We start from the raw sequence: 57,671 nt of genomic DNA, 5'->3' as shown, positions 1-57,671 counted from the left end.
CGTCCGCGCGTGGCCGCCGGCCGAGGCGAGCGGCGCGGGCCTGTTCGGGCTCTACTGCGGCGACGTGACGCTGCCCGAGGTGTCGTTCGAGGCCACGCTCGCGCCGGACGGTCCCCTCGGCGCGTTCGGGCGGGGCGTCGCGCCGGCGGGCGCGGGGGGCGCTTGCCTGCGCTTCGTGGGTCGAGGGCTCGCCGCGGAGGGAGGGCCCTGGGTGCCGCCGCCCGTCGTGTGGCTGCCGGGCTTGCCCTGGCCGCTGCGGGTGGATCCGCGGCCGTTCGGGGGCGCGGGGAACGGGGACCTCGGCGAGGCGATCGAGGGGCCGCTCGACGAGGCCGTGCTCGAATGCGAGGCGTTCGAGGTTCCGTTCGGGCCGGGCTGCGTCGAGGTCGAGGACGATCGGCTGCTCGGGCGTGCGCCCGCGGCGGCGATGCTGTGGGGGATCGCGGGCGAGGGGCTCGACGTGGTGATGACGACGGGGAAAAACGAGCGGTTCGTCCTCAAGGGATTGCCTGCGGGGAAGGACGTTTCCCTCGACGTCGCGACGATCGACGTGCACGGACGGCAGCGGCGCCTGACCTTTTCCGCGACCACCCTGACGCCGATGCCACACGTCGTGTTGAACGAGGTGATGGCGAATCCGCTCGGGCCGGAGCCGGATCAGGAGTGGGTCGAGCTCTACAATGACGGGTCCGTGGAGGCGGCGCTCGGCGAGCTCGTGATCAGCGATATCGGGGGCGAAACCGTGCTGCCGGAAATAATGCTGCCGCCTGGGCGCTTTGCAGTGATCGTGAACGAGACGTTCGTCGTGGACGACGAGATCGACGTGCCGCCGGCCGAGGATGCACTCCTCGTGCGTGTCCCCGCGCTCGGGAAAAGCGGACTTGGCAATGGGGGCGAGATCGTGCGGCTGCTCGATACGCGCGGGCGCACGATTTCCAGGTTTCCAGCCATTCCCAAGCCGAAGGCTGGTCAAAGTGTGGTACGGCGGTCACCCGACGCACCAGATGGAGTGCGCGATTCTTTCCAGCTTGCGGAACCCACACCGGGGAGTGCGAACACAGCGTCATTCCTTTGACTACGGAAAAACCGTGCTCGGAGGTGGCCGTGATGGAGAAGGCGTCTTACTTGCCTACAAGAGCGAACGTTCCTTGCCTGTACAGACGGGCGGGGACGTCCGCAGGAGCGAGCAAGCGGTGTCGTTCCTACATCGGAGCCAGCGGCCTCAACCTTGCTGAATCAGCGAGTCCGGAGGCCCGAGCGAAGTGGACTGGAGTCAGGGCCTCGGGTGGGCTAGTTAACAAAGCCCGCACCTTCGCAAAAAAGTGCTAGGTTTGGATACAAAGAGCAACAGGGTGGGGGGCCACCCGCTGGTGTGGTCTGCTGGTCCGGAGGGCTGGACGGGTTGGCACACCTTTCGCGTGGAGTTCGGACGATGGCCGGAGTACGGGGAGAGAAACTGCTGACCGCGTCCGACCTCGCAGCGCTGTGCGAGGTCGATCTGAAGACCATCCATAATTGGGTGGATCGTGGCCGGATCGCACATTTTCGCACGCCAGGGCGGCATTTGCGTTTCCGCGCGGCCGACGTGGCGGAGTTCCTGCGAGCTTGGGGCTACAGCGTGCCCCGTGAGCTCGCGCGGGCGAGCGCGAAAAGCGGGCTCGTGGTGGGCTCGAAGGACACGCTCGCTCATGTCACCCGCGCGCTCGGGGACATGATGCCGCTCAGGGACGTGAAGCATCCATACGATGCACTCGTCCTCGCGGGATCAGACCCGCCGGACGTGTTCATCGTGGACGCGAAAGCGGCCGCGGCGGACGTGGACGTGGCGCACTGGATGGAAGCGCTCGAGCGGGCGTGTCGAGACGCGCGCTTCGTCGTGCTGAGCGACGAGGCGACGGGGTTGCCCCCCTTCGCGACGCGCGTGGGGCGGACGGACGCGCAAGGCCTGCGGACCTTGCTCGTGCCCGAGCCCGTGGCGCCCGCGGTCGCTGCGCCGGGCCAGGTGGCCGCCGCCGCGAATGCAAACGAGCCGGCTGCGGCCGCCCAGGAAGAGCTGCCGCCGCGCGCCGCAGGCGGTTCGTCACGGTAAAAGGGCGAAAGCTCCGCTCGGCTGTCCGACGGAGGGCGAATTCGTGATTCGGGGGCCGTGCTCGTACGAGCCGAGCATGGCCCCCGAATACCGTGGATTCGTCGATCGAGGATCGATCAAAGACGCGAGCCGCGGTCGCGACACTCGGCGAGGTCGTTCGCGTCGCTGACGCAGGCGAGGAGATCGCCCGGGTCGGGGCCGAAAATGCCGGCCGTGCACCGATACTCCTCGATCACGCAGACGCTGAAATCCTCGTATTCGACGTCGCAGCCATAAATGGATGCCGTCTCCTCGGCCGCGTCGGCCTCGACGATGCACTCGTCATACTGACGGTCGTTGCAGTTCGTGCAATCGCAGGCGAGGTCGCAGACGTCCGCGGAGAGGCTGCCGCAGCCGGCGGCGAGGGGCGTGAGCGCGAGGCAGGCAAGAAGAATCCAGGGCGTTCGCATGGTCATCGCGCTCCTAATCTCCGACGCAATCGTTGAAACGGTTTCGCTCGTCGTCGCAGTCGCCCCGATGCGTCCAGGTATTGCCGCCGTCGCAGCGGAGCTCCAGCTCCAGGCACGTGAGGTAGTCGTCCCAGCGGTCCTCACAGCCGTAAATCGAGGCGACATCCTCCCGCGACTCGTATCCGACGATGCAGGCGTCGATGTCCGCGTCGTTGCCGTCGCGGCATAGCATCTCGTCCTCGCAGAGCGCGCCATACGGAGCGCACCCGAGACCAGTGCCGGCCAGCACCACGAGGGCGGCCAGACCCAAAGTTCGAGAAAGCGTTCTCATCGTTCGATTCTCCAACCTCCAAGGTCGGAGACTACGAGAAATTCCACGTCCGTGCGCGTCAAATTTACGCGCGCAAACGTGCTTTGTAGGGATTTTGGTCGGCTCAGGACGAGCCGGCGATTGTCATCGAAGAAATTCGCAGCGTGGGCGAAGCCGTAGAGCTCCGCAGGTCGAGGTCGTCGCCGACAGCGTCGATGCGCTGCCAGAGCTGATCGAGGTTCAGCGAGATGGTCACTTCACTGACAGGGAACGCAAGCTCGCCGTTTTCGATCCAGAATCCCGAGGCGCCGCGCGAGAAGTCGCCCGTGACGGAGTTGTAGCCGAAGCCCATCATCTCCGTGACGTAGAGGCCGCGCTGCGTGCTCTTCACGATGTCGGCGGCCTTCGTTTGCGTGGGCAGGAGCATGAAGTTCGAGGTGGAAGGCCCGACGCCGCCGCCGCCGCCACGCGAGGCGCTGCCCGTGGGCGCGCGGCCGAGCTTGCGGCCGCTGTAGCTGTCGCAGAGGTAGGTCTTCAGGATGCCCTGCTCGACGACGAGGTTCTTGCGCGCCGCGAGGCCCTCGCCGTCGAAGGGACGAGAGCCAGGGGCGCGGAGGACCAAGGGGTCGTCGACGATGGTGACGAGGTCACTCGCGACGCGCGTGCCCTCACGGCCGACGAGGTAGCTCGACTTGCGCCAGATGGAGCTGCCCATGATGGCGCCGGCGAGCAGGCCCAGGATGGCCCGCGCTGCGTCGGGGTCGAAGACGACCGGGGCCTCGCACGTGGGGACCTTGCGGGCGCCGAGCTTGCGCAGGGTGCGTCGCGTGGCCTCGCGGCCGACCGCCTCGGGCGCGTCGAGGGCGTCGAGGTGGCGCTTGGCCGTCCAGTGAAACCCGCGGCGCTTCTTGCCGCCCTCGTCGTCGGCGACGGGCGAGACGACGAGCGAGGCGTACGAGCCGGCATAACCGCCCGTGAAGCCGCCCGAGAGGACGAGCGCGAAGACGCCGGCGGTGCGGCTGAAGGTGGCGCCGTCGCTGTTCGTGATGCGCGGGTCGGCGTCGCGGGCCGCCTGCTCGCCGCGGCGCGCAATGTCGATGGCCTCGGCCGCGGTGACGTCACCACCCTTGGGGTCGTAGAGCTCGAGGTCGGGGAAGGGGCCGGTGGCGATGAGCGAGGGATCCGCCGGGCCAGCGAACGGGTCTTCCTGGGAGATGTCGACGAGCTCGAGGGCGTCGCGGACGAAGCGATCGAGGCCACGCGCGGTGAGGTCCGAGGTGGAGGTGAGGGCGACGCGGCCCTGCTTGATGACGCGCATGCCGAGGCTCTTGTGCGAGGCCTCCTCGACGAGCTCGGGTTCGCCGAGGCGGACCTTCGTGCTGAGCTCGGAGCCGGAGCGCGCGATGGCCTCGGCGACGTCCGCACCGCCCGCGCGGGCGCGGCGGACGACGTCCGCGGCGAGGTTTTTCAACTCTTCGATCTCGGTCTCGAGCCGGTTCGGCGCGGTCATCGTGGGGGCAGAGCGTGGTGGACAACCGGACGCTCGTCAATCAGCGTGGCTTCCGGGGTCGACCGAGGAAGCGCGGCGGCTCGTCCGAGGTGGGCTCGGACGGCAGCACCGGCGGCGCAGCCCGTCCAGGGCGTGCGGGGAGCACGGCGGAGACGTCGAAGGTTGACAACGTCCGCGCGGTGAAGACAGCCCCGGCGACGAGGATCGCGTCCATCCACAAGATGGCGTACCCGAGCGGGCTGCCCGGGAGCGGGCGGGTGCCGAAGTCGCTCTGGACCTGGTCGTAGGTGGCGTCGATGCCGAAGCGCGCGTGGAGCGTGACGAGGGGGATCAGGCCGGCGACGAGGGGGAGCGCGGCGAGCCATGCGAGAGCGGGGAGGGAGCGGCGGGCGAGGGCACGGCGGCCCGCGAGGAAGCCAAGGACGGGAGCGGCGGCGTCGAGGAGGACGAGCAGGAGCTCGAGTGCCGAGGGGATGGCGCGGCCGTCGACGAGGTAAGCGAACGACCAGTCGGCGGCGAAGACGGTGAAGTAGGCCGAGACCGGGGCGTAGACGAAGAGGGCGTAGAGGGCGACGGCGACGGTCGGGCGATCCCAGGACGAGGCGCCGGGGCGTTCGTCGGGGCCGTCCTCGGGGCGCGCGAGCCATGCGAGCAGGACGCCGAGCGTGAAGCCGAAGAGCGGGGCGAGGGGAGCGGGCATGGCAGACGCGGAGGGAGCCGGGCTAGCGCGGGTGAGCTGGGATGTCCACGGGGGGTTCGTTTATGCTGCGTCGTATGGAACAAGTGGACCTGGAAACCGAGCGGACAGGGCCTTACGAGCACGACAGCGCGCACGAGCGTCTCGCGCGGCTCGCGGGCGTGTGGCGAGGGACGGCGCGGACCATCATGGGGCCGGGCGCGGAGCCTCTCGAAGCGGCCTGGGAAGGGCGGATCGCGGTGATCCTGGGCGGGAGGTTCGTCCGGTTCACGTATCGATCGAGCGTCGAGGAGAAGCCGATCGCCGGGGAGATGCTGATCGCGTTCGAGTCGGGCGAGAAACTCTGGCGGACCTCGTGGGTGGACAGCTTCCACACGGGCACGATGATCCTCGTGTCCGAGGGCAGCGGGACGGACATCGACGTACGGGGCAGTTATTTCGCGGCGGAAGGGCACCCGCGCTGGGGGTGGCGCACCGTCGTCGACGACGCCCAGGCCGACAAGCTCACGATCCGCATGTACAACATCACGCCCGACGGACAGGAGTTTCTCGGGGTCGAGATCACGCTCGCACGCGCATGAGCGAGCGGCCGCGAGTGAGCGCGGGGACGTGGAGTCCCGGGTGCGTTGCGCGCGACCTGCCACCGGGCTAAGGGCTCCCGCGATGGATCCCAGGCGCGTGGAAGAGCTGCTCGATCGTGTCCGGCGTGGGGACGTGACGGTCGAGCAGGCGGTCGAGGCGCTCAAGAGTTTGCCGTTCCGCGACCTCGGGTACGCGACGGTCGATCATCACCGGGCGCTCCGGCAAGGCGTGCCCGAGGTGATCTTCGGCGAAGGGAAGAGCGGCGAGCAGATCGCGGGGATCGCCGAGGAGATGGTGCGCGCCGGGACGAACGTGCTCGTGACGCGGATCGACGCGCAGAAGGCGGCGATCGTGGGGCAGCGAGTGCCGAGCTTCCGGTTTGCGCCGCTCGCGCGGACGGGGAGCGTGGAGATCGCGCCGCCCCCGAAGCGTCCGTGCGCGCCGGTCGCGGTGGTGACGGCCGGGACGAGCGACAACGAGGTGGCCGAGGAGGCGGCGGAGACGCTGTCCGCGCTGGGGCTCGAGCCGCTCAGGATCTACGACATCGGGGTCGCGGGCATCCATCGGCTTCTGCATCGCATGGAGGATCTGCGGCGCGCGTCGGCGGCGATCGTGTGTGCGGGGATGGAAGGGGCGCTGCCGAGCGTGGTGGGCGGGATGATCTCGACGCCGGTCGTGGCCGTTCCGACGGCGGTGGGGTACGGGACGGCGCTCGGGGGATTCACGGCGCTGTTCGCGATGCTGACCTCGTGCGCGTCGGGGGTCTCGGTCGTGAACATCGGCAATGGGTTCGGCGCGGCGATGGCCGTGCACCGCATGATGCCGAAAGCCTCGCAAGCGACCGAGCAGCCGAAGACCGCAGGCTGAGCAAGGAGCACAGCACGTGCACGGACACGGACACGATCACGGGCATGGGCATGGCCACGGGCACGACCATGACCACGGGCACGATCACGACCATCACCATCACCACGATCACGCGCACGGCCACGTGCATCACGCGCACGATCACGGGCACGCGCATACGCACGATCGCCCGCATACGCACGCGCATGCGCCCGGGCCTTCGCACGATCACGCGCACGTGCACGGGCATGAGCACGGCCGCGGGCACGAGCATCCGGTGAGGACGCCGCTGCTGGAGCAGGGATCGGGCGTCGGCAAGATCCTCTTTTTCGACGCGTTCAGCGGCGTCGCGGGGGACATGACGATCGCGGCGCTGCTCGACCTCGGCGTGCCGCTGCTCGTGATCGAGCACGCGGTGGCGGCGTTGCCGCTCGAAGGCGTGTTCCTCGAGCGCGGGCACGTGCATCGGAGCGGCATCGTGGCGACCTCGTTCGAGGTGCACGTGGAGACGTCGCAGCCGGAGCGGACGTACGCGTCGATCGACGCGATGCTCACGTCGAGCCCGCTCGATCCCGAGGTGCGGACGCTCGCGCGCCGGATCTTCCGGCGGCTCGGTGAATCGGAGAGCGCGGTGCATCGGATGCCGCTCGACGAGGTGCATTTCCACGAGGTCGGAGCCGTCGACGCGATCGTGGACATCGTGGGCGCGGCCGCGGCGCTCGTGTACCTCGGGGCCGAGGTGCGGGGCGCGCCGCTGCCGATGGGGCGCGGGTTCGTCAAGGCACGTCACGGGATCCTGCCGCTGCCGCCGCCCGCGACGGTGGAGTGTCTGCGCGGGGTGCCGACGTACGGCGTGGATCTCGACGCGGAGCTCGTAACGCCGACGGGCGCGGCGATCGTCGCGACGGCGGCAGGGCGCTTCGAGCGGTGGCCCTCGTTCGCGCCGGAGCGCGTGGGCTGGGGCGCGGGGTCGCGGGAGCTGCCGGATCGGCCGAACCTGCTCAGGGTCGTGCTCGGGACGCGCGGGGGCGTCTCGGACGAGCCGCAAGTCGGCGCGTCGCACGTGGTGCTCGAGGCGAACGTGGACGACATGACGGGCGAGATGGCGGCGCACGCGATCGAGGCGCTCTTCGCGGCGGGAGCGCTCGACGCGTGGGCCGTGCCGATCACGATGAAGAAGGGGCGGCCGGCGCTGACGATCGCGGCGCTCGCGCCGGCTCCGCAAGCGGACGCCGTGGGCGCGACGCTCCTCCGCGAGACGACGTCGATCGGGATCCGGAAGATCCCGGTGACGCGGACCGAGCGGCCGCGGCGTACGGTGGCGGTGGAGACGGCCTACGGGCGGGTGCGCGTGAAGATCAGCGAGGGGCCGTTTGGTCCGCCGCAGATCAAGCCGGAGTTCGAGGACTGCGCGGCCGCGGCGAAGACGCACGGCGTGGCGCTGCGCGAGGTGGTCCAGGCGGCGCTCGCCGCGCTGGCGATCTGAGAGACTCCCTCACCCCCAGCCCCTCTCCCTTTCGGGAGAGGGGAGTCGGCCCGATCAATCCGGTCGTTCGATGGGAAGCCCCTCGGCTTCCCATCCGAGGAAGCCGTTCTCCAGGAACGCGATCGGCACGTCGCTCTTCGCGAGCGTCTCGGCGAGCGTCTTCGACTTGTCGCCGGCGCGGCAGTAGAGAACGGGCTCGCCCGGCAGCATGTGGAGCTCCGCGAGGCGCGTCTCGATCTCTTCGAGCGGGATGTGCACGGCGCCCGGGATGTGCGCGCGGTTGTAGGCAGCGGCCTCGCGCGTGTCCACGGGGACGACCTGATGTTGCTTGAGGGCCTGCGCGAGCTCCATCGCGCGGATCGCGCCTTCGGCCCGCGGGAGGAAGGGATCGAGCAGCTCGCGCAGGCGCGCCTTGCGCACGGCGCCTTGCTCGCCGGCGACGGGGCGGCCGCGGAAGAAGACCATGAACGTCGGCACCGCCTGCACGCGCATCGCCGCCGCGAGGCGCTTGCTCTGGTCGATGTTCACCTTGACGAACTTGGCCTTGCCTTCGAGCTCGCGCGAGAGCGCCTCGACCTCGGGCGCCACCGTTTTGCAGGGGCCGCACCAGTCGGCGTAGAAGTCGATCAGGACGGGGAGCTCGCTGCGCAGGACCTCGCGTTCGAAATCTTGCTCGGAGATGACGGGGACCGGCATGGGAGGAAGTCCATAGCGAGAGTCCCGGCCGATGGCGAGGGGTCTCGCCGCGTCCGCGCAAGCGAGCGGCGAATCGAGGCAAGGCCTTCGGTAGGATGTCCTCCGTGCAGGACACCCACGACGCCCAGCCGCCGCCTTCTTCGAAGAACCTGCCCTCGGTTCGAAAGCGACCCCGGCCGAGCTTGATCCTCTCGAACGAGCCCACGCCCGGCGCGCCGCCCGGCACGCTGCTCGTCGAGGATCCCAACAAGCCGAAGATCTACCTCATCGACTACTGCCAAGAGCACATCGTCGAGAAGTGGATCGACTCGGTGGACGAGGCCGTGCCTTACCTGACGGACGATCGCCCGAGCGTCACGTGGATCGACGTGCAGGGGATCGGGCACAAGCCGACGTTCGAGCGGCTCGGGGAGATCTTCGGCATCCACCCGCTCGCGCTGGAGGACGTGGTGAACGTCCCGCAGCGGCCGAAGAGCGACGTGTACCCGGGGCAGCAGGTGCTCATCTGCCGGATGGCGCAGTCCGACAAGAAGGGCGCGCTCGTGACCGAGCAGATCGCGATCGTGTTCGGCAAGGGCTTCGTGCTGACGGTGCAGGAGGAGCCGAGCTCGGACGTGCTCGAACCGGTGCGCGAGCGCATCCGCAAAGGAAGGCAGCTCATGCGGACGGGCGGCGCCGACTACCTCGCGTACGCGCTCTTCGACGCGATCATCGACGGCTTCTACCCCGTGCTCGAGAAGCTCGGCGACAAGCTCGACGAGATCGAGCTCGACGCGCTCTCCGGCAAGGACGGGACGGCGCGCCAGATCCACGACGTGAAGCGTGATCTGCTCGCGCTGCGCCGGACGATCTGGCCGCAACGCGAGGTCGCGAACTCGCTCCTCCGGGACGGATCGCCGCACATCCAGGAGCACACGCGGCTCTACCTGCGCGACACGTACGACCACGCGGTGCAGGTGATGGATATGGTCGAGACGTTCCGCGAGATCGCCTCGGGCCTCATGGATCTGCACCTCTCCGGCGTGTCGAACCGGATGAACGAGATCATGAAGGTGCTCACGATCATCTCGACGATCTTCCTGCCGCTCACGTTCATCGCGGGCGTGTACGGCATGAACTTCGACACGGACGTGTCGCCCTACAACATGCCGGAGCTCAAGTGGCGGTACGGCTATCCGGCCTCGATCGGGTTCATGCTGTTCAGCGTGGCGGGCCTCTTCGTCTTCTACTGGCGGAAGGGCTGGATCGGAAACCGCCGCCGCGAACCGTGAGTCTCGAATCGAAAGGCGACGGTTTGTTGCTCCCCTCCGGCCCCGGCGAAACGCGGCCGCGCGCCTGGGCATCTTCGCTTCAAGAGAGGGAAGAAACATGCATTCGTGGATGTCCTGCACGTCCGAGATTGGATGGAGACGCGCCGCGGTATGGGCCCCGATCCTCCTGGGGATGCTGTTCGGCCCGGGTTGCACCGAACCGACGGGCGAACCTGACGACGAGGAGGGAGAGGTCATCACGTCGGTCCAGGCGCTGAGCACGACGAACGGGCTCGCGCTGAACGGACTCGCGCTGAACGGGCTCGCGCTGAACGGGATCTCGCTGAACGGAATCTCGCTGAATGGCCTCGCGCTGAACGGGGTGTCGATCGAGGGGACGACGTTCGTCGGGAAGAAGGCGTCGGGCAAGCCGATGAAGCCGGAGGAGTTCGTCGGCGCGACCTTCACGGGCACGCTCAGCAATGGGCAGACGATCACGTTGCGGATCGAGGATCGCGTGGCGTCGACGCGACCCGATGTCTTCTTGTACGAGGTCGCGTACCTGTCGAGCCCGAGCCAGGGCGCGTGGAAGAGCCTCTGCGGCGAGACGTCGAGCGGCACGCTGCGTCGCGCGATCCCGCTCGCGGGCACCTGGGATTACTCGGAGCGGAAGCCGACGAGCGGCATGCACCTGGCGTCCGAGACGACCTTCACCTTCGCGTGCAGGCCGTACGCGATCGCGAAGTGCGTGGAGCTCGGATACAAGCCGTGGGGCGGCGTGAAGGAGTGCGTCGCGCCGGGCATATGCAAGGAGATCCCGGGCGTGCTCTTGCACCAGGCATGCACGCGCATGCTGCGCGCCGATTACTGCGGCGACGGCGTGCCGCACACGCAGGACGGGACGATCGTCGACGTGTGGGACGACTTCGGGATCCAGGCCTCCGTCGTGACGGACTTCGCGTTCGAAGCCGAGTGGACGCCGATGGGCGCGCGCTGCATCGAGCACACGCGGTGGCACGGCGATACGAGCGGCGCGACCGCTTCGTATGTGGACAAACATTGTTCGTCGCGATGGTCGAGCGTGCAGCCGAGCTACGACTGCGGAGGGCCCAGCTCGACGCTGCACACGGCGAAGGGATTTGCCATTCCGCCGCTCGTCCGTTCGCTCATCGGCAACGAGTCGGCGCTGCCCGGCGATTGACGTGTCAGCCCTTGCGACGGAGACGTTCGAGCACGGCGCGCGGCGACATCGTGGCGCGGTAGACGTAGATCTCGCCGGCCTCGTCCTCGCCGAGGACCTCCTCGCTCACGCGGAGCTGTTTGCCCACGGCGAGGAGGAACCGCGCAGGAAAACCCTTGCGCACGAGCTCGATGCGTTGCCAGACGGCCTGTCGGCTCCAGAAGCCGAAGGCCTCGAGGAAGACTTCCTCGCCGGTCGTCTCGCTGCGGAAGACGAGGTCGGGGACGCAGGCGATCTCGCCGGGGAGGGCGAAGATGTGATCGTTTTCGGCGACCGACCACTCGGAGCCGAGGCGTTCGAAGGCCTGCTTGAACACGTCGAGATCGGGGCTCGTGGAGGGGGCCTCGGCGACGTGCGAGACGAGGCCGTCTTCGGGGGTGATCTCGAGGACGGCGCGTGTCCTGGCTTTGCCCCACGCGAGCTCGGCGCGGACGTGAAAGGAGCGGAACGCGAGGACCTGCGGAAGGAACATGGCGAGGCGCAGGCCGTACTTCTGGACCGCATCGAAGAGGCTCCACGGGCCGTCGAGTGTGATCGTGTAGCCCTCCTGCGGAGAGCCCTCGACGACATGGATGAGGCCGTGGAAGCGCGCTGCGCGGAAGAGGCGGCGGTATCGATCGGGGCTCTCGTCGGCGACGCGGATCGTGACGCGCGTGGCCTTGAGCAAGACGGCCTGGGCGAGGCCGAGGTCGTACCGTTCGAGCAGGGCCTCGGGGCCGATGGGGCGGAAGGCTTCGAGCCGCTCGTTTTCGCGCAGATCGGCGTAGAGCGCGGCGTCGATCTCCGCGGGGGTTTTTCCGAGGCGCGAGGCGAGCTCGGCGAGGACGCCGTCGCGATCGAACTCGCTGCGGACGTCGAGCGCGCGGTGGGCTTTTGCGGCGGCGAGGAAGACCTCGCGGCGGATTTCTTCGGGATCGACGCCGGTCGGCACGGTCCAGGTGCACTGGCCGTCGAGGACCTTGCGTAGGCCGTCGCCAACGAGGCGCGCGTCGGCGGGGACGGGGACCGCGTCGAGCGCGGCCTCGATCTCGTCGCGGCTTCGTCCGATGGAGCTCCCGAGGATGCGGACGAAGTCTTTCGCGAGCATCTTGGCGAGCTCGGCATCGTCGCCGCGGAGGTAACGAGGCAGGACGCGTCCGCCTTTGCGGCGCACGCGGAGGAGATCACTTGTAAGCAACGTGCTCCCTCCGCTTGTCGCTCGTGTACTGCTCGGCCGTGTTCTCGGCGACGAGCTCGTAGAGCAGCGCGCGTTTGTCCTGTCCCTTGCGCAGGATGCGGCCGAGGCGCTGGACGTGCTCGCGGACCGAACCGTTGCCACTCAAAACGATGGCGACGTTCGCCTCGGGGACGTTGACGCCCTCGTTCAGGACCTTCGAGGTGACGACGGCCGTGAGGTCGCCGGCGTTGAGGGCCGCGAGGATCGCGCTGCGCTCCTTGACGCGGGTCTGGTGGGTGATCGCGGGCAGGAGGAAGCGGCGCGAGATTTGGTAGACGGTCGCGTTGTCCTCGGTGAAGACGATCGTGCGGTCGTGCCGGTGGTTGTGGAGCAAGCGGGCGAGGACGTTGATCTTGCCCGGCGCGGCGAGCGCGAGCGCGCGTTGCCTGCGGTAGGCGAGGAAGGCGCGGCGGCCCGCTTCGCTGCGCGAGGAGAGGTAGAGGAAGCGGCTCCAGCCGTCGGGGGCCGACATGCGGATGCCCTCTTCGCGGAGAAAGGCGACGTACTCGCCGCGGGCGGCGTCGTAGGCCTCGCGCTCCTCGGGCGAGAGAGGGACGCTGATTCGTTCGGTCTCGTAAGAAGCGAGGTACTCGCCGGAGAGCTCGGTGATGTCCTTGCGATAGACGATCGGGCCGATGAGCTCGTCGTACGCGCGGCCGTCCGTACGCTCGGGCGTGGCCGTGAGGCCGAGGCGGAAGGGCGCGATGCTCATGCGCGCGGCGAGCTGGTACGAGGGGCTCGGGAGGTGATGGCACTCGTCGAAGACGACGAGGCCGAAGCGTCCGCCGAGCCGATCCATGTGGAGGTGCGCGGAGTCGTAGGTGGTGACGGTGATCGGTTCGACTTCGTGGTAGCCGCCGCCGATGACGCCGATCGCGCGGCCGAACGCGGCGGCGAGGATGTCGTACCACTGGTTCAAGAGGTCGAGCGTGGGCACGACGACGAGCGTGGAGCGCTTGCGGCCAGCGATGGCCATGGTCGCGACGTAGGTTTTCCCCGCGCCCGTCGGCAGGACGACGACGCCGCGGAAGCGATGCGCGGCCCACGCGTCGAGCGCCTCGCGCTGATACGGGAAGGGCTCGTGGCGCGCGGTGGGCTCGATGTCGAGCGTGTCGTACGCGCGCGCTTCGTCGTTGAACGTGAGCTTTTTCGCGCGGAGCCAGAGGACGATGTCCGCGTACGAAGACGCGGGGAGGCGGAAGGTGTTCTCGCGCGCGTCCCAGGCGCAGGCGGGTGGCAGGCTCGTCGCGTGGTCTTGCGCGAGGCCGTCGAGGCGCACCGTACCCCCCTGGAACGCGAGGCGGAGGCCGTCGCTCATCATCTCGGGGGCGGAGGTTAGCTCAAACCGAGGAAGGCGCGCGCGGGCGAGGGGCGATTGCGCGGAGGATCTCTTCGAGGTCCGCGGGCGAGAAGGGTTTTTCCAGGCACCGGTTCGGGGCCTGGGCCAGGAAACTCCGGGCATCCTGGGTGAAGGCGCCGCCCGTCATGTACACGATGCGCTCGGAAGACTCGGGCATCCGCTCGCAGAGCGAGCGGTGGATGTCGAACCCGGAGACGCCGGGCATCATCACGTCGCAGAGCACGGCATCGTAGGGTTTGTCCGCGAGCGCTTCGAGCGCGCCCTTCCAGCTCGTCCGTCCGTCGACGTCGTGGCTGCGCTCGAGCTGGCGCACGATGGCCGAGAGGAGCGCGGGCTCGTCGTCGACGACGAGGACCGTGAGGCGTGGCACGGGCGCGCGCTTCGGGATCTCGGAGCGAGGCTCCTGGCCGAGATCGACGTTCTCGGCGGGCAGGAGCGTGACGCGGACGACCGTGCCTTTGCCGACCTCGCTCTCGATCTCGATGCGGCCGCCGTGCGCGCTCACGATGCTGCGGCAGATCGAGAGGCCGAGGCCGCTGCCAACGCCGACGGGTTTGGTCGTGAAGAAGGGCTCGAAGACGCGGTTCAGGATCTCGGGCGGGATGCCGGGGCCGTTGTCGCGGATCTCGACGAGCGCGCTGCCGGAGACCTTGTGCGTGGCCGTGACGACGAGGATCTCGTTCGTCTGCGCCGATCCCTGCGGCAAGGCCTGGAGGGCGTTGACGAGCAGGTTCAAGAAGACCTGCCCGAGGCGAGCCTCGTTCGCGTGGACGAGCGGGACCTCGCCGTAGCTGCGGACGAGGTGGCCGCGGTGGCGGATCTCGTTGTCGGCGACCTTGATGGAGGCGTCGAGGACGCGGCGCACGTCGATGGGGCGGCGCTCTTCCTGGTTCGCGCTGGAGAAAACGCGGAAGTCGCGCACGATCTGGGCGACGCGATCGGTGCCGTCGAGGGCCTCGCCGCAGAAGCCGAGGAGCTCACGCGCGAGCGATTGCGTTTCGGTGTCGCCGCGCGCGCCCGAGGCGCTCGCGAGATCTTCGAGCTTCTTCGTGACGAGCGCGATGTTGAGCGTGACGTAGGCGAGGGGGTTGTTGATCTCGTGGGCGACGCCGGCGGCGAGCGTGCCCATGGAGTTCATGAGGTTCGCCTGGTAGACGCGCGCCTCGGTCTCGATGCGCGTGGTGATGTCGCGGCAGAGGCTGATGATGGCGATGCCGCCCTCGAAGGGCGCGGGCGCGGAGGCGACCTCGACGGTGATCACGCTGCCGTCGCGGCGCATGAGGCGATAGGTGTAGAGTGGCGCGGCCTCGTTCGTGGCGAGCATGACGCGCACGCGGCGGTTCTCGCGCGTGACGTCTTCGGCATGGAGGATCTCGCCGAGAGGGCGGCCGTAGAGCGCCTCGGTGCTCTCGTGGCCGAGGCACGCGACGAGCGTGGGGTTCGCGTAGAGGATCTTGCCGCCGCGGTGCACGACGACGAGCTCACTCGTCTTCTCCACGATGAGGCGGAAGAGGCCCCGGACCCCCGCGAGAGCCTCCTCCACAACGCCTTCGAAGCGCGAGGTCTGTGCGGCGTGATCGTCGTGCATGGCGTGGCCTATCCGAACGAACCTGAGCCATTCTAGAACGGAAGGCGGGCGTGTTTCGGGGATTCGTCGGGACCGCGAAAAGCGGGCGCGGCGCGGGGGGAGTCAACGCGATGTCGGGAATACCGCCCGGCAGAAGGCGTCCTGGGTGTCGGCCCACGTGGGCAGCGTCGCCGCGCGGCGGAGGGCGGCGCGCTGCATGGCGTCGAGGTGGTGCTCGTCCTGCACGACGCGGACGAGCGCGCCTTCGAGGGCGCGAGGATCGCCGGGTGGTACGAGGAGGGCCTCTTCGCCGTGGCGGACGACTTCGGGGATCGCGCCGGCGTCGCACGACACGATGGCGAGGCCGTGGGAGGCGGCCTCGGCGAGCACGATGCCGTAGCCCTCGTAGCGGCTCGGCAGGACGAGGACGTCGTGCGCACCGAGCTCGTCTGCGAGCGCGGCGTCGGTGAGGGCGCCCGTCACGCGCACGCGGGTGCCGTAACGTGACGCCGCGGCGAGCACGCGCGCGGCGTAGAGCGGGTCGCGATCGGCAGGTCCGGCGAGCGTGAGCACGGCGCGCGCGGCGACAGCGGGGAACGCTTCGAGCAACGCGAGCGGATCTTTGCGAGGTGTGAGCGCGCCGAGGAAGAGCAGGCGCACGGGGGCGCCGCGCGTGCGTGCTGGCGGCGCGGCGCGAGCGCCGAGCCGATCGCGGCCGGGGTGTACGACGGTGATTCGATCAGGCGCGATGCCGGCAGCGATGGCCACGCGTGCAGTGGTCTCGCTCGTGACCACGACGTGATCGGAGGCGGTGAGGAGTGTGCGTTCGAGGGCGAGGCGGAGTTTTGCAGAGACGCCCGTTCGTTCGCTCGCCGCGAGGTGATGGAGCAATGTGACGAGGCGGGGTGAAGCAGATGAGCGGGCGCGGAGCGCCGCAGCGAAGGCGGCGCGCGGGTGACAGAGCTCGTCGATGATGACGACGTCGTAGGCGCGCGGGGCGAGGAGGCGCAGGAGGCGAGTGTTCTCGCGCAGCGAGGCGAGAGGGCCACGCACGTCGAGGTTCACGACATCGACGTCGCAGCCGCGTGCTCTCAGGCCTTCGATGACGAGGCGATCGTAGAGGTAGCCGCCCGTCGGTTGATCGAGCGCGCCATCGACGACGAATGCGACGCGTGCCCCATCAAGCAACCCCGATCTCCGCGCCGGGCATGGTCGACGCATGGCGAATCGGCCCGCGGTACTTGGCCCATGCGTTCGGAGATTCGTCGAGCACGACGGTGAGCATCGTGCCCGCGCGGAGCGGGAGCACGTGTCCGAGCTCGCGGTGGATGTACCGCGCGATGACCTCGGTCGTGGATTTGCCAGACGTGAAGCCCGGGTGCTCGTCGAGGTTTCTGTAGTCGAGCTGCTCGAGGACGCCGCGTAGCTTCGCGCGGAGCATGCCGATGTCGCAGACGACGCCATGCTCGTCGAGCTCCTCCTGCTCGACCTCGGCGCTGACCACGTAGGTCGCGCCGTGCATGCGTTGCGCGGGGCCGAAGAAGTCACCGTCGAGACGGTGAGCCACCATGATGTGATCACGAACGCCGACCGTGTACATGCGCCCAAGGATACCGCACGTGATGCAGATCAACGCGACGGATCGAGCACACGATGCGGTGGATTCCAGGCGTCGCCGGCAGCGAGCGACGCGTACAGGCGGGGCGCATCGGTGAAGGGAACGAGAGGTCCGACGAGGCGATCGAGGTGTTCGTCGTGGAGCAGTTCGTTCACGACGGAGAAGCGTCGCTCGAAGGTGAAGCGAGCGCGGCGCGCGGGCGGGATCGCGCCGACTTGGCTGGAGCGGATCGTGACGCGGTTCGGGTGGAAGCGGCCGCCGAGGGGCAAGGTGACGCCGTGCTCGCCGTACCAGGAGACGACGAGGATACGCGCTTCGTGCCCGGCAGACGCGACGAGCGCGGCGAGGGCTTCGGGGGAGCCGGAAGCTTCGATCAGGACGTCGGCCTCGGCGACGATCGCGGCGTCGATCGAGGGGAAGGCCGCGGCGCATCCGAGGTCGCGGGCGAGGGAGGCGCGACGTTCGTCCGGGTCGACGCACACGACGCGGCCACCGGCGCGCATGGCGAGCCGCGCGACGAGCTGACCCACGACGCCGAGGCCCACGACGACGACGCGTTCTCCGAGCGCGATTTCCGCATCCCACACGGCATTCAGTGCGGTTTCGAGGTTTGCCGCGAGCGTCGCGCGAGGTGCTGGGATGCCGCCCGGCAAACAGCGGAGGGCTTGTTCGTTTGAGATGAAACGATCGTGGTGCGGGTGGAGCGCGAAGACCGTACGGCCGAGCAGATCGGGCGAGGTGCCAGCGCCGATCGCCTCGACGACGCCGACGGCCGCGTAGCCGTAACTCGTCGGCAGATCGAACGAGCCGCGCTGCGTGGGCAGGGCCATGACGGCGCGGATGTCGGGCGGGACGCGGCCCGTGAGCACGAGTCGCTCGGTGCCAGCGCTGACGCCACACGCGAGCGTGCGGACGAGGGCTTCGCGCGGGCCCGGATCGGGGAGGGGTTCGTCACGCAGAACCGCGACGCCAGGGCGCTCGAACCAGATCGCGCGTGCTCGGGTCACGAGGCCACCGCGGTGGGAGCGGGGAGCGAGAGCGGCAAGGGCGGCGCGCCTTCGCGAGCGAGCTCGAGCAGCACGTCGCCGCCGACATGGAGGACGCTGCGGAGCGCGAGGCGCATGGCCTGATCGAGCTTGCGGATGCCGAGATCGCCGACGGCCTCGATGCCCGCGCCGATGACGAGAGGCGCGACGGTGACGACGAGGCGATCGACGAGGCCTTCGCGAAGGAAGGACGTGATCACGCCGCGGCCGCCTTCGACGAGGAGCTCGCGCGTGCCGCGCTCCGCGAGGGCGACGAGCAACGCGTCGAGGTGGATGCCTTCGCCGCTTTTTGCGAGAGGGAGCGAGCAACGCTCGACGTGAGACGGGAGCGCCGCACCCGGCGGCTGCCGCGTGACATGCAGCGTGCGTGTCGTCGTGTCGCGGAAGAGCTGCGCGGCGGGAGGCACGCGGCCTCGGGTGTCGAGCACGACACGCAAGGGCTGTTTTCCCGGTACATGTCGCACCGTCAGCCGCGGATCATCGGCGAGCGCCGTGCCGGATCCGACGAGGACTGCGTCTGCGGCGGCGCGCAGGGCGTGGGCGAAGCGCGTGGTCTCCTGGCCGCTGATCCAGCGGGAATCGCCGGTCGCGGTGGCGATGCGCCCGTCGAGGGATTGCGCGAAGTGCATGGTGACCCAGGGCCGTGTGCGAGGTCCTTCCGTGCGGTCGCGCATGGTGCGGAGCCTAGCGTCGCCCATCGCGTGGTGCGAGGCACGCGCGGAGGAGCAAGGAGCGGGCGCCCGCGCGAGCATGAATTCGATTAAGATGAGAACGGATGAAGAAAGCCCAACGCTCGCTCGCGCCCGGGTTCTTGATCGCTTCGCCTCCGCTCGGAGATCCGAACTTCGATCGGACGGTCGTGCTGCTCGCGATGCACAACGAGGACGGCGCGCTCGGGTTCGTGGTGAACCGCGTCGCCCCGATGTCGCTCGGCGAGGTGCTGAAGCTTGCGGGCTACAAAGGTCCCGAGTCGAAGGACGAGGGCCCCGTGTTTCTCGGGGGCCCGGTGGCGCCGACGATGGGCTGGATCCTCTGCGTGGATCCAGGCCTCGACGCGGAGCAGGAGGGCGTGCTCGCGGTGGACGCGCGGATCCGGATCACGTCGCGCCGGATGGCGTTCGACGAGCTCGTGCAGGAACGGCTTTCGTTCGCGGGCGCTCCGGATCCGAAGCGGCGGATGGTGATGCTCGGCTACAGCGGCTGGGGGCCCGGGCAACTCGAGCGGGAGATCGGGACGGGCGCGTGGTTGCCCACGCCGCTCGACGAGGGCGTCCTCTTCGACGTGAACGTCGACGATCGGTGGGAGCGCGCCTACGCGCTGCACGGACTCACACCCGCCGTGATGATGTCGATGCGGAGCGTGGGCGAGGCGTAACGCGCCGCGTGTTCAGGGGTTCGGCGCGGACAAACCCCGGAAGCGGCGGTCGTGCCAGCGGAGCATCTCCAGGGTGCCGACCTCGCGGAGCCAAGGTTGGTCGTGGGGTCCCGGCAAGACGATCGCGTCGTGCGGGACCTTGCGCTTCGTGAGCTCGGCGGAGAGAGCGACGTTGGCCGCGCGGAACGGATCCGCGGTGCTCGTTTCGACGTGCACGCCGCGCGCGCCGTGGGCGGTGACGATCGAGGCGAGGCGATCGGCATACCCCGGGGCCCGATGTTCGCCGATCGCCGTCTGCACGACACCGAGCGCGCCGAAAGCATCGGGGCGGCGCGAAAAGACTTCGAGCGCGACGTAGCCTCCGAGCGAGCAACCATCGAGGGCCGTGCGAGCGACGTCGGTCGCCACGTGCGCTTCGCGGCGCGCGCGCGGCACGACGACCTCGGCGATCCAGCGCGCGTATCCGTCGAGCGCGGCCTTCGGGTTCGCCGCCTTGTTGACGTTCGGCGTGTAGGGGCAAGCGATCACGAAGCCGCGGAACGGCGCGCGCGTGAGCTCTTCGTTGACCGCGCGGAGATGTTCGTCGGTGAAGTCCAGCCGTTTCGACGTGCGCGCGATGGGCGGACGGCAGAGACGCGCGTACGCCGTCGCGAGTCCGTACCGTTCGAGCCAGGCATAGGCGCCCATGCGCTCGTCACCGGTCTCGCCGAGGCCATGCAAGAGGACGAGGAGCGGCGCCGGGGCCTTCGTGGGATCGAGGCCGCGCGGGATCGAAAGGGTCATGCGTCGGCCGAGCGCGCGATCGCCGGGAAGATCGAGATCGCGCACGTCGAGATCCGGGCCACCGGGATCGTTCGTTCGTTCGGCTTCGGCGCGTCGCGTCGTGCCGAGCGTCCACGCCGCCGCGGAGGCGCCGATCAGGAAGGCACGACGTGTCGTTCGCACGGTGACGCAGCGTAACCCACGCCCCCTGCGCGGGGCCACCCCGGGGGGCGAGTTGGCCGACCGGTCACCCCGGTTCCCGCTGCATTTCGGGATTTTGCCCGCGACCGATTCAGATCAATGCGATCCGTCCGAACGATCCTTGATACGTTCTCCGCCGCGCCGATTTTCCCCGGCGGCTCGGGAAGGGACATGCAGGAATCGAAGACCGGTCGCGCCGTACCGCAGCTGGACACCGTTGCCTCGGCCCTGGAACAGACGATCGAGAACGAGCCCGCGCTCCTGGATTTGCTCGCTCAGGCCCTCGCGAAGGGCGCGAGCCCCGGAGAGCTCTGGGACATGCTCCATCAGGCGGCACATCGCGACAACCGCATCGCCGAGCTCGCCGCTGCCTACGACGCGATTTGCCGCGACCGGAAGATTCGCCTGCTGCAGCCGGCCGCGCAGATCGAGCTGTTGCTCAGCGCCTCGGCGTTCCTCGTCGACTACGCCGGCGACGGCGCGACGGCGCAGCCGCACCTCGAGCGCGTCATGCAGCTCTCGCCGGGCAACGTCGACGCGTTCCAGCGCCTCGAAGCCATCCTGCGCGACCGCGAGGACTGGACGAAGCTCGCCGAGCTGTACACGCAGATGGCGGCGCACCGGCCGGACAAACAGGAGCAACTCGCGTTCCTCCGTGCCGCCGTGCAGATCCTCGCCGCGCTCCCGGGCGAGGAGGACAAGGCGTTCAAGCTCCACCAGCAGATCCTCCGGCTCGACCCGACCGACGCCGACAGCCGCAACGCGATGGCCGAGCGGTTCATCGCCGCGGGCCGCTTTGCCGACGTGGCGAAGCTCTACGAGCAAGCCATCGCCGCCGACCCGCCGCCGGCCGAGGAAGATCTCCTCGCGCTGCGTGAACAGGCCATCGAGCTCTACTCGGTCAGCCTGCACGAGATCGAGAAGGCGCTGCCGCACGCGGAGGAGGTGCTGAAGAAGAACCCCGACAGCGAGCTCGCGTGGCGCACGTGCGAACAGCTCCTCACGCACAAGACGCTCGCCGCGCGCGCCGCCGCCGCCATCGAGAACGTGTTCATGTCGCGCGAGCAGTACGAGGACGCCGCGCGCATGCTGACGATCCAGATCGACAGCGTGCGTGGCCCGCGGAGGCTCGAAGCGCAGAAGCGGCTCGCGGCCTTGCAGTACCAGCACCTCGGCGATCTCGGCGCCGCGTTCACGCTTTACGAGGGCATCCTCACGGTCGATCCGAACGACGACGAGGTGCGCGCGCGGTACCGCTCGATCGGCGCGGCGCTCGATCGCAGGCTCGACGTGACGCGCGTACTCACGCGCGCGTCGGCCGGCGCGAAGGATCCGCTCGTGCGGGCGAAGATCGCCGCCGACCTCGGCGAGCTCTTCCTGGAGACGGGGGATCCGAAGCGCGCGCGTGCATCGTTCCAGAGCGCCGTGGACGCGGGGCTCGCGGAGGACGCGGGCGTGCGCGCGGCGCGGGCCCTCGTGGATCTATGCGAGCAGGCTTCCGATTGGAGCGCGCTCGCCGCGGCGCTCGATCGTCTGAGCGACATCGAGCCCGAGCCGGACGCGCGCGCGGGCGCGGCCGAGCGGCTCGCGCGACTGCGCGAGGAGACGCTCGGAGATGCACCGGGTGCGATCGCCGCGTACCGGAAGCTCGTCGGTACGTCGCTCGAGAGCGACGCTTTGCCCGCGCTCGAACGCCTCTACGAGGCCGCGGGGGACGAGGTTTCGCTGGCCGATGTCCTCGAACGTCGCGCAGCCCTCGAGACCGACAGGGAAGCCGCGCGTGACCTCGCGTTCCGCGCCGCCGATCTCCGCGCCGCGCGCTCGAATGATCTCGGCGCGGTGCTCGACGGCTGGCGCAGGTTCCTCCAGACGTACGGACCGACGCGCGAGATTCACGCGCGCATCCTGCCCTTGCTCGAACGCGAGCAGCGGTGGGAGGAGCTCGCGCAGACGCTCGACGCCGAGGCGGGCCTCGCGCCGTCGGAGGAGCGCATCGCCATCCTCGCGAAGCTCGCGCAGGTTCGTCTCAGCCGTCTCGCCGACGGCGCGGGCGCGCTCGACGCGTATCGCCAGGCGCTCGACCTCGATCGCTCCGACAAGACGTGCCGTCAGGCCGTGGAGCGTATGCTCGGCAGTGGCGATCATCGGCTCGGCGCGGCCGACGTCCTCGAACCGATCTACCGCGAGGAGGGCGCCGCGCAGGGCCTGCTCAAGATCCTCGAAGTGCGCGGCGACGTCGCGAAGGAGGCCTCCGATCGGCTCGCTGCGCTGCGTGAGGCCGCGCAGCTCGCGGAGGGGGATCTCGGAGACACGAAGCGCGCGTTGCAGTTCGCGGGCCTCGGCTTGCGCATCGCGACGAACGACATGGCCGACGACGTGCCCGAGTGGCTGTCGGTCGTGGAGCGTCTCGCGGGCGACGACGCCGCGCGCCGCGCGGGCATCCTGATCCAGGCCCTCGGCAATCGGAACGTCGATCATCCGGCGATCGCGGAGCTCGCCAAGGCCACGGGCGAGGCGCTCGCGATTTACGGCGACTTCGTCGGCGCGCTCTCCGTGTTCCGGAACGCGCTCGCCTTCGAGCCGTCGTCGCCCGACCTCATCACGCGCATCGACGCCCTGCTGCAGAAGCACGGCAACGCGCAGGAGCGGCTCGCGCTCTACAAGGGCGCGCTCGCCGCGACGACGGATCCGGATCGGCGCCGGCAGATCTTCCACTCGATCGGCACGATCGAGCGTCGCGGTCTGCGTGACCTCGCAGCGGCGGCGGCCACGTACCGTCGCGCGCTGGAAGAGGATGCGGGGGATCGGGGCGCGTACGAGGCGCTGCTCGACGTGCTGGAGGAAGGCTCGGATGCAGAGGGCCTCTACGCGGCGCTCGCCTCCGGCGTGGAGCGCGCGGCCGACGCGGAGGAGCGTGCGGCCATCACGCTCCGCATGGCGAACCTGTCCGCGTCGCGTGGGTGGATCGAGCGCGCACGGCAGCACTACAGGAGCCTCCTTGACGAGGGCACCACGCTCTCGGACGAGACGCTCGATCGGATCGCGGAGCTCGCTCGGAAAGCTGGCGACAACGATCTCTATCGTGTGCTGCTCGAACGGCGCATCTCGACCGCGGACGGCCCGCTCGCCGAGGCGCGCTGGCTCGAACACCTCGCCGCGCTGAAGGCCGAGGCGTTCGGGGACACGGCGGCCGCGATCGAGGACTACCGGCGCGCCGGCGACCTCGCCGACGGCGGTGGAGACGGCGCGCTCGCCGAGCGGCTCTTCGAACGCGTGCTCGCGCTCTCGGCCGACGATCGCGAGGCGGCCGAGCGGCTCGTCGATCTCTATCGCCGCTCCGAGGCGTGGGAAAAGCTGCCCGCGGTCTACGAGGTCCTCTTCCGCACCGCGGCCGACGCCGCGGAGCGCGCGGACAAACTGCTCGCGTTCGAGGACGCGGCCATCCACGCGAAGGCCACGACGCGGTTCGTGGGCGCGGCGGACGCGCTCCTCGCGGACGAGGGCGCGCTCGACGTCGGTCCGCGCGAGGCGCTCCAGGCGGCGCGGGCGCGTGTGCTCGCAGCCGACCCCGATCGCCAGGAGGACGCCGCGGCGGCGTACCGGAGCATGATCCAGGGCGCGTCCGACCCCTGGACCGCGGTCGAGGCGTTCGAGGCGTTCCTCGATCGGAGCCCGCCTGCGCAGGCGCGGCTCGAGGATCGCCGCTGGGTGCTCGGCTTCCGTCTGCAGCGCGCCGAGGGCGATCGTCGCATCGAGGCGCTGCTCGCGTGGGCGGCGGCCGAGGAGAACGTCTTCAAGGATCCGCGCGCGGCCGCGGACCTCTACGCCCGCGTGCTGGAGCAGGATCCGCAAAACGACGCGGCGCTCGCAGCGCGCGGCAGGCTCCTTCTGGACGTCGGCGACGTCGAGGGCGCAGCGGCGATGATGGCCGCGCGTCGTGATCTGCGTGAGGGCGCGGAGCGGACGGCGCTCGAGCTCGAGCTCGCGACGCTTCTGCTCGATCGTCTCGGCCGCGTGGACGAGGCGCTCGCCGCGGTGGAGCCGGTACTCGAAGCCGAGCCGGGCAACGAGGGCGCGCTCGTGCTCCTCGAGCGTGCGCTCGCGCGGCCCGAGTCCCGCCGGCGCGCAGCCGAGCTGCTGGAGCGCGCCTGCGACACGACGGACGACGAGTCGATCGCGGCGCGGATCCTCAAGCTGCTCATCGCGACGCCCGCGGACGCGAGTGACCTCGTGGATCTCCGCGCGGGTTGGTTCACGCGGCTGCTCGACAGGCCCGGCGCCGCGCCGGAGATCGCCCTCGACCTCGCCGTGCGTGCGGTCGAGGAGCTGCCCTACGACGCCGCGTTGTGGGATCGCGCCGAGCAGCTCGGCCGCGACGCCGATCGGCCCGACCTCGTCGCCGAGGCCTACCGCAAGAAGCTCGAATCCGACTCCGTGCGCGAGCTCGATCCCGACACGCTCGACGACCTCGGGCGGCGCTCGGTCGACTATCACGAGGAGTTCTTCTTCGACGATCAGGACGCCGTCATGAAGCTCCTGCGTCGGGTCGTGGACGTCGCTCCCGACGCGCTCTGGGCGTTCGAGCGCTTGAAGCTCGCGTACAACCAGAACGAGCGCTGGGCGGACCTCTTCTCGCTCTACGACCAGGCCATCGAGCGCACTGACGACAAGTTCGCGCGCGTCGAGCTCCTGGAGGACGCGGCCGAGTCGGCGAAGGACCTCGCAGGCGATCCGGATCGCGCCGTGCAGTACCTGGAGCAGCTCCTGCCGCTCAAGCCGCGCGACAAGAAGATCCGCACCTCGCTCGAGCGGCTCTACGAGCGCCTCGGCCGTCACCGCCCGCTCATCGATCTGCTCTCGCACGAGCTCGCCTCGCTCGACGTCGAGGCGGCGCAGAAGCTCCGCGCGCGGATCGCCACGTTGTGGCTCGACGGCGTCGCCGAGCCCGACGCCGCCTTCCGCGTCGTCGAGGAGATGCTCTCCGTCGAGCCGTCGCGTGCCGAGGCGCTCGACCTCCTGGAGCGGGTCCTCGCCGCCACGGGCTCGGCCGAGCCGCTCTCGATCCGGCCGAGCGCGGAGGCCGAGAACACGGCTCGCCAGCGCGCGGCCGTCGTCCTCGAACGGCGCTACCGCAACGAGGAGCGCCACGAGGACCTCGCGCGCGTGCTCGCCGTCCGCCTCGAAGCCGCGGTCGATCCGACCGCGCGCGGCGCGCTCCTGCGCGAGATCGTCTCCCTGCGCGCCGATGTCCTCGACGACCCGGCGAGCGCGCTGGAGAGCCTCGCCGCGCTCGTCGCGCTGGAGCCCGCCGAGCCGAGCCACCGCGTCGAGCTCGAACGCCTCGCCGCGCGCGTCGATCGCTTCGATCGGCTCGCCGAGGTCCTCGTCACGGTCTCCGAGGGCGCCCCGGGCGCGCTCAAGATCGAACTCCTCTCGCGCGCTTCGGCGATCTACGTCGAGAAGCTCGGCGATCGCGGTCGCGCGATCGATCTCGGCCGGACGATCCTCTCGCTCGAACCGGAGCACCCCGAGCTCGTGGTCGGGCCTGCGCGTGACCTCGAGCGCCTCCTCGCGGAGGAGGGTCGCTCGGCGGAGCGCTGCGAGGTCCTCGAACGGCTCGCGCGCCTCGAAAAGGATCCCGACGCGCGCCGCGCCACATTGCTCGAGGTCGCGCGCATCGCGTCGAGCGAGCTCGGCGACAAACCGCGCGCCATCGCGGCGTATCGCGCTCGCCTCGCGGACGAGCCGCGTGACCTCGACGCGCTCGGCGGCCTTTCGCTCGACCTCGAATCCGAGAGCCGCTTCGGCGAGCTCGCGGAGGTCCTCGAGCGCCGCGCCGAGCTCACCGAGGGGGATGCCGCGCGGCAGGATCTGGTGCGCGTCGCGGCGATCTGCGACCAGGAGCTCCGCGACGTGGCCCGCGCGATCACCGTGTGGGAAGGCGTGCGCGCCCGCTTCGATGCCGACGACGAGAGCTGCGACGCGCTCGCCCGGCTCCTCGAAAAGGCAGCACGCTGGCCCGATCTCGTGGAGTTGCTCCGCACGAGCGCCACGCAGGCCGACGAGGCCGGGACCAACGTCGCCCGCGCGGCGGAGCTCTACCGCCGCCTCGGTGACGTGCAGCGAGATCGCACCGGGCAGTGGGCCGAGGCCGTCGCAAGCTACGAGGCCGCGATTCGTTGCGCCGATCCGGGTGGCCTCGCGCTCTCCGGCCTCGAATCGTTGCTCTCGCTGATCGACCTCGACGACGAGGCGCGTCGGCCCATCCTCGCGGCCGCGGTCCGTGTGCTCACGTCCGCGTATGCGGCCTCGGGCGACTGGCAGCGCACCATCGATCTGCTCGAGCCGCGCCTCGCCGCCGCGACGTCCGCCGCAGATCGTACGGCGATCCTCACGGAGACCGCGTCGCTGCACGAGCACCGCCGGAGCGACCCCTCCGCGGCGTTCGACGCGGTGTGGCGCGCGTTTGCCGCGGTGAAGACGCCCGAGCTCTCGGCCGAGGTCCTGCGCCTCGCCGCGACCGCGGACCGCTGGGCCGACGTGGCCGACGCGTTCCCGGCGATCGAGGCGCAAGGCGATGTCCCACCCGACGTCGCGCGGGCCCTCTGGTGGAGCGTCGCGCTCTGGCACCGCGATCGCCGCGGGGACGCGCGCGCCGCCGAGATCGCCATCGAGCGCGCGCTCACGTACGACCCGACGAACGCCGAGATGCTCGCGGCGCTCGTCGAGCTGCGTCGTCACACGCCCGGCAAGCCCCTCGTCGACGCGCTGCTGCGCCTCAGCGAGGTCTCCGCGGACGCGCTCCCGCTCCACCGCGAGGCCGTCACGGTCGCCAGCGACCACGTGGGCGACCCGAGCCTCGCGAAGAGCATCGCCGAGGCCATGCTTCAGAAGGCCGAAGCGCGCTGGCTCGGCGAGGGCTCGGACCCGCTCAGCGAGGCCGCGACCTTCGCCGCGTGGGCGCTCGACGTCCTCGTGCGCATCTGCCGCGACGAGGGTGACCTCGCGCGTGTCGTCGCGCTTTGCCTCGACGGCGCGAAGCTGCCCTTCGAGTCCTCGCGCCGCCGCTCGCTTCGCCTCGCTGCCGCCGAGATTTCCGACGCGCAGCCGGCGATCGCGATCTACGAGGAGCTCTTCGGCGAGGATCCGACCGACGAGCTCGTCGGCTCGCGCCTCGAAGAGCTCTATCGCAAGGAGGGGCGCCGCGCCGAGCTCCTCACCCTGCGCGAGCGCCAGATCTCCGTGACCGACGACGTCCTCGCGCGCGTCGATCTGCGCGTCGACCTCGCGTTCCTGCTCGTCGAGTCGGGCGACGCGGATCGCGCGATCGGGTCGCTCCGCAAGAACCTCGAAGAGAGCCCCTCGCACGCGCCCACCGTCGACAAACTCGCCGAGCTCTTCGGCGAGCGTGGTGATCACGGCGCACTCGCGGCGCTCTGGGAGGATCAGGCGGCGCGACGCGAGGCCGATCGCGACACGGCGGCGGCCGCCGAGCTGTGGCGACGGGCCGCCATCATCGCCGAGACGCGCGTCGGGGATCTCCCCCGCGCGATCAGCGATTACCGCCGTGCCGCGCGGTACCGCGACATGGCCTCGCTCGACGCGCTCGCGCGCCTCTTCACGGCGCGCGGCGATCACGCGGCCGCCGCGGAGGTCCTCGAGACCATCTGCACGGACGCGCCGGCCGACGCCTCGCCGCACCCGGTCCTGCGCCTCGCCGAGGCCTACATCGCCTCGGGCGAGCCCGCGCTCGCGCAGCAGCGCCTCGAAGAGGCACAAGGCCGCGTCGCCGACCCGGCGCCGCTTCGTGCTCGCCTCTCCGTCCTCTACCGCGAGGCGGAGGCGTGGGGCCCGCTCGCCGAGCTCATCGCCATCGAGGCCGCGCACACCGAGAACGCCGCGAAGCGCACGGCCCTCCTTCGCGAGGCCGCCGATCTGCACTTCTCGAAGCGGAACAAGCCGGAGGCGGCCGTCCCGCTGCTCGAGCAGGCGGCACAGCTCACGCCCGACGATCGCGCGATCAAGCTCTCGCTCTGCGACGCGCTGAGCGCCGCGGGTCGTTCGGACGAGGCCTCGAACATCCTTCGCCAGATCATCGACGCGTACGGCAGCCGTCGGCCGAAGGACCGCGCGATCGTGCACTACTACCTGGCGCGGGTCTTCCTGTCGTCGGGGGATCGCAAGGCCGCGCTCGCCGAGCTCGACGTCGCGCTCAAGATCGACCCGACGCACCCGGAGATCCTGCTCGCGCTCGCGCGCCTGTCCTTCGACGAGGGCCAGTTCGATCGGGCGCAGCGCACGTACCGCTCGCTGCTCATGATGGTGCGGCGCCTGCGCGACGAGCAGGGCACGCCCGCCGTCACGCGCACCGAGGTGCTCATCGCGCTCGCCGAGATCGCCGATCGCCAGGGCGATCCCGATCGCTCGGCCGAGCACGTGGAGTCCGCGTTCGAGGCCTCGCGCGAGAGCCCGGACGAGGCCGATCGCCTCGTGCGCGCCCTCCGCGGCCGTCAGAACCACGCGCTCCTCGCGCGCGCGCTCGAGCTCCGGCTCGAGGGCGCGGGCGGCGACGCGGCGGCCACGGCGCCCGTCCTCGCCGAGCTCGCCTCGCTCTACGAGCAGCACCTCGGCCGCGCCGAGGACGCGCTCTCGCTATGGCTGCGCGCGCTCGCCGTGCGGCCGACCTCCGCGGACGCGCATCGCTCGGCGCTCGGGCTTGCTCGCCGCCTCGGCGCGGTCGAGAGGTACCTCGACGCTCTGCGTAAACTCGTCGCCGCGACGACCGTCGATCCTCCGCTCGTCGACCTCCTCCTCCACCTCGGTCGTGCGCTCTCCGGCGAGGGGGGCGACGCGGCCCAGGCGGACGAGGCGTTCCGGCGCGCCGAGGCGCTCTTGCTGGAGCGGCCGGGCGATCGCCGGATCCACGAGGTCTGGCGCGCGCTTGAAGCCTCCTGCGAGCAGCGCGGTGATCGCGAGGGGCAGATCGCTCTGCTCGAAAAGCGGATCGCTGCCGCGAGCGAGAGCGCTCCGCCGGCCGAGCTGGCCGATGGCCTCTACCGCCTCGCCGAGCTCGCGCTGCGCGAGCCCGGCGGCGCGGCGCGCGGCGTGCCCGCGCTCGAGCGTGCTCTCTCGCTCGACGCGTCGCCCGATCGTGCCGAGGCGATCTTCCGCCTCGGCCTTCAGCGCGAGGAGAACGCGGCCCTGATCGCCCCGGTCTTCGAGCGCTTCGCGCGCAAGCACGAGCGCCCCCGTGCGCTCGTCGACGCGCTCGTCCTGCTCGCGCCCGAGCGCGGGGCCGACCTCTACCGCGAGGCCGTCTCCGTCGCCGAGGGGCTCGGGGACACGGCGCTCGTCGAGTCCGTCCTGCGGCGCGCGCTCACCCGCGAGGAGGGCGTCGCCGATACCTCGGACGACCTCTGGGCCCTCGTCGCGCTCGCCAAGGTGCGCGCCGCGGCCGAGGACTGGGCCGAGGCGCGTGCCCTCGAAGAGCGCGCCGCGCGCGTGTCCGCCCCCGGCGATGAGCGAGGCCACCTGCTCGCGGCCGCGTCGATCGCTCGCGACAAACTCGGCGACCTCGCCGGAGCCGCGCGGCTTTATGCCGAGCTCTTCGAGCGTGAGCCTGCCGATCGCGACCTCTGGGGTCCGCTCGCCGATCTCTACCGGAGCCTCGGCGAGGACGAGTCCCTCGGTCGCCTCATCGAGCAGGTCGTCCCGCTGCTCGAGACGGTCGAGGATCGCTCGCGCATGCGCCTCGAACGCGCGCGCCTCGCGCAGAAGCGTGAAGGCGGCGCCGACGAGGCGATCTCGGCCCTCACGGAGTTGCTCGACGACGATCCCGCGAACGAGGAGGCGGCGACGCTGCTCTCCGACTTGCTTTCGGCCGCGGGTCGCTTCGAGGATCTCGCCTCGCTCCTCGAGCGTCGCATCGACCTCGCCAAGGATCGCGAGGACACGGTGGGCGTCGCGTCGCTCTCGATGCGGCTCGGCGCGCTGCTCGAACAGCAAGGCGAGTCCGCCCGCGCCCGCGACGCCTACCACGGCATCCTCGACTGGGACGCGACGAATCTGGACGCGCTGCGCTCCATCGTGCGCATCTGCGAGAAGGCCGAGGATCCCTCGGAGCTCGCGGACGCCCTCGAAAAACTCCTCGGCGCCGAGAAGGGCGAGGCTGCGGAAGCCACGGCGCAGCGGCTCGCCGCGATCCGCGCCGAGCAGGGCGACGAGGACGGCGTGGATCGCGCGCTCGAAGCGGGTTACCGGGCGTTCCAGACGAGCACCGTCCTCGGCGTCAAGCTGAAGGAGCGCTTCGAGTCGCGGGAGGATTTCCGCAAGGTCGCGGACGTCTACCAGATCGAGGCCGAGGGCCGGACCTCGAAGGAAGACCGCGTCGGTTGCCTCCGCAAGGCCGCCGCGATCCTCCGCGACAAGGAGCAGGATCTCCCGGGCGCCATCGAGATCCTGAAGCGCGCGCTCGATATCGACCCGCTCGATCGCGCCCTCGTCGCCGAGCTCGTTGGGGCTCAAAGCGAGATGGGTGATCACCAGCTCGCGGCGGCCTCGATCGCTTCGGCGGCGGCGAACGTCGAGGGCGTGGCCGCGGTCGAGCTCCTGCTCCACGCAGCGCGCCTGCTCCTCGCGACGCCCGAGGGCGCGAGCGCTGCGGTCGAGCTCGTCGAGGATGCGCGTCGCCGGCAGCCGGACGCGTGGGAGCCCGTCATCGTGCTCGCCGAGGCGTACGTCGCGGCGGGTCGCGTCGACGAGGCGCGCCCGCTCGCCACGAACGCCGTCGCCGCGTACGAGGGCCGTCGGTCGAGGACGCTCGCGGCTGCGCACCGCGCGCTCGCGCACGTCGAGCGCGCGTCGGGCAACGACGACGCCGCGTTCGAGCAGCTCTCGAAGGCGTTCGACAACGACGCGGCCAGCGCCGAGATCGCGCTCGAGCTTGGTCAATTCGCGGTCGATCGTGGCGAGCACGACGTCGCTTCGCGCGCGCTTCGTGCGGTCACGATGATGAAGATCACGACGCCGGGCTCGGCCGAGGGCACGACGTCGCGAGGCCGCGCGCTCGCGTATTTCCACCTCGGAAGGCTCGCGGTTGCGCAGGGGGATCGCGGCAAGGCGCGCCTCCTCGTCGAGAAGGCTCTCGCCGAGGACGCGAACCTCGACGCCGCGCGTGACCTCGCGGACGAGCTCGCGAGCGGCTGATCCGGCTCATTTTCCGCCCTTCTGGAACCGCGCGCCGCACACCCCCGCGGCGCGCGCCCTCCTCCTCCTTCATCCCCGCTGCTGCGCCGAACTCTCGCCGAGGCCTGTTTTCAGGCGGTTTTCGGGCCTTTTTGTGGTCCTTCTCCTCGGCTGCTCGCCCCTCTTTCGGCCGGTTCACCGCCTGGTAGAGCGACTCTCCGCGGCGAAATCGCTATTTCCCCCCGAAGATTTCGCTTTTTTCGCGACGCACGCCGTGTATGGTTCACCCGAGCTGAGCGCGCGGCGAGGGGTCGCGCGCGACGCGGAGCTCGGAGGAATTTGCAATGGCGACCAAGAAGAGTGCTGGGGGCGGGGCGAAGAAGTCGTTGAGCAAGAGCGCTCTGATCCAGGCGATCACGGAGGCTGCTGGGGACGAGATCTCCCGCAAGCAGGTCAAGAGTGTGCTCGAGTCTCTGGTCACGGTCGGGCACCGTGAGCTGAAGAAGTCGGGCGTCTTCACGCTGCCGGGCTTCGCGAAGTTCCGGGTGGTGAAGCGGCCGGCGACGAAGGCACGCCAGGGCATCAACCCCTTCACCAAGCAGCCGATGACCTTCCCGGCCAAGCCCGCCAGCAAGTCGGTGCGTGCGCGCCCGATCAAGGCGATCAAGGACGCTCTCGCCTGATAAACCGCTGCTCCCCGTCGCGGCAGCAGCGCGCGACGAACGGCCCTCGCGATGCGCGTGGGCCGTTCGTTTTTTGTGCGCTCGAAAAACGAGCCCGCGAACCTTGGGGCTCCAACCATTCGCCGGGCCGACGCGCGGCGCGGCCCTCACCCGATGGAGAGCCGCGCCGCCGCGGGACGCTTCACTTCTTCTTCTTGTAGACCTGGATGGCCACGGGCCCCGTGCCCGTCTTCGCCGTCGCGTTGACCTTCACCATCGCCGGCACCGGCCACGGCCACGCGTAGCAGCTCGTCTTCTGGCCGATCGACGCCGATGCACCCGCCTCCTGATCCACCGCGAGCGTCGGGTTTGCCGCGAGCGCGCCGAGCTGCGCCGGCAGCGCCGTCGCCATGTCGAGCGTCAGCGCCAGGTTGAGCTCCGTCACGCCGCCCGCGCCCTGCCCGATCACCGTGTAACAGAAGCCCGGCTCGAGCATCATCGTCGGCGTCGAGGCCGTCTGCCCCTCGGGCACCACCATGCAGAGCTGCCCACCTTCGGGCTTCATGCCGGGCGCCTCCACCTTCCCGCGCCCCTCCACCATCGTCGTCAGCGCCAGCGACTGCACCGAATCACACGCCGCGACCGTCGGCGGGGGCGGGGGAGGCGGGGGCGGCGGGGGCGGCGGCGGGGGCATGAAGCCGGCGTCCGGACCCGGCTGCGGCGGCGTCTCGGGCTCGCTGCCGCAGCCCGCCGACATCACTACGACCATCATCGACACGGCCGCCGCAGCGGCCCCCATGCACACCATCGAACGCGTCATCGGACCCTCCTCGAGGCTCGAGGGGCGCAAGAGGTGCGCCGCGCGAGACAGAGTCGCGCTCATACACCCGAAGCCTACGCGGGGCCACAATCGATGAGGCCGCTCGGGGCGGCTTCCGCCTCGGTCATCGCACGGGCACGCCGAGCTCCTCCATCTCTCGCTGGATGCAGATGCGGGCCACGATGAGCGCGCGGGCTCGGAGCGACGCGTCGAGGTGCGCGGCCGTGTTCGCGTCGTCGAGCGCCTCGCGCAGCATGCCGCGCTCGAGGTTCGCGATGGCCCGACACAGGTGGTACTCGGCGCGCTCCGCCGCGATCCCCATCCCCGCGCCTGGCTTGAGCTCTTCGTCCAGGAACCAGCGCCCGAACGTTCCGGGCGGAACGTCCGTCCCCTTCGACCCCCCGCTCCTGTCGCTCATGAACAAGTATTTAAAGTTACTTTGCTGAGGCGGGCAGGGGCCTGGTGCGCGGCGGGCGAGGGAGCGTGGGGACGAAAAACGGCTTTGGCCGATCCGCTGTTGCTTGACGCCCGTCCAATCCGTCGGGAAGGCAGTCGTAAGTTTCACGGGCTGCCCGCGTTGATTGATAGGGTAGGACCCAGCATTCGCCCGACTCCCGAGGAGGTCGCCTTGAATCGAACCATCGTCATCTCGTCCGCGCTGCTCGTCGCGCTCGCGCTTGCGACCGGCTGCGAGAAGTCCGACGACTCTCAGCCGGCCCAGACGGCCGCAAACCAGCAGAACCCCTACCAGCAGCAGCAGTATCCGCAGGGGCAATACCCGCAGGGGCAGTACCCGCAGGGGCAGTACCCGCAGGGCCAGTACCCGCAGGGGCAGTACCCGCAGCAGCAGCCGTATCCGCAGCAGCAGCCGTACCCGCAGCAACAGCCGTACCCGCAGCAGCAGCCGGCGCCTCAGCAGCCGGCCCCGCAGGGCACGACGCAGCAGCCGGGCGGCTTCCAGTTCCCCACGATCCCCGGCTTCCCCGCCCCGGGCGGCACCACGACGACGGGCGGCACGACCCAGACGAGCAGCGGCGCGCAGGCGCAGCGCATCGACCCGAACCTCGCCGGCGCGGCCACCTTGCCGCTCACGGCGTTCGCCCAGCAGTCGGCCCCGGGCATGCAGCGCGACGGCAACGTCGCCGCGGCGAACTTCTCCGAGGGCAGCATCCTCGAGGAGCCCGTCAACCTCCAGCCGGGCAAGTGCTACACGGTGCTCGCCGTCGGCGCGGGGCCGAGCGAGGTCGACATCCAGCTCGTCGCCACGACGCCCGTGCCCGGCATGAGCCCGGTCCTCGCGCAGGACAGCGGCAGCGGCCAGCAGGCCTCGCTCGGCGGCGGCGGCAATTGCTACAAGTGGCCGTGGCCGATGGCGGGGCAGGCCAAGTACGTCATCAAGGCGACGCGTGGATCGGGCGTCATCGCGGCGCAGCTCTACTCGAAGTGAAATGACGTAGCCTCGGATCGAGGCGAAAAGCGCGGGGGCGCGGCTCGACGGATCGAGCGGCGCCCCCGTGGTGTTTTGTGCGGCTGTTTGTCAGGAGAGGATGCCGGGCGCGGGGAAGCTCGTGCAGAGCTCCTTCACCTCGCCGGCGATACGCGCGATGCGCGCCTCGTCCTGCGGATGGTCGGCCACCTCGGCCATCCACCCCGCGATGAGCCCCATCTCCTTCGGGCCCATGCCACGCGACGAGATCGACGGCGTGCCGATGCGGAGCCCCGACGGATCCATGGGCTTGCGCGGATCGTTCGGGATCGCGTTGTAGTTGCCCACGAGCCCTGCGCGATCGAGCGCCTTCGCGTACGGCTTTCCGCCGATGTTCTTCGGCGTCATGTCGACGAGCAGGAGGTGGTTGTCCGTGCCGCCCGTGATGAGCCGGAAGCCCTTCGCTTCCAGCGCCTCGCCGAGCACCCGCGCGTTTTCCACCACGCGCGCAGCGTACTGCTTGAACGACGGCTCCATCGCCTCGCGCGCGGCGACCGCGATCGCGGCCGTCGTGTGGTTGTGCGGACCGCCCTGCAGGCCGGGGAACACCGCGCGATCGATCGCGGAGGCGTGCTCGGTTTTGCACAGGATCGCCGCGCCGCGCGGGCCACGGAACGTCTTGTGCGTGGTCATCGTCACGACGTCCGCGATCCCGATCGGCGACGGATGCGCCCCGCCCGCGACGAGCCCCGCGATGTGCGCGATGTCCGCCGCGAGGATCGCGCCCACCTCGTCCGCGATGGCGCGGAACGCGGGGAAGTCGAGCGTGCGCGGGTAGGCCGTCGTGCCGCACCAGATGAGCTTCGGCCGGTGCTGCCTCGCGAGCTCGCGCACCTGGTCCATGTCGATGCGGTGATCCTCCGCGCGCACGCCGTAGGGCACGCTCGTGAAGAACTTGCCCGTGATGCTGACGTTCCAGCCGTGCGTCAGGTGCCCGCCCGCGGGCAGGCCGAGGCCCATGATCGTCTCGCCGGGCTTCACGAACGCGAGGTAGACGGCGAGGTTCGCGGGGCTGCCCGAGTAGGGCTGCACGTTGACGTGCTCGGCTCCGAACACCTGCTTCATGCGGTTCTTGGCCAGCTCCTCGACCTGATCGATCTGCTGCTGGCCCTCGTAGTACCGCTTGTGCGGGTAGCCCTCCGAGTACTTGTTCGTCAGGACCGACCCCGTCGCCTCGAGGACCGCGCGCGAGACGTAGTTCTCGCTCGCGATGAGCCGGATCGTGTCGGCCTCCGCGCGCTCCTCGCGGCGGATGAGCTCGGCGATCTCGGGATCGACCTCGGACAGCGGGCGATGGCCCTCGGGTTTGGTCGTCACGGCAGTCATCCGACTTCGAACTCCCCGCGGCTCAGAAGATCCGCGACGCGCCAGAGGAACGAGTTCGCCAGCACGCCGTCGACGATCCGGTGATCGTACGAAAGCGCCATGTACATGACCGGATGGATGGCGATCACGTCCTCGCCGTCGCGCGTCACCACGACAGGCCGCTTCTTGATCTCGCCCATGCGCAAGATGCCCACGTTCGGCTGCGAGATGATCGCGCCGCCGAAGAGGTTGCCCTTGAGGCCGGGGTTACTCACCGTGAACGTCGTGCCGGCGAGGTCGTCCGCGGTGATCTTGTTGGCGCGGGCGCGCGTGGCGAGATCGTCGATCTGCGCCGCGACGCCCCGCAGCGAGAGCTGATCGGCGTGCTTGATGCTCGGCACGATGAGGCCGCCGGGCGTGTCGACGGCGACGCCGAGGTTGATCTCCTTGAGCACGGCGAAGGAGTTGTCGAGCACGCGCGCGTTGAGGTGCGGGTGCTCGCGCAGCGCGCGGACCGTCGCGGCGCAGATGAAGGCGAGGAACGTGAGCGGCACGCCCTCCTTCTTGAAGCGATCCTTGTGCTGCTCGCGCAGCTTCGTGGTCGCCTGCAGATCGACCTCGGCCACCGTGACCACGTGCGGCGACGTGATCTTCGAGTACGCCATGTGATCGGCCGTGATGCGGCGGCGGCGCGAGAACGGAATGACCTCGTCGCCCGGTCGCGGCGTGTACGGCGGCACCTTGTACGCGCCGTACCCGACACCCGGGATCGGCGGGACAAACCCGCCGCCCGCCTGCACGAGCTGCGCGAGCTCCGGCGCGGCTGCGATCGGCGCGACGGGCACGGCCGCGGGGGCCGGCGGAGGCGCGGCAGGCGCCGGCGCGGCAGGCGCCGGCGGGGGCGTGGCATGGGCCACGCGGCGCACGTCGTCGTGCGTGATGCGCCCGTGCTCGCCCGTGCCTTGCACCTGGCTCAGATCGACGCCTTCTTCACGCGCGAGCTTGCGCGTCGAGGGCGAACCGAGCGGCTGCGCCGCGGCCTCGGCCTTCGTCTCTTTCGGCGCCTGCGGCTCGGCCGGCGCGGGGATGACGGGGCGCACCACGTCTGCGCCGGCGGTCGCCGTCTCGTCGATGCGGCAGAGCAGCCCGCCCTTCGGGACCACCGCCCCTACGGGCGCATCAATCTCGGCGACCCGCCCCGCGGTAGGCGAGGGGACCTCGGTGTCGGCCTTGTCCGTCGCGACCTCCAGGAGCGGCTGCTCCCGCGCCACGAAGTCGCCTACACGCACGAGCCACTTGGTCACCGTCCCCTCGGCCACGCTCTCACCGAGCTGGGGCATGACTACGTCGATCATGGAGTTCGCTCCTGGAAATCCCCGCGCTTTCGGGTCCGGCTTGCGGGGGGGCCGCTCGTATACGCCCGGCGCCTGGCGAGGGCAACGTGGGCGCACGCGCAGAGCGACGATCTTGGGCTTCTTCCGCTGTCAGAGCGCCGTGCCGGCGGACGCCTTCGCGAGCGCGCGGTCGACGGCGTGGGTGCTGAAGCCCACGAGGATCTGCCCGCGGATGTCGATGACCGGGATGCTGCCCCCGCGCTGGCCCGCCTTGTCGAGCTTGTCGCGCATCTCGCGGGCCGCCTCGGGGCTCGCCTCCACGTCCTTCTTCACGACGCGCACTCCCTTGGAGCGCAAATAATCTTCCGCCTGGTGGCAGGGTTTGCACCAGTCCGCGCCGTAGACGATCACCGTCAGATCCGAGGCCACGACGGGCGGCTCGTCCGCCTTTTTCGGCCCCTGCGCCGCGCTCGGCGCGCCCGTCGGCGAGGGCTGCGGCGGAGGCGGGGCGATCTTCGCGAGGTACGCGCTCCGCCGCTTCTCCACCTCGGACTCCCACGCGCGCCGCGTCATCGTCCGCGCCGCGTACGTCCCGTCCTCGCGCTTCTTCGTCAGATCGACGACGTAAAACAGGCTTTTCGTGCCCTCCTCGCGATCACTCACGACGACACGCACGAGCGATCGACCCTCCGCCGGCACGTCCGCGGGCTTGAGCTCCACGTGCATGTCGCCCTTCTCGTCGATCCACGTGAGCAGGAGGTTCGGCGTGTCCTCGCCGATCGCGAGCGCCGGCAGCTCCTCCGTCGTCGCGAGCGGCGTCGTGCCGTCGTCTTCCTTTTTGGTCGAGCACGCGGCCGCGCTCGCCAGCGTGACGAGCGCGAGCATCGCCACGGCGCGGAGGCGCCTCACGCCGTCCTCCCCACGTCTTCTGCCGCGAGCTCCTCGCCGAGCGTCATCCACTCCGTCATCGACGTGTCCACGCGCTTCGCGAGCGCTTGCTCCTCGGCCACCATCTTCGCGAGTTTTTCCCAGTCCCCGCCCGGGTCCTGCTTGAGCACCTCGCGCATCCGCCCGAGCTCGGCCTCGCCCTTCGCGATCTCCTCTTCGAGCTCCTTCACGCGCTTGCGCTTTCGCTCGAGCGCCCGCGACGCGGCCTTCTCCGCCTCGAACGCGCGTTTCTTGTCGAGCGGCGACTCCGGCCCCTTCGCTTGCGCCACGACCGTCGACGCGCTCCGCTTCACCGCGCGCTTCGAGCGCCCATCATCCTGCGCACGCTCATCCTCGCGCGCGTCGTCGTCCTCCTCGGGTGGCGCGGCCGGCCGGGACAAACTCGCCTGGAAGTCGCGGTATCCGCCGGGGAAGAGCTCGATCTTGCCGCCGTTGAACGCGCAGATCCGCGTGGTCACCGCGTCGAGGAAGCGGCGATCGTGCGACACGAGCAGCACCGATCCCTCGAAGCTCGCGAGCGCCTCTTCGAGGATCTCGGCCGCCGGGATGTCGAGGTGGTTCGTCGGCTCGTCGAGGAAGAGCAGATTGCGAGGTTCGAGCAGGAGCTTGGCCAGGGCGAGCCGGCTCCGCTCGCCGCCGGAAAAACCTTCCACTTTGCGCAGCGTGTCGTCGCCGTAGAACCGGAACCGCGCGAGGTACTGCCGCGCGGCGTCGACGTTCATGTCGCCGCGCACGCTGCGGATCTCCTCGACCGCGGTCTTGTTCGGGTCGAGCGAGCCGAGGTGCTGATCGAAGTACCCCTCGCACAGGTTCGTCCCGCGCTTGACCTCGCCCTGATCGTCCTCCGCGCCGCGGCCCGCGAGGATCTTCAAGAGCGTCGACTTGCCACACCCATTCTGCCCGAGGATCCCGATCCGCTCCCCGCGACGCACGAGCAAATCGAAGTCCGAAAAGAGCTGCCGCCCGCCTCGCTCTGCCGCGAGCCCGCGCGCGTCGAGCACGATGTCCCCGCTCCGCGGCGCCTGCACGAAGCGGAAGGCGACCTTCTCGGCCCGCGCCCACACGTCCTCCGGCCGGTCGACGGTCTCCATCTTGTCGAGCATTTTCCGCCGGCTCTGCGCCTGCTTCGTCTTCTGCCCCGCGATGTTCCGCCGGATGAACTCCTCGGTCTTCGCGACGAACGCCTCCTGCCGTTCGGCGAGCTCGCGCTCCCGTTCGAGATCCTCCTCCCGCGCCTCCGCGTATCGCGAGTACGCGAGCGGATACACGCGGAAACTCCGCCGCCCGAGCTCCATCGTGATCGGGCAGAGCGCGTCGAGGAACGCGCGATCGTGCGAAACCACGAGCATCGCGCTCGGCAGACCCGCGAGGTGCCGCTCGAGCCAGGCGATCGTCTCGATGTCGAGGTGATTCGTCGGCTCGTCGAGCAAGATCAGGTCCGGCGTGTTCGCGAGCGCCACGCCGAGGTGCAGCCGCCCTCGCTCCCCGCCGGACAGGCTCCCGAGCGCGCGGCCCATGTCCTCGTGCGAGAAGCCGAGGTGCGCCGCGAGCATTTCCACCCGCCGCTCCAGCGCGTCCCCGCCCGCCAGGTGGTACTTGTCCGTCGCGGTCGCCAGCCGATCGAGCGCTTGTTTCGTCCCGCTCGCGGCCGCGTGCGACGCCTCGTCGAGCTCCTTCCGCAAGGAGAGCAGCTCGTCGAACCCCGACAGGAACGCTTCGAGCACCGTGCCGACCTTCGGCAGCTCGTGCGACTGCCGGACGTACGCGACCCGCGTCCCCCGCTTGATCACGACCGAGCCCGCGTCCGGGACGAGCTCCCGCGCGATCAGCCGCATGAGCGTGGACTTTCCCGCGCCGTTCGGCGCCACGAGCGCGGCCCTCTCCCCCGGGGCGAGCGAGAACGTCACCCCCTGAAAGAGCTGATTTGCGCCGTACCCGAAGCCGAGTCCGGAGACCTGAAGGACGGTCATGGCCGGCAGTCTTAGCATGTAAGGCGGGGGGCACCCGACATCCGGCCCCAGGGGACGCCGGAACCTCGCGCCATCCGCCCCGAACCTGGATAGGATGTGCCCTGATGACGAACGCCACGGACCTCGAACCCACCGCCCTCGCCTGGACCGAGGAGCTCGCGCGCGCGCTTCAAACGCGCACGGCGTGGAGCCAGCTCGGCACCGTGGAAATCGTCGAGCACTCTGGCGCGGCCACGCTGGGCGGCGTCATCGATCGTCGCCTCATCCGCCTGGAACAGGGCAAGCCCGTCGAGGAGACGCTCGAGAAGTGGCGCGGCTCGGCGGATGGTCGCATCGTCGACCGGCTCGTCGTGCAGGCGAACACGATGCTCCTGCGCCGCTTGCCGCCGGCGCGCGTGGTCGAGTCCTTCGGCCCTGGATGGCTCGCCGACTTCGAACCGAAGGGCCCGATCGTCGTCCTCGGCACGGCCGCCGATCTCGTGAACGTCGTGCGCACGTTCCGCGACACGCCGCTCGGGAGCCGCATCCGCCCCTCGGCGGCGGATTGCAGGCCCGGATCGCTCGTGGCCGTGGCCGGCGAGGGGCTCACGGCGACGATGGTGTGCATGGTGTCCTTGTCACTGACCCCGCAGGGCATTCACGTCGTCAGCGTTGTCGACAACAAATCGCGAACGAACGCGAAACTCTCGCGCGCCGACGCCACGATCGCTGCCCAGCGCCCCGTCTGATTGCCAGAATCGTGCTCCGACCCGCGCGGGCACGATTCTAACGTTCCACGCACACCACATCGGTTTTTCGCGCCAGGCCGCTGGCGGTACGTGGAGTTGTGCGTTGTCAGTGAAAAGAATGGGATCCCATTCATTTAAATACATGGGATCCCATGGATTAAAATTGAATGGGATCCCATGCATTTGAGGGCCCGTTCCAGCTGCGTGGCCATTTCTTGGTGTAAGGTCGTGAAACGCCTCGCTCGGCGACCGGAAACGGTATAGATTCGATCTTATCTATTCGTCCCTGCCGATATGTTTTCGGCGGGCGAGCCGCCTGACGCATCGCAGCGCGCGACGGTATATCGCGCTGCGGCGCCAAACCCTGGCCGATCGAGGAGAATTGTATGTCCGGAGAGGCGAAGCATGAAACCAATAATGTGGGCTGGGATGCCATGCCACCCTCGTCGCGCGCGCCGGCCTTCGTGACCACGCAGGAGGGGGTGAACAACCCCGATCGGAAAGGCGCCGAGGCGGCGCTGCACAACCTCAAGCTAGCCCAGGCCGAGCACCCGTTCTGGCGGAACCGCTTCTTCAAAGCGTGCACGGCCGGGCACCTGACGAAGGCCGATTTCCAGTTCTTTTTCGGCCAGTACTACCTCTACAACCGCAACTTCACCCGATACCTCGCCGCGCTGATGGCGAACTCGGACAACGATTACCATCGCGCGCGGCTGTCGGAGAACCTGTGGGAGGAGGGCGGCGGCCAGGAGACGGACAAACGCCACGCCGAGATCTTCCGCAAGTTCCTCCGCGATGGGCTCGAAATCGACATCGATAAGACCGACTATCTCGACGCCTCGCGCTTCTTCGTGCGCGAATTCCTCGATTTCTGCCTGCGCTCCCACCCCGCCGCGGGCTCCTCGTTCCTGTCGCTCGGCACCGAGGGCATCGTCTCGCGGATGTATACGATCATGGTCGAGGGCATGCTCAAGGCCGGGATCTCCGAGGAGTTCCTGACCTTCTTCCGCATTCACATCGGATGCGATGACGAGCACGCGGCGACGCTGGAGGACATGATGCTGTCCTACATGCACACGCCCGACTGGTACAACACGTGCCTGTCGTCGATGAATTACGCGCTGAGCCTGCGCCACCGCTTCTTCGAGAGCCTCTACGACGCCATCCAGGGTCGGAAGCTCCAGGGCGTGCTGAGCCGCATCCAGGCGCGCCGCTCCCTCGCCCCCCAGTTCCCCGAGTCCAGCCAGATCCGCTTCGCCTCCGGCCAGCGCGGCGTCGCGAGCTACGAAAACGAGTCCGTCGAGCGAATCCCCTTCAAGTCGGAGATCCTCGACACCCGCATCGTCCGCATCCCGCCCGGGAAGGTCAACGAGCGGCACAAGCACGCCCACGAGATGGTCCTCCACATCGCCGAGGGCACCGGCCGCGTGCAGGTGAACGAGTCGACCGTCGAGGTGAAGGCCGGCGATACGGTCTTCGTGCCCCGCTGGTCGCTCCACCAGACGCAGAACACGGGCGACGGCGAGCTCGTGATGCTCGCCTTCACGGACTACGGCCTCACGCGCCGCGCCTACCAGAACGAGCCCCCGCCGGCTCGCCCCGCCCCGCGCAAGGAAGAAGGCGTGATGGCGCAGGCCGTCGCCGACGCCGAGGAGTAAACGCGCCGCCTGGGGCGCAAAAACGAGAATGGCCCGGCCGAAACAGCCGGGCCATTCTTCATTTGGGGCCCAAGGGTTCGAGCCCGAAGCGATCCGTCAGAATCGCTTCGTCGGATCCTGGTCGAGCTTCTTCAGGTTGAGCTCGATGCGGCGGTTGCCCGGGTCGAGCTCCAGCGCCTGCTGCCAGAACTTGCGCGCGTCCTCGCGCTGGCCGTTGCGCAGCGCGGTGAAGCCCTGATCCATGAGCGTCGCGACCTCGCGCTCCTTGAGGCGCGCGGCGATCTCCTCCGGCGTCTCCTCGGGCGGCGGGGGAGGCGGCGGCGGGGGAGGCGGCGGGGGAGGCGGCGGAGGAGGCGGCGGGAACGCCTGCGACGAGAGCTCGCGCGGCACCGGCGGCGCGTTGAGCGCGTCGAGGCGCATACGCGCGTTCGTCGGGATCTGCGCCTTCTGCTGGAAGCCGGGGTCCGGCCCGAAGTCCCAGTCGTCCTTGCTGCCCTGCTGCTGCGTGATGCGGCCGGGCCGCACCGAGGGACGCGGCGCATCGTCGTCGGACGGGCCGAAGCGCGCCTTCTCGTCGAGCTTGCGCACGCCCTCCATCAGGATGTGCTGGTAGTCGCCGTTGATCGTGCGCTCGAAGTCCGGCGGGAACGGCGCCATGTTGAAGACGCCGTCCTCGACCGCGATCATCTCGTGCACCGCCTCCTCGCCGACGATGTTGTCCCAGACGGCGTGCACGATGTCGCCGTTATGGATGAGGATGATGCCCGAGACCTGGCCACGCGCGATGCGGAGCGCGGTCGTCTTGCGGCCGAGGCAGAGCATCTGGATGACGTCGACCGCCGAGAGCTCGGAGAGGCTCCCGAGCAGGCTGTCACGCGTCTCCATGGCCTGCAGGAGCGCCGCGCGGAGCTCGTGCAGGTCGAAGGGCTTGCGCATCAGCTTGAGACAGCCGACCGCGTGCGCCTTGTCGCGGATCGTCGCGACATCGAACGCGGTCATCACGATCGCCCGCGTGTCCGGCGTCTCCACCGCGGCCCAGACGACGAGGTCCATGCCGCTCATGCCCGGCAGGTGGACGTCGGTCACCAGGACGTCGATCGGCGTCTCGCGCAGGATCTGCCGCCCGACCTCGGCGTTCTTGGCCAGGAGGACGTCGTATCGATGGTTGTCCTGGTACAGGAACCGATGGAGAGCGAGGACGATCCCGTCCTCGTCGTCGACGATCAGCACTCTGTGGCGTCGTTGAGCCATGGCTGTTCTACCTGCCGGTCATGATGGGCAACGTGATCGTGACGCACGTTCCCGAGACGTTTCCGCTCCGTCCGCCGATCGTGATCGAGCCACCGTGGTCGGTCACGATTCGATAACATATCGAGAGCCCGAGCCCCGTGCCCGTAGGCTTGGTCGTGAAGAACGAGTCGAAGACCTTGTCGACGAGTTCCTCCGGGATCCCGCTGCCCGTGTCCTCCACGTGCAGGACCATCCGCTCGTCCTCGATGCCCGCGTGGACCTTCAGCTCCCCGCCCTCCGGCATCGCGTCTGCCGCGTTGATGAAGAGGTTCAAAAGGACCTGCTGGAGCTGGTCCTGATCGATCCAGAGCGGGCGCAAAAGGCCGTAGCGCGTGCTGAAATGGATGTTGTTGAGCCGCCCCTCGGCCGCGCCGCGCGCGCGGTTCACGATGGTCGGCAGATCGGCCTTGGTGCGCCGGGGCGGCCGGTGGCGCACGAAGCCGAGGAGCTGGCCGAGCATGTTGTTCAGCCGGTCGATCTCGCGGTTTACCGCGTGTAGCGAATCGCCGAGCCCGGCCTCGGCGGCCTCGTGCTCAATCGACTGGATCGTCGCCTTGATCGCGGCGAGGGGGTTGCCGATCTCGTGCGCGACCATCGCGCATGCCTTGCCGACCTCGGAGAGCCGCTCGAGTTGCCTGCGCTCGGCCTGGAAGCGCTCGGTCTCCGTGACGTCGTGCATGGAGATGATCGTGCCGAGCCGGTTCGAGCGGATGAGGCGGTAGCCGACGATGGTCTTGTTGCCGGCTTCGTCGAAGGCCTCGACCGTGAGCTCTTTCGTGCGCGGCGGGCCGTCGCGCCCGAGCACGTTCTCCACGTGCTCGAAGATCTTGTTGATCAGCGGGGCGCCGCCCGCGCGTCGCGTGATCAGGTCGTCGGCGACGCGGTTCGTCACGACGACCTCGCCCCCCTCGTCCACGATCACGACACCCACCCCGATCTCGTCGAGCAGGGTGGTCCCCGATGAAAACGGTACGTTGGGACGGTTTTTCCTCATGGTTTGGAGGGGGGAGGCGCAGCGTAGGCGCAGCGATCGTCCATTCTACGACGCTCGCGCCACCCCCGCGGCTTGAACGTCAACCGTAGCCAAAGAGCTTGGTGACCGTCTTCACGACCTTCTCCTCGGCCGGATCCGGCGCCTCGTCGCGGAAGCCGAGGACGCTGAGCGCCAGCGTCTCGTCTGACCACCGCAGCCATCGCGTCCGCATGACCACGTTGTTCACGTCGAGGATGTGGATCACGTGAGGCTCGGCGATCGGCAGGAGGTTCCTCACCCGATCACTCACCTCGGACACGACCGAAGCCGCGGCCGCGAGCTCGTTCTGGTACCGAACCTCGCCAGCTGCCGCGATCACGAGACCACGCGTATCCGCGAGCACGACCGCACGTCCACCCGTGTCCTCGCGGAGCAGCGAGCTCATGCCTTCTTCGAGCAGCGTCTCCAGGCGTTTGTCCGTGTTGCGGAAGCTGATCGGAGCGGTGCTGATCGGCGCCTGGCTCGGCGGAGCCTTCTCCATCGAGCGCGCCGCCGTCATGGCGAAGGCCTGCGCCTCGAGGTCGATGATGCGCCGGCGCATGTTCTTCGCCTCGATCGCGATCGCCTCGAGCTCCTCGACACGCCTGCGGAGATCGCTGTTCTCGTTGGCGTAGTAGTCGAGCTCTGCGGCCTTCTGCTCGAGCGTGCGCACGCGGAGCGAGAGCTCGTTGTTCTTCTTGTTGAGCGCTTCGGCTTCCTTGCGCAGCTTGTCGGCCTCGGCCGCGCTCGCGCCGCCGCCGCTCGCCGCCGCGGGCGCGCTGGCAGAGGCCGCCTTGAGCTTCGCCTCGAGGTCCTGCACCTTCGCGCGCGCCGTGCCGAGCTCCATGCCGAGCTTCGCCGCCTCGTTCGCGGCTTGCTGCAACGTGGCGATCTGCGCCTGGAGCTGCTGCACCTTCGTCTTCTCGGCCGCGAGCTCCTGACCGACCTTGCCCGCGTCGCCCGTCGACTTCTGCGCCGCCGCGAGCTTCTGCTCGAGGTCGCGCACCTTGGTCTTCTCGGCCTGGATGTCCTGCGCGAGCTTGCTCGTGCTCTCGGCCGTCTTCTGCAGCGCCGCGACCTGCGTCTGGAGCTGCTGCACCTTGGCCTTCTCGGTCGCGAGCTCCGCCGAGAGCTTGTCCGAGCCGCCCTGGCGCGTCTTGAGCTGCGCGTTCTCCGCCGTGAGCTGCTCGACCCGCTGCGCCGACGCGCGAAGCTGATTCGCTTGCGCCTGCGCCTCGCGGAGCTGCGCCTGCGCGGCCTGCACCTGCGCGTTCGATTCGGCGAGACGGCGCTCGAGATCCTGCCGCGCGCCATCATCGCCGCGACCCGCTTGCGCCTGGGCCATCGCGGCTTGCAGGCGTTGCTCGAGGTCGTGGGCGCGAGTGCGCTCGGCTTGCAAGGCCTGCGCGGCTTGATCGGCCGCGGCCACGCGTTGCCGGAGCTCGGCGTTCTCCTGCCGCAGTTGGGCTTCCGCAGGCGAAGGACCGCTCGCAGCGGCGCGCGCGCGGTTGACCTCGGCCTGAAGCTGGTTCACCTGCTCGCGGAGCTTCTGCGCTTCACCCTGCGCCTTCTGCGCGGCCTCGGAGCGAGCTCTTTCCGCGGCCTCGGAGGCCGAGCGCGAGAGCTCGGCGTTCTGCTGCTGCAGGGTCGCGAGCTGGGTCTCGGCTTGCTGGCGTGCCTCTTTTTCGGCCTGGACGAGGCTCGTATCCGCGGCGGCGCCGTTCTTCGAAGGGAACGCCCTGCTCACGAGCAGGCCGGCCCCGAAAAACAGCCCGGCTCCAGCCGCGGAAGAAAGCCATATCGATTGGATCAGGTCCATTCCTTCCTCAAGTCCTCGGCTACCGCCACTCGATCTCGACGCGCCGGTTTAGGCTCCAGGCCGTGGGGGTGTTCGAGGCATCTGCGGGCTTCATGCCGCCCACGGCCTCGGTCGTGATCCTGGAGTGCGGAATGCCGTTCGCGTGGAAGAAGTTCTCCACCGCCGCGGCGCGCTTGCGGCTGAGCTCCAGGTTGTGCTCGCGCGATCCGAGTTGATCCGAATGCCCCCGGAGATGGATGCGCAGGCTCGGGTTCGCCTTCAGCTGCTTGAGGACCTCGTCGAGCGTGCTCTTGGCCGACAACGTCAAGAGATTCGAATCGATCTCGAAGAGGATGTCGGAGACCGCCGCGGGTTTGTCGCCGGAAGCCACCGCCGGGGGCGTGGGCTTCGTCGGCGGGGGCGTGGGCTCGGGCTCCGCCGTGGGGGCCGGCGGAGTCGCTGTGGCCACCGAGACCACCGGCAGCGCGGAGGTCGTCGCCGTGGGCTCGGGCGCCGTGGTCGGCGGCTCGGGCGTGGGGGTCGGTCGTGGAGGCGGCGCGACGGCGACGCTCGGGCCAGGCGTGGCCGTAGGCCTTTGCGCCGAGGCCTGCGCCGAGGTCGTTCCCCCCGGCCGTGCCCCGGTCACTTGGGCCTGCTTCGCTTGCTCCTCGGCGTATTCGGGCGCGAGCTTGAGGTTAATCAGCCCGAGGTCCGTGAGACCGAGGAGCAGCAGCCCACCAAAGGCCAGCCGAGCGTTTCCAGTCGAGTTAGCCATAACAAATCAGGCCGCCGTCATACGATCTTGGACAGCTCGGTCACGCGCCGGCGAATATCGAGGAACACGAGGCCGAGCTTCGCGTCCGGCGTCGTGAGCACGATGAGCAGCGATTCCGCGCCGACCGCGTTCAGGATGACGTAGCCCTGACGGCCACGCACGTACGTCTGCTCCATGGCGCCACCCATGAGCTCGTGGGCGATACGCTCACCGACACCGAGGAGCGCGGCGGCCATACCGGACACCAACTCTTCGTCGATCTCGTTCGGGAGCAGCGAGGCGATGATGAAGCCGTCGGTGCTCACCATGGCCGACCCGATGATGTCGGGCGATACCGAACGAAGATTGCGAAGAATTTCCTGGATTTTTTCGACTCGACTTCCAGCTGCCACGTCTCCTCCTGTGCGGGCAAGCCGAGCCCGAGTTCGTGCTCGAGCTCATCAATCAACCCGGGCGCCGCGTCCGGGACATGTTCTGCCCTCTCGCACTGCTCTCCGGAATCCCTCGGGCCACCGTCCTACGCCGAGGGCCTATCGGAAAACCGGTGAGTGGGCGAGGCCGCCACCACCACGTGGCGGCGTCGTCTAGCCCAATTCGACCGTCACCTGGCACGTACCTTCGCCGTTGGCGCCGCACTTCGTCTCGTACGCCTTCGGCTTCTTCTTGATCAGGACCTCGGTGATCCCTGCGACGAAGCCGACCTCGAAGTGGCAAATACGCTTCGAGATGCTCGCCATGCCCGCGCACGTGATGCACTCGTCCAGGTCCACCACGAGAAGCTTGTCGTCGAGCTGGCGAGGGATGAGAATGCCAATACGTGAATCGCGCACGAACTGGACGACCTCCTTGAGGTATTCGTCCGTGCTCGGCTTGTACAGCATCTGGCCGGCTTCCTTGCCGAGCTCCCTACCACCGTTCTGGAAAACGACCGCCGCCCCGCGTCCCAGCACCTCCTCCACGTAACCCGCGGAGAAGTGACGGAACACGCGAAAGACCAACAGCGGAATGTCGTTTCCCAGAATCGGCCTGTGGGTCTGAGCGACTTCTTGGATGAGACCCATTAGAGCACCTCATTGTCCTTGGATTGACCTGGACTCACACCAACCTCCCTGTGATGCGGACCCAACCCTGCGCGGCCGGCGCGGGGACACCCGCCACCCACCGTCTGCACACGCCCTCGCACAGGCAGGACAGCGGGCGAACCCACGTGCCAGCTCGGCGGGGTAGAAGCAGAGTGTACCGTCGGTTCGACCATCGCGTGAAAAATCGGCGGGAAATCCAAGCGTTGACGTTGCACCCCGGGGCGTGTGCCTACGAGGTCGCGGAGGCCGGGTGCGGTCCATGGACCCGCCCCGGGTTCCGCAGAATACCTTGAACCAAGGCAGGATAGACTGAAACGGACCCCGATGCTAGCCAAGAAATCCCCGCCAAGGGGCTCCGGGCACCGCGAGGATACGCGGCATCGCACGCGATCACAAGAAAGCATCCAGCTCGCCGATCAGGTCCGACAGACCCGCTCGGAAAACCGGACGAACAGTGGGTCATCTCGCTTCGGATGACTCTTGTGATCTAATTGTGTGAATTGAGATGCTGATTTGGATCGCCGGCACATGCGCATCCATGTGCCGGACTGTGTGAGACTGGGCCTCCGAAGGGCGAGGACCAGGGGGGCGGACGGGAAAAACCGTCAGGCAGCGACCGAAGGTACGGACTGGAACGTGGCAGCAAGGACGTCGGGCGCAGGTAGGGCAACCGACGAAAGTCCACGCCGCGCCGCCGGGAGCCACGAGGACGGATCGCCCACGAGGCCCCGCGCCATCGACTCGAGGAGCCGTCGCCGCAGGAGATCCTTGCGCCGGTAAAAACTCGCCCCGTGCTCAGCGTTCGCATGCGGGACGTAACTCGCAAGCGAGACGTGCGTCTTCTCGTGCAGCATCAGATCCACGAGCGCCCCGAACGCCGCCGGATCGTCCTGCTGCAGCACGGACACGAGCAGCGCACGCACCCGCGCCGACGCGAGGTTGACGCTGATGCCGCTGCCGTCCGTGTGCGCCATCTCGTCCGGGCCGTAGAGATCCTGATGCACCGAGATCGGCGAGGGCGTGAGCTCCGCCGCGATCGAGATCGCCGCGTCGATCCCCTCGAGCACCGTCATCGCCGCCGCGAGCGCATCGACACCCGGCACCGCCTTCGCCGTCGCGAGCAAGGTCTCCCGATCGATGCGCTGCATCGCGAGCGCGCCGATGCGTCGGCCCCGACGGTCCTGCGAGCTCGCCGCCGCCGCCGCCGCGGAGGTCGCGACGAGCCGCCGCCAGAGTGCGTCCGCGAGCGGATCGTCGAGCGAGATGTACGTGCGACCCGGCAGCTGCGGCTCGCCCATAGGCCGGAGCGTGCCCGCACGGTAAGCGCCAAGAAGATGGCGCAAGGTGACGATGCGCGGGTGCTGCTCGTGCTCGTCGTCGATGGTGAGCACGCGGATGGCCGGCGTGTCGAGCAGCGCGTCCGCGAACCGCACGACCTCCTCGGGCGCGGCCACCGTGGGGCGCCGCTGCGGTCGTCGCTCGGACTCCGGCGGCACGGAGCTCGGCGGCGTGATGAGCGGCCAGGGCTTCGACGAGCGGGTCGCCTCCGTGAGCTCCTCGGGTGCGCTCGCCGTCGCAGGCTGCGTGGGCTGGCCCGCGAGCGCAGCACAGAGCAGGCGATCGAGGACCGACGAGAGGCGATGATCCACGGCGCGGAGGAGTTCGCGATCGTAGAGCGCGTCGTGGAGCACGAAGCGCTCGAACGCCGCGATGAGCGCGGACTCGACGGCCGCGGATGCATGCGCGGCCACCGCAGATCGACCCTTGTTGAGCGGCACCTCGGCGGGCAGCTCGACGACGATGCCGAAGCCCGCCGACACGATCGCCCGCGCGAGGTCGCGGTGGAGCGAGAGCTCGGGCGCGGTGAAGAGATCCTGGCGGACCGCGACGAGCAATCCGCGCTGCGTGATCGTGACGTGCGGCAAGGCGCCGTCGCCGCGGCCGACCCAGATCGAGAGCTCGCCAAGTGGGCCGGTGAGCGGGCCCGCGACGTGCGCGCGCGCGACGCGGCGCATGCGCGTGCGGGCGACGTTGATGAGCACACCGTCGACGTAGATCCGAGCGACGGCGGGATCGACGAACGAGGCGGCCGCAGCGACCTCCGAGGCGAGGACCGAGCGGCTGATCGGCTCGTCGAGCAGGAGCCGCACCGACGTGCCCGTCCAGCCCTCGACGTGCGGCAGCGGCCGAAGTGACCAGGCGAAATCGGCGTAGGGCGGGCCCTTGCCGAGTGGCTCGACGCGCAGGAGGTGGCCCTCGGTGCGCGTGCGTGTCTTCACCTCGAGCCGCGGCGCGATCTCGAGCGCGCTGAAGAAGCCGATGCCGTGCTCGCCGATCGCGAGCTCCTCGCCTTCCTTGCCGCTGCGAAACGGGACGAGCAGATCGCCGAGGACCTCGTCGGCCGTCATGCCGCGCCCGCGATCCGTCACGATGATCTCGGTGCCGCCGAGGCCCGACTGCACGTCGATCGCGGAGCCGCGCGGCGAGGCGTCGAGCGCGTTCTGCACGAGCTCACGCAGCGGCGCGATGCGCGAGGCGCTCTGCGCGTAGATCGTGCGAGAGAGGATCCGCTCGGCGAGATCGGGGACCGTCGCCTCTCTGCGGCAAGCCTCCACGATGCCCGGGCGGGCCGCGCGACTCGCCGCGAGGTAGGCCGCGGAGCGACCATGCACGCGTACGAGGAGCAGGTCCGAGAGACGGCCAGCGTAGACTTCGGTCATCGGTTCCCCCCTGATTTCCCCACCGTCCGAGGCGCGCTCGGTTACGCCGCTCCCATGACCCCGATCGGCTCGCTGACGATGAGCTCGCGCTCGAGATCCGGTTCACGCATGCCCGTCGCGCGATCGAACGCGACGCGCAGCGCGTACTGCTCCGCCCAGCCCACGCGCCGCGCGACCGCAGGCGCGTCCTCGCGCACGAGCAGCGCATGACGTGTCCCGAGGCAAGGCAGCGGACCCGGCGCGTTCTTGCGGCCGCGCGCGAGCGCCACGGGGACGGCCTCGGGCCGCTCGGATCGACGCGCGAGCTCCAGGATCCCGGGCAGATCTGGGCGGCGACGCGCGAGGCTCGAGAGGCTCTCGGCGTGATCGATCTCGAGCTCGCGCGCGAGCAGCTCCCGCTCGCCGGGGATGAACCCTTGCCACTCGCGTTCGGCCCAGAAGCTCTCGGGGACGAAGAGCCGGCTCTCCACGTTGCTGCCGAGGAAGCCGATGAGAGGCTCGCGCCGCTCCGGCCCGACGAGGTACCGATCGGGGCCGAGCAAGGCCCGCGCGAGCTCGGGCGCGACCTCGTTCCACGCCGCGGATTGCAGCATCAGCGCGCTGATCTGCGCGGCGACCTCCGCGAGGCGATCGGCTGTCTTGCGGGTCGTCCCCGGGGCGCGGGCGAGGTCCGTGAGCTTGCGGTAGAACGCCGCCGCGGTCGCGCGGAAGTTGCGGCAAGGCTTGAGCGCGTCGCGACCCTCGGTGAGCTCTACCGCGGAGGGAAAGTCGATCAGCGCGAGCTCCGGGATCGCTAGGCAGCCTTCGACCTTCACGCCGGCGTGGTACGTCGCGGCGCAGATCCCCGTCACGAGCGAACGGCCGCCCACGTAGAAGCGCGCGACGCGACTCGGATCCTCGGGCGCGAGCGGGTCGGTGAAGTGCGTGCCTCCCGAGAGGTAACGGCCGTCGTTCAACGGCACGCCGTCGAGGTTCACGATCGCGCGCTCCTTCGGGAAGAAGTGCAGCGCGTCGCGCAGGTACGCGCGGAGCGACTCGGCCTCGATGAGCGACGAGCGCACCTGCACGCGCGTCCCGGCGCGCGGCGTGAGCCTGCGGATCGCGCAGATGAGCGATGAAGGCTCCGGTCCGTCGGCGAGCACCGACAGCGACCAGCCCGACGCACCGTCACCCGTCTCCACCTCGATCGACAGGCTGGCCGGATCGGGCAGCCCCAGGCCGATGACCGAGAAGAAGCCCACGCCGAAGCGCCCGAGGTCCAGGCCTGGCCGCTTGTCGGTGGCGAACGGCACGAGCAGACGTGACAGGATCGTCCGCAGATCCATGCCGATCCCATCGTCGGTCACGGTCACCACGCCCTCGCGCACCCGTACGTCCACGCGTGCGGGGTGCTCGGGTGTCGCGTCGATCGCGTTCAGCACGAGCTCGACGACCGGCCGCAGCGGGTGGCCGAACTGCCGGCCCACCTCCTCATCGAGGATCTTGAGCAGGTAGGCTCGATCCATCGGCGGGCGGGCCGGCGTCCCGGTGCCCGAGACGAGCGCCGAGAGTGCGGGCCGGTAGAGCCCGATGGCGACGAGCTCGTGCAGCGAGCCCAGGAAGCAGAGCTCGCCCTCGCGCACCCCGCCGCGGGCGATTCCGCCGGCGCGGGCTGCGGCGAGGTCGATGTGCGTCCTCGTGAACGGCCCTGCGTGCGCCGATTGCTCGGCCGGAGGCGTCCCGAGGGGCGAGGAATCCGGAGCGCTGCGTGCCGTCGCCATCGAGCAAGCAATGGTGGGCCAAGTTACCTCCCGCGCAAGGGGGGGTTCCGCTGCCGAGCGTTCTCTTTGGCGTGTGTTCTGGGCGTCGCGACGCGATCCGCCCATTTCGTTCACAGCGCGCTCGTCGTGGTCGATTTCGAGGTCTGGCTTCTGATACGCTCGGGTCGTTTTCCTTACGACTGAGGAGGAAACGATGGGGCGCGTTCTGCGGTGGCTCGGCGTGAGCCTGGGGCTTTTCGTTTCGATTGGAATCGGGCTCGGGGGAGGCTGCGCGGCGGGCGGCAACAGTCGGCCTGGCAGCGGGGGAGAAGGCGGCGAGGATGGCTCGGGGGGATCGGGCAATGGTCCTGTCGGGCCTGGAGGCGGCGGCGTTGGTGGATTCGGCGGAGGCGTGGGCGGCGGCGGCCCGGCTTGCGCGAAGTTCACGGCCGAGGCCACGCAGGCGCCCGCGGCCATGCTCACCGTGCTCGACGCGAGCGCCAGCATGAACAAATCGTCCAAGTGGGGGACGGCGCAACTCGCGGTCAAATCGGCCATCGACAAGGACGTCTTCGATACGATGTCCCTCGGCCTCACGGTCTTTCCGTCGAGCTTCGTCAACCCCCCGCCTTGCGTTTGCGCCTATGTGGGGCTCGATCAGGCGACGTGCAATGCCCTCCTCGCCCCGGGTGTCTCATGCGGCGTCTCCGTCCTGCCGCAGGTGCCCGTCGCGCCGGCCGGGAAAGACAAGACGAACGCCCCGACCGGCGTGCGCCGCCAGATGTACGATTGGCTCGTCGCCCATCCGCCGCTCAGCAACGGCGACGACGGATCCCCGATTTACGACGCTCTCCGGGCCGGCTACGAATCGCTGAAATCCGAGAACATCGCCCGGCGCATGCTCGTTTTGATCACGGACGGCGGCTTCTCGTGCACCTCCGTCGCGAGCCCGACCCGGCCCGGGTACGCCGACGATTACAGCTGCCCCGACTGGGAGTACCCGGACAGCGTCAATACGCTGATCGCGGCCGCGCGCACCGACCCGAACAAGCCCATTTTCACGTTCATCGTGGGCGTGCCCGGCTCGAACAGCACGGGCGTCGCCGTCGACGGGTTCGCCACGCCGCCCTACAACATGCTCCTCGCGCTCTCGACCTACGCCGTCAGCGGCTCGCCGGACACCGTGGATCCGGCCTGCTCGAAGGACGCCACCTTCACGCAAGGGGGGGCCGCCCCTGCCAAACCTTGCCATATCGATCTCTCGAACGGCGCGCAGTTCAACGCCGACGCGCTGGCCCAGGCGATCGCCGACGTCCGCGGCAAGGCGCTCGGCTGCATCTACGACCTGCCGCCCCCGCCGCCCGGCGAGCAGATCGACAAGAACCAGGTCAACGTGAACCTCACGCTCGACGGGATGCTACAAAACCTGAAGAAGCGCACGGATCCGCTGGATTTGTGCCCGCAGGACGGCTGCTGGGACTACACCCCGGATGGCAAGGTTGAGCTCCTGGGCAAGGCCTGCGAGGGCCTCGGCGCCGCCACCGATGCGAAGGTCGACATCCAGGTCGGCTGCGAGACGATCCTCAAATAGAAAACGGTTTTTCGAGCCAATCGTTTTTCCTGCGTGTCCTCCCCTCACGTCGCATTCGTGCGCCCCGCCGCGTAGCTCGCCCGGCTCTCGCCTCGCTTGGCGTGCGCCGTGCTACGCCACGGACATGAAGTTCCGATCCCTCCTCTATCCCGATCCGAGCCGCACGGGCTCACTGGGCCTTTTGCTCGTCCGGCTCGCGACGGGCGTGCTCCTCGCCGCGCACGGGCTCTCCAAGCTCACGGCCGGCCCCGCCGGGCTCGCCGGTGGCCTCGCGGCGAAGGGGTTTCCGGCGCCGACGCTGCTCGCCTGGTGTGCGACCCTCGCCGAATTCCTCGGCGGCGTCTGCGTGATGCTCGGCCTGCTCACGCGCCCCGCGGCCGCGGTCGTCGCGTTCAACATGGTCGTCGCCTGGGCCTCGATGCACATGGCGGACGCCGCGCACTTCGGCTCGGCCAAGGGCGGGGCCTTCGAGTATCCGTTCCTGCTCTCGATCCTCGGCCTCGCGCTCGCCCTCACGGGCGGCGGCCGTTACTCGCTCGACGCCGTCCTCTTCGGTCGCAAGACCGACGCCGGCGGCGGAGGCGGCTGAATCGAGCGCGGCCCCTCGGCTTTCGGCGAGAGCCAGCGCTCGGGCGCGTCGTCGTGCGGATCGCGCACGCCTTCGAGCTGCGCATTCACCTCACCGCCGACGAGCAGCGATATCGAGAGGAGCCAGAGCCAGAACAGGAGCACCGCGACGTTCGCGAGCGTGCCGTAGAGCGTCGCGTACCGCGCCAAACTCCGCACGTAGACCGAGAACAACGTCGAGACGATCGCCCAGAGCGACACGGTCACGATCGCGCCCGGCCAGACGCGCCTCCGCACCGTGGGCGGACGCGTGATCGTGAAGCGGAAGAACCCCGCGACCAGCGCGATCAGGATCACCCCAGGCCCGAGCGCGGCCACGAGCGCGTCGCCGAGCGAGCCGGTCACACGCGTGAACACGATGCCCACGAAGGTGGCGATCCCGACCGCCGGGATCGCGCCGAGCACGAGCCCGAGACCCACGAGGCGCCGCTTCCACCAGGGACGGGGCGTGCACACGAACATCGTCTCGAACACGCCGATCGCTGTCGCCGCGCCCGCCGACGAGACCCACAGGAAGGCGAGGAGCCCGAGCGGCGCGAGCACGAGGGCCTTCGCGTCGGAGATGCGGAAGAAGTCCTCACCGAGCGCGGCCGAGACGGACGGCGGGGCCGCGCTGAGCAGCGAGCCGAGCAGCTCCGCCGCGGCGTCGCGCAGCCGATGCAGTGCCCAGCCGGCCACGGCGAGCAGCGGGATGATGCTGAGGAACGCGTCGAACGCCATCGCGCTCGCCGCCCGCGGCGCCTCGTGCAGATCGAGGTAATGGACCAGCCGGCCGAGCGCCCGGAAGGCGGAGCTCGCCAACCCGGAGAGGTGCCGCCGATCCCACATGCCTCCACTGTAGCAAGGCTCCGGCCTCGATGGCGCGCTGCATCGTCGGGTTCGTGCGCCATGGAAAGCAAAAGGCCGACCCCTCACAGGGCCGGCCTTCGCTGTGCTTTCACGATTGCGTCGTGGGTGTCACGACGCCCGTCGGATCAGAAGTCGTGGTTGTGGCCCGCGTGCGCGCCACCTGCCGCCGCCTTCTCCTCCTTCGGACGCTCCGCGATGAGCGCCTCGGTGGTGAGCATGAGGCTCGCCACGCTCGCGGCGTTCTGGAGCGCCGAGCGCACGACCTTCACCGGGTCGATGACGCCCATCGCGAGGAGGTCGCCGTACTCGCCGCTCGCGGCGTTGTAGCCGAACGAGCCCTGACCGTCGCGAACCTTCTGGACCACGATCGAGCCCTCTTCGCCGGCGTTCGCCGAGATCTGGCGGAGCGGCTCCTCGATCGAGCGACGGATGATGTTCACGCCGAACCGCTGCTCGTCGTTCACCTCGAGCGAGCCGAGCGAGGCCTGCGCGCGGATGAGCGCGACGCCGCCGCCGGGGACGATGCCCTCTTCCACGGCCGCGCGGGTCGCGTGGAGCGCGTCCTCGACGCGGGCCTTCTTCTCCTTCATCTCGGTCTCGGTCGCGGCGCCGACCTTGATCACGGCCACGCCGCCGACGAGCTTCGCGAGGCGCTCCTGGAGCTTCTCGCGATCGTAGTCGCTCGTCGTGTGCTCGATCTGGGCGCGGATCTCCTGCTGGCGCGCCTTGATCTTGTCCTTCTTGCCCTGGCCGCCGACGATCGTCGTGTTGTCCTTGTCGATGATCACGGTCTTGGCGCGGCCGAGATCCGAGATCGTGACGTTCTCGAGCTTGAGGCCGAGCTCCTCCGCGATCACCTGGCCGTCGGTCAGGACCGCGATGTCCTTCAGCATCTCCTTGCGGCGATCACCGAAGCCGGGCGCCTTCACGGCCGCGCAGTGCAGCGTGCCGCGGAGCTTGTTCACGACGAGCGTCGCGAGCGCCTCGCCCTCGACGTCCTCGGCGATGATGAGCAGGTTCTTCTGCTGCTTCGCGATCGCCTCGAGGACCGGGAGGAGGTCCTTCATGTTGGAGATCTTCTTCTCCGAGATGAGGATGTAGGCGTCCTCCATGACGCACTTCATCGCCTCGGCGTCCGTCACGAAGTACGGGCTGAGGTAGCCGCGGTCGAACTGCATGCCCTCGACCACGTCGAGCGTCGTGTCGGCGCTCTTCGCCTCCTCGACCGTGATGACGCCTTCCTTGCCGACCTTCTCCATCGCGTCCGCGAGGAGCTTGCCGATCGTCAGGTCGCCGTTCGCGCTGATCGTGCCGACCTGGGCGATCTCCTTCGCGTCCTGCGTGAGCTTCGCCGAGCCCTTGAGGTTCGCGACGATGGCCTCGACCGCCTTGTCGATGCCGCGCTTGATCTCCATCGGGTTGTGGCCCGCCGCGACGAGCTTGGAGCCCTCGCGGTAGATCGCCTGGGCGAGCACCGTCGCCGTCGTGGTGCCGTCGCCGGCGATGTCGCTCGTCTTCGAGGCCACCTCGCGCACCATCTGCGCGCCCATGTTCTCGAAGCGGTTCTCGAGCTCGATCTCCTTCGCGACCGTGACGCCGTCCTTGGTCACGGTGGGCGAGCCGAAGCTCTTCTCGATGACGACGTTGCGACCCTTCGGGCCGAGCGTGACCTTCACGGCGTCGGCGAGGGCGTTGACGCCCGCGAGGATCATGCTGCGGGCCGACTCGTTGTAGATGATCTCTTTGGCAGCCATCTCGATATCTCCAAAATTCAGGGGGCCACGGCCCGCGTC

46 protein-coding genes (2 of these 46 running past the window's edge) are annotated in these 57,671 nt (G+C 69.6%); 16 read left to right on the top strand and 30 right to left on the bottom strand.

The features are described 5' to 3' along the window. Both KEG57_RS27725 and KEG57_RS27720 read left to right on the top strand, forming a co-directional pair. Positions 1 to 1,075 carry the 3' portion of a lamin tail domain-containing protein gene (locus tag KEG57_RS27725; RefSeq protein WP_272458919.1) on the top strand. It extends 440 nt beyond the left edge of the window, so the window shows 1,075 of its 1,515 coding nt (coding positions 441–1,515); its start codon lies beyond the left edge, outside the window; its stop codon occupies positions 1,073 to 1,075. Positions 1,076 to 1,432: 357 nt separating this feature from the next. Beyond that, on the top strand, positions 1,433 to 2,089 hold the full coding sequence (locus tag KEG57_RS27720; protein WP_272458918.1) for a helix-turn-helix domain-containing protein: 657 nt from the start codon (positions 1,433 to 1,435) through the stop codon (positions 2,087 to 2,089). Between the two features lie 116 nt (positions 2,090 to 2,205). Here KEG57_RS27720 and KEG57_RS27715 read toward each other — a convergent pair whose 3' ends face one another. The 4 genes from KEG57_RS27715 to KEG57_RS27700 form a co-directional block, all read right to left on the bottom strand. Next, the gene (locus KEG57_RS27715) at positions 2,206 to 2,538 is read right to left on the bottom strand and encodes a hypothetical protein (protein ID WP_272419030.1); all 333 of its coding nucleotides are present in this window, start codon (positions 2,536 to 2,538) and stop codon (positions 2,206 to 2,208) included. Positions 2,539 to 2,551: 13 nt separating this feature from the next. Continuing rightward, positions 2,552 to 2,869 (bottom strand): hypothetical protein, encoded by a 318-nt coding sequence (locus KEG57_RS27710; protein ID WP_272419032.1) that lies wholly within the window; start codon positions 2,867 to 2,869, stop codon positions 2,552 to 2,554. A 103-nt stretch (positions 2,870 to 2,972) separates the two neighbouring features. After that, positions 2,973 to 4,358: a TldD/PmbA family protein gene (locus tag KEG57_RS27705; protein ID WP_272419034.1), complete on the bottom strand. Its 1,386-nt coding sequence runs from the start codon at positions 4,356 to 4,358 to the stop codon at positions 2,973 to 2,975. A gap of 40 nt (positions 4,359 to 4,398) precedes the next feature. Continuing rightward, entirely contained in the window at positions 4,399 to 5,058 is a 660-nt protein-coding gene (locus tag KEG57_RS27700) for a hypothetical protein (RefSeq protein ID WP_272419035.1), read from the bottom strand. Positions 5,059 to 5,132: 74 nt separating this feature from the next. Here KEG57_RS27700 and KEG57_RS27695 point away from each other — a divergent pair, with 74 nt between their 5' ends. From KEG57_RS27695 to larC, 4 genes are all read left to right on the top strand, one after another. Beyond that, a complete protein-coding gene (locus KEG57_RS27695; RefSeq protein ID WP_272419037.1) occupies positions 5,133 to 5,636 on the top strand; it encodes a DUF1579 family protein in 504 nt (167 codons plus the stop codon). Positions 5,637 to 5,718: 82 nt separating this feature from the next. After that, a complete protein-coding gene (larB, locus tag KEG57_RS27690) occupies positions 5,719 to 6,504 on the top strand; it encodes a nickel pincer cofactor biosynthesis protein LarB (RefSeq protein WP_272419039.1) in 786 nt (261 codons plus the stop codon). A gap of 44 nt (positions 6,505 to 6,548) precedes the next feature. Beyond that, the gene (locus KEG57_RS27685; protein ID WP_272419040.1) at positions 6,549 to 6,764 is read left to right on the top strand and encodes a hypothetical protein; all 216 of its coding nucleotides are present in this window, start codon (positions 6,549 to 6,551) and stop codon (positions 6,762 to 6,764) included. Continuing rightward, positions 6,761 to 7,969 carry a nickel pincer cofactor biosynthesis protein LarC gene (gene larC / locus KEG57_RS27680; protein WP_272419042.1) on the top strand — a complete coding sequence of 403 codons (1,209 nt, stop codon included), beginning with the start codon at positions 6,761 to 6,763 and terminating at the stop codon, positions 7,967 to 7,969. Before KEG57_RS27685 ends, larC begins: the two co-directional genes overlap by 4 nt. 54 nt (positions 7,970 to 8,023) lie before the next feature. Here the strand turns inward: larC and trxA are convergent, their stop codons facing one another. Then, the gene (trxA, locus tag KEG57_RS27675) at positions 8,024 to 8,665 is read right to left on the bottom strand and encodes a thioredoxin (RefSeq protein WP_272419044.1); all 642 of its coding nucleotides are present in this window, start codon (positions 8,663 to 8,665) and stop codon (positions 8,024 to 8,026) included. Between the two features lie 104 nt (positions 8,666 to 8,769). Here trxA and corA point away from each other — a divergent pair, with 104 nt between their 5' ends. Continuing rightward, a complete protein-coding gene (gene corA / locus KEG57_RS27670) occupies positions 8,770 to 9,936 on the top strand; it encodes a magnesium/cobalt transporter CorA (RefSeq protein WP_272458917.1) in 1,167 nt (388 codons plus the stop codon). A gap of 97 nt (positions 9,937 to 10,033) precedes the next feature. Further along, entirely contained in the window at positions 10,034 to 11,116 is a 1,083-nt protein-coding gene (locus KEG57_RS27665; protein WP_272458916.1) for an ADYC domain-containing protein, read from the top strand. Between the two features lie 4 nt (positions 11,117 to 11,120). Here the strand turns inward: KEG57_RS27665 and KEG57_RS27660 are convergent, their stop codons facing one another. From KEG57_RS27660 to KEG57_RS27630, 7 genes are all read right to left on the bottom strand, one after another. Next, the gene (locus KEG57_RS27660) at positions 11,121 to 12,332 is read right to left on the bottom strand and encodes a DUF790 family protein (RefSeq protein WP_272458915.1); all 1,212 of its coding nucleotides are present in this window, start codon (positions 12,330 to 12,332) and stop codon (positions 11,121 to 11,123) included. After that, complete coding sequence (locus tag KEG57_RS27655; protein WP_272419050.1) at positions 12,319 to 13,692, bottom strand: DEAD/DEAH box helicase family protein; 1,374 nt, start codon at positions 13,690 to 13,692, stop codon at positions 12,319 to 12,321. Before KEG57_RS27655 ends, KEG57_RS27660 begins: the two co-directional genes overlap by 14 nt. Positions 13,693 to 13,711: 19 nt before the next feature. Beyond that, positions 13,712 to 15,319 (bottom strand): hybrid sensor histidine kinase/response regulator, encoded by a 1,608-nt coding sequence (locus KEG57_RS27650; protein ID WP_272458914.1) that lies wholly within the window; start codon positions 15,317 to 15,319, stop codon positions 13,712 to 13,714. A gap of 102 nt (positions 15,320 to 15,421) precedes the next feature. Next, positions 15,422 to 16,486, bottom strand: coding sequence for a glycosyltransferase family 4 protein (locus KEG57_RS27645; RefSeq protein ID WP_272419053.1), 1,065 nt, complete (start codon positions 16,484 to 16,486; stop codon positions 15,422 to 15,424). Beyond that, positions 16,479 to 16,898 (bottom strand): 6-pyruvoyl trahydropterin synthase family protein, encoded by a 420-nt coding sequence (locus KEG57_RS27640; protein WP_272458913.1) that lies wholly within the window; start codon positions 16,896 to 16,898, stop codon positions 16,479 to 16,481. The genes KEG57_RS27645 and KEG57_RS27640 overlap by 8 nt, the downstream gene beginning before the upstream one ends. A 29-nt stretch (positions 16,899 to 16,927) precedes the next feature. Then, on the bottom strand, positions 16,928 to 17,923 hold the full coding sequence (locus tag KEG57_RS27635) for a zinc-dependent alcohol dehydrogenase (RefSeq protein WP_272458912.1): 996 nt from the start codon (positions 17,921 to 17,923) through the stop codon (positions 16,928 to 16,930). Continuing rightward, positions 17,920 to 18,636, bottom strand: a complete 717-nt coding sequence (locus KEG57_RS27630; RefSeq protein ID WP_272419059.1) for a RibD family protein — start codon at positions 18,634 to 18,636, stop codon at positions 17,920 to 17,922. Before KEG57_RS27630 ends, KEG57_RS27635 begins: the two co-directional genes overlap by 4 nt. Before the next feature lie 101 nt (positions 18,637 to 18,737). On the opposite strand from KEG57_RS27630, the gene KEG57_RS27625 reads away from it, so the two are divergent. Further along, positions 18,738 to 19,337: a YqgE/AlgH family protein gene (locus KEG57_RS27625; protein WP_272458911.1), complete on the top strand. Its 600-nt coding sequence runs from the start codon at positions 18,738 to 18,740 to the stop codon at positions 19,335 to 19,337. Between the two features lie 12 nt (positions 19,338 to 19,349). Here KEG57_RS27625 and KEG57_RS27620 read toward each other — a convergent pair whose 3' ends face one another. After that, complete coding sequence (locus KEG57_RS27620) at positions 19,350 to 20,282, bottom strand: alpha/beta hydrolase (RefSeq protein WP_272458910.1); 933 nt, start codon at positions 20,280 to 20,282, stop codon at positions 19,350 to 19,352. A 117-nt stretch (positions 20,283 to 20,399) separates the two neighbouring features. Between KEG57_RS27620 and KEG57_RS27615 the strand changes: the two genes are divergently transcribed. Together KEG57_RS27615 and KEG57_RS27610 are read left to right on the top strand one after the other, a co-directional pair. Beyond that, complete coding sequence (locus KEG57_RS27615) at positions 20,400 to 31,505, top strand: tetratricopeptide repeat protein (RefSeq protein ID WP_272458909.1); 11,106 nt, start codon at positions 20,400 to 20,402, stop codon at positions 31,503 to 31,505. Positions 31,506 to 31,828: 323 nt separating this feature from the next. Continuing rightward, positions 31,829 to 32,167: an HU family DNA-binding protein gene (locus tag KEG57_RS27610; protein ID WP_153818780.1), complete on the top strand. Its 339-nt coding sequence runs from the start codon at positions 31,829 to 31,831 to the stop codon at positions 32,165 to 32,167. 181 nt (positions 32,168 to 32,348) lie between these two features. Here the strand turns inward: KEG57_RS27610 and KEG57_RS27605 are convergent, their stop codons facing one another. Next, positions 32,349 to 32,966: a hypothetical protein gene (locus KEG57_RS27605; protein ID WP_272419067.1), complete on the bottom strand. Its 618-nt coding sequence runs from the start codon at positions 32,964 to 32,966 to the stop codon at positions 32,349 to 32,351. Positions 32,967 to 33,090: 124 nt separating this feature from the next. Then, positions 33,091 to 33,384, bottom strand: coding sequence for a hypothetical protein (locus tag KEG57_RS27600; RefSeq protein ID WP_272419069.1), 294 nt, complete (start codon positions 33,382 to 33,384; stop codon positions 33,091 to 33,093). Between the two features lie 210 nt (positions 33,385 to 33,594). Between KEG57_RS27600 and KEG57_RS27595 the strand changes: the two genes are divergently transcribed. After that, a complete protein-coding gene (locus KEG57_RS27595) occupies positions 33,595 to 34,413 on the top strand; it encodes a hypothetical protein (RefSeq protein ID WP_272419070.1) in 819 nt (272 codons plus the stop codon). Positions 34,414 to 34,503: 90 nt separating this feature from the next. On the opposite strand, the gene glyA is transcribed toward KEG57_RS27595, so the two are convergent. From glyA to KEG57_RS27575, 4 genes are all read right to left on the bottom strand, one after another. Beyond that, complete coding sequence (gene glyA / locus KEG57_RS27590; RefSeq protein ID WP_372518261.1) at positions 34,504 to 35,769, bottom strand: serine hydroxymethyltransferase; 1,266 nt, start codon at positions 35,767 to 35,769, stop codon at positions 34,504 to 34,506. A 5-nt stretch (positions 35,770 to 35,774) separates the two neighbouring features. Next, on the bottom strand, positions 35,775 to 37,112 hold the full coding sequence (locus KEG57_RS27585; protein WP_272458907.1) for a dihydrolipoamide acetyltransferase family protein: 1,338 nt from the start codon (positions 37,110 to 37,112) through the stop codon (positions 35,775 to 35,777). A 129-nt stretch (positions 37,113 to 37,241) separates the two neighbouring features. Further along, entirely contained in the window at positions 37,242 to 38,000 is a 759-nt protein-coding gene (locus KEG57_RS27580) for a glutaredoxin domain-containing protein (protein WP_272458906.1), read from the bottom strand. Then, positions 37,997 to 40,009 carry an ABC-F family ATP-binding cassette domain-containing protein gene (locus KEG57_RS27575; protein ID WP_272419078.1) on the bottom strand — a complete coding sequence of 671 codons (2,013 nt, stop codon included), beginning with the start codon at positions 40,007 to 40,009 and terminating at the stop codon, positions 37,997 to 37,999. The genes KEG57_RS27580 and KEG57_RS27575 overlap by 4 nt, the downstream gene beginning before the upstream one ends. A gap of 104 nt (positions 40,010 to 40,113) precedes the next feature. Here KEG57_RS27575 and KEG57_RS27570 point away from each other — a divergent pair, with 104 nt between their 5' ends. Beyond that, the gene (locus KEG57_RS27570; protein WP_272419079.1) at positions 40,114 to 40,737 is read left to right on the top strand and encodes a hypothetical protein; all 624 of its coding nucleotides are present in this window, start codon (positions 40,114 to 40,116) and stop codon (positions 40,735 to 40,737) included. A gap of 434 nt (positions 40,738 to 41,171) precedes the next feature. Then, positions 41,172 to 42,395 carry an iron-containing redox enzyme family protein gene (locus KEG57_RS27565; RefSeq protein ID WP_272458905.1) on the top strand — a complete coding sequence of 408 codons (1,224 nt, stop codon included), beginning with the start codon at positions 41,172 to 41,174 and terminating at the stop codon, positions 42,393 to 42,395. 96 nt (positions 42,396 to 42,491) lie between these two features. Here KEG57_RS27565 and KEG57_RS27560 read toward each other — a convergent pair whose 3' ends face one another. From KEG57_RS27560 to KEG57_RS27525, 8 genes are all read right to left on the bottom strand, one after another. Then, on the bottom strand, positions 42,492 to 43,646 hold the full coding sequence (locus tag KEG57_RS27560) for a DUF4388 domain-containing protein (RefSeq protein ID WP_272419083.1): 1,155 nt from the start codon (positions 43,644 to 43,646) through the stop codon (positions 42,492 to 42,494). Positions 43,647 to 43,653: 7 nt separating this feature from the next. Further along, complete coding sequence (locus tag KEG57_RS27555) at positions 43,654 to 44,679, bottom strand: two-component system sensor histidine kinase NtrB (protein ID WP_272419084.1); 1,026 nt, start codon at positions 44,677 to 44,679, stop codon at positions 43,654 to 43,656. A gap of 79 nt (positions 44,680 to 44,758) precedes the next feature. Then, on the bottom strand, positions 44,759 to 46,516 hold the full coding sequence (locus KEG57_RS27550) for a coiled-coil domain-containing protein (RefSeq protein ID WP_272419086.1): 1,758 nt from the start codon (positions 46,514 to 46,516) through the stop codon (positions 44,759 to 44,761). A 19-nt stretch (positions 46,517 to 46,535) separates the two neighbouring features. Continuing rightward, complete coding sequence (locus KEG57_RS27545) at positions 46,536 to 47,270, bottom strand: OmpA family protein (RefSeq protein ID WP_272419088.1); 735 nt, start codon at positions 47,268 to 47,270, stop codon at positions 46,536 to 46,538. A gap of 17 nt (positions 47,271 to 47,287) precedes the next feature. After that, positions 47,288 to 47,662, bottom strand: coding sequence for a roadblock/LC7 domain-containing protein (locus KEG57_RS27540; RefSeq protein WP_272419090.1), 375 nt, complete (start codon positions 47,660 to 47,662; stop codon positions 47,288 to 47,290). A 192-nt stretch (positions 47,663 to 47,854) separates the two neighbouring features. Next, positions 47,855 to 48,268: a V4R domain-containing protein gene (locus KEG57_RS27535; RefSeq protein WP_272419092.1), complete on the bottom strand. Its 414-nt coding sequence runs from the start codon at positions 48,266 to 48,268 to the stop codon at positions 47,855 to 47,857. Positions 48,269 to 48,957: 689 nt separating this feature from the next. Beyond that, complete coding sequence (locus KEG57_RS27530; protein WP_272419094.1) at positions 48,958 to 51,072, bottom strand: ATP-binding protein; 2,115 nt, start codon at positions 51,070 to 51,072, stop codon at positions 48,958 to 48,960. Between the two features lie 41 nt (positions 51,073 to 51,113). Continuing rightward, positions 51,114 to 52,832: an ATP-binding protein gene (locus KEG57_RS27525; protein ID WP_272419095.1), complete on the bottom strand. Its 1,719-nt coding sequence runs from the start codon at positions 52,830 to 52,832 to the stop codon at positions 51,114 to 51,116. Between the two features lie 193 nt (positions 52,833 to 53,025). Between KEG57_RS27525 and KEG57_RS27520 the strand changes: the two genes are divergently transcribed. Then, complete coding sequence (locus KEG57_RS27520; RefSeq protein WP_272419097.1) at positions 53,026 to 54,402, top strand: vWA domain-containing protein; 1,377 nt, start codon at positions 53,026 to 53,028, stop codon at positions 54,400 to 54,402. Positions 54,403 to 54,526: 124 nt separating this feature from the next. Then, positions 54,527 to 54,991 carry a DoxX family protein gene (locus tag KEG57_RS27515; RefSeq protein ID WP_272419098.1) on the top strand — a complete coding sequence of 155 codons (465 nt, stop codon included), beginning with the start codon at positions 54,527 to 54,529 and terminating at the stop codon, positions 54,989 to 54,991. On the opposite strand, the gene KEG57_RS27510 is transcribed toward KEG57_RS27515, so the two are convergent. The 3 genes from KEG57_RS27510 to groES form a co-directional block, all read right to left on the bottom strand. Next, positions 54,931 to 55,857, bottom strand: a complete 927-nt coding sequence (locus KEG57_RS27510) for a YihY/virulence factor BrkB family protein (RefSeq protein WP_272419100.1) — start codon at positions 55,855 to 55,857, stop codon at positions 54,931 to 54,933. The two genes, KEG57_RS27515 and KEG57_RS27510, sit on opposite strands and share 61 nt — an antisense overlap. A 146-nt stretch (positions 55,858 to 56,003) precedes the next feature. Continuing rightward, positions 56,004 to 57,632 (bottom strand): chaperonin GroEL, encoded by a 1,629-nt coding sequence (groL, locus tag KEG57_RS27505; protein ID WP_272419102.1) that lies wholly within the window; start codon positions 57,630 to 57,632, stop codon positions 56,004 to 56,006. A gap of 37 nt (positions 57,633 to 57,669) precedes the next feature. Beyond that, a protein-coding gene (gene groES / locus KEG57_RS27500; RefSeq protein WP_272419104.1) for a co-chaperone GroES crosses the window boundary here: on the bottom strand, positions 57,670 to 57,671 show a 2-nt sliver of it. 295 nt of this gene lie beyond the right edge of the window; only 2 of the gene's 297 nt are visible here; the start codon falls outside the window, past its right edge; only part of the stop codon is in view: it crosses the right edge, with 2 bases visible at positions 57,670 to 57,671.

This window comes from Polyangium jinanense (genome assembly GCF_028435365.1).
This window is presented reverse-complemented; position numbering and strand designations above follow the sequence as displayed.

Excerpts from the sequence above, each read along its gene's own strand:
- KEG57_RS27610 (WP_153818780.1), top strand. The coding sequence starts at position 31,829 with ATGGCGACCAAGAAGAGTGCTGGGGGCGGGGCGAAGAAGTCGTTGAGC.
- KEG57_RS27640 (WP_272458913.1), bottom strand. The coding sequence starts at position 16,898 with ATGTACACGGTCGGCGTTCGTGATCACATCATGGTGGCTCACCGTCTC.
- KEG57_RS27700 (WP_272419035.1), bottom strand. The coding sequence starts at position 5,058 with ATGCCCGCTCCCCTCGCCCCGCTCTTCGGCTTCACGCTCGGCGTCCTG.
- trxA (WP_272419044.1), bottom strand. The coding sequence starts at position 8,665 with ATGCCGGTCCCCGTCATCTCCGAGCAAGATTTCGAACGCGAGGTCCTG.
- KEG57_RS27530 (WP_272419094.1), bottom strand. The coding sequence starts at position 51,072 with ATGACCGAAGTCTACGCTGGCCGTCTCTCGGACCTGCTCCTCGTACGC.
- KEG57_RS27525 (WP_272419095.1), bottom strand. The coding sequence starts at position 52,832 with ATGGCGACGGCACGCAGCGCTCCGGATTCCTCGCCCCTCGGGACGCCT.
- KEG57_RS27630 (WP_272419059.1), bottom strand. The coding sequence starts at position 18,636 with ATGCGCGACCGCACGGAAGGACCTCGCACACGGCCCTGGGTCACCATG.
- KEG57_RS27710 (WP_272419032.1), bottom strand. The coding sequence starts at position 2,869 with ATGAGAACGCTTTCTCGAACTTTGGGTCTGGCCGCCCTCGTGGTGCTG.
- KEG57_RS27585 (WP_272458907.1), bottom strand. The coding sequence starts at position 37,112 with ATGATCGACGTAGTCATGCCCCAGCTCGGTGAGAGCGTGGCCGAGGGG.
- KEG57_RS27515 (WP_272419098.1), top strand. The coding sequence starts at position 54,527 with ATGAAGTTCCGATCCCTCCTCTATCCCGATCCGAGCCGCACGGGCTCA.
- groL (WP_272419102.1), bottom strand. The coding sequence starts at position 57,632 with ATGGCTGCCAAAGAGATCATCTACAACGAGTCGGCCCGCAGCATGATC.
- KEG57_RS27545 (WP_272419088.1), bottom strand. The coding sequence starts at position 47,270 with ATGGCTAACTCGACTGGAAACGCTCGGCTGGCCTTTGGTGGGCTGCTG.
- KEG57_RS27685 (WP_272419040.1), top strand. The coding sequence starts at position 6,549 with ATGGGCATGGCCACGGGCACGACCATGACCACGGGCACGATCACGACC.
- KEG57_RS27705 (WP_272419034.1), bottom strand. The coding sequence starts at position 4,358 with ATGACCGCGCCGAACCGGCTCGAGACCGAGATCGAAGAGTTGAAAAAC.
- KEG57_RS27650 (WP_272458914.1), bottom strand. The coding sequence starts at position 15,319 with ATGCACGACGATCACGCCGCACAGACCTCGCGCTTCGAAGGCGTTGTG.
- KEG57_RS27655 (WP_272419050.1), bottom strand. The coding sequence starts at position 13,692 with ATGATGAGCGACGGCCTCCGCCTCGCGTTCCAGGGGGGTACGGTGCGC.
- KEG57_RS27565 (WP_272458905.1), top strand. The coding sequence starts at position 41,172 with ATGCCACCCTCGTCGCGCGCGCCGGCCTTCGTGACCACGCAGGAGGGG.
- KEG57_RS27550 (WP_272419086.1), bottom strand. The coding sequence starts at position 46,516 with ATGGACCTGATCCAATCGATATGGCTTTCTTCCGCGGCTGGAGCCGGG.
- KEG57_RS27615 (WP_272458909.1), top strand. The coding sequence starts at position 20,400 with ATGCGATCCGTCCGAACGATCCTTGATACGTTCTCCGCCGCGCCGATT.
- KEG57_RS27695 (WP_272419037.1), top strand. The coding sequence starts at position 5,133 with ATGGAACAAGTGGACCTGGAAACCGAGCGGACAGGGCCTTACGAGCAC.
- KEG57_RS27665 (WP_272458916.1), top strand. The coding sequence starts at position 10,034 with ATGCATTCGTGGATGTCCTGCACGTCCGAGATTGGATGGAGACGCGCC.
- KEG57_RS27625 (WP_272458911.1), top strand. The coding sequence starts at position 18,738 with ATGAAGAAAGCCCAACGCTCGCTCGCGCCCGGGTTCTTGATCGCTTCG.
- KEG57_RS27555 (WP_272419084.1), bottom strand. The coding sequence starts at position 44,679 with ATGAGGAAAAACCGTCCCAACGTACCGTTTTCATCGGGGACCACCCTG.
- KEG57_RS27570 (WP_272419079.1), top strand. The coding sequence starts at position 40,114 with ATGACGAACGCCACGGACCTCGAACCCACCGCCCTCGCCTGGACCGAG.
- KEG57_RS27600 (WP_272419069.1), bottom strand. The coding sequence starts at position 33,384 with ATGAGCGACAGGAGCGGGGGGTCGAAGGGGACGGACGTTCCGCCCGGA.
- KEG57_RS27605 (WP_272419067.1), bottom strand. The coding sequence starts at position 32,966 with ATGACGCGTTCGATGGTGTGCATGGGGGCCGCTGCGGCGGCCGTGTCG.
- KEG57_RS27520 (WP_272419097.1), top strand. The coding sequence starts at position 53,026 with ATGGGGCGCGTTCTGCGGTGGCTCGGCGTGAGCCTGGGGCTTTTCGTT.
- larB (WP_272419039.1), top strand. The coding sequence starts at position 5,719 with ATGGATCCCAGGCGCGTGGAAGAGCTGCTCGATCGTGTCCGGCGTGGG.
- KEG57_RS27560 (WP_272419083.1), bottom strand. The coding sequence starts at position 43,646 with ATGGCTCAACGACGCCACAGAGTGCTGATCGTCGACGACGAGGACGGG.
- KEG57_RS27510 (WP_272419100.1), bottom strand. The coding sequence starts at position 55,857 with ATGTGGGATCGGCGGCACCTCTCCGGGTTGGCGAGCTCCGCCTTCCGG.
- KEG57_RS27715 (WP_272419030.1), bottom strand. The coding sequence starts at position 2,538 with ATGCGAACGCCCTGGATTCTTCTTGCCTGCCTCGCGCTCACGCCCCTC.
- KEG57_RS27575 (WP_272419078.1), bottom strand. The coding sequence starts at position 40,009 with ATGACCGTCCTTCAGGTCTCCGGACTCGGCTTCGGGTACGGCGCAAAT.
- KEG57_RS27720 (WP_272458918.1), top strand. The coding sequence starts at position 1,433 with ATGGCCGGAGTACGGGGAGAGAAACTGCTGACCGCGTCCGACCTCGCA.